The sequence below is a fragment of the Streptomyces sp. NPDC005181 genome, assembly GCF_040608395.1.
GTDB lineage: Bacteria > Actinomycetota > Actinomycetes > Streptomycetales > Streptomycetaceae > Streptomyces.
The window spans coordinates 1-42,982 of sequence record NZ_JBEXID010000060.1 but is presented as its reverse complement, the minus strand read 5'-3'; the positions used below and the strand labels follow the sequence as shown (position 1 = coordinate 42,982).

The window sequence follows — 42,982 nt, the reverse complement described above, 5'->3', positions numbered from 1 at the left end:
GTACCGCTTCGAGTAGTTGCTTCCCACCTGGCTCTACTTCCTCTGGAACCTCAGGTCCCAGTCTCCAGGTGTCCGTGATCAAGGGGAAGCTTCAGTGTGACGGCGGTGGCGTGGTGCTCGCCTTTGCCGACGTCCAGGCCGAGGAAGACGTCGATGTCGCTGGTGTGGATCACGTGCAGGCCCCTCCATCACGCTTTCGTCCTTCCGGCCTGGGTGAAGCCGGTGCTCAAGCCCCTCATCAGCGGTCCGTCGATGCCTCCGGGCCCGGTGACACCACCCCCCGGATCATCAACAACAAGGGGGGAAGTCATGCCGGACACGAAGGCCGGAGGCCCCATTGCGGAGCCACGAAAACGGTAACGAGGGGCGCCGGACGGCTGTCCTCACTCGCGGTCGGGGGCGCCGTGCCGCACAGTGGAGGCCTGCCGAATTGAGCCGCGCACGCCTGTCAGGACCGTGCCTTCATCAGCCCGGCAGGCGTGCGTGCTCGTGTCGAAGAGTGGTGTCAGTGGTGGGGGGCAGAATGTGGTGCAGGGGAAGGAGTGGCGATGTCCACTAACAGTTCTGACCTGCGGATACCTGCGCCCAGTGGCTGCCGGTGGTGTGGGGTCGATGAGCGTGAGCACATGCAGCGGTGGAAGCCGCCAGTGGGGTGGCATGAGTGGGTTGCACCCACGTCGGAGCAACGCAAGGAGCGCATGCTGGCGCGCCGCCGGCAAGGCCGCCCTGCATCCGGTGGTGGTCAGGCACTGCGGGGAAGCTTCATGCTGCTAGCGTCCTGAGCTGCGCGAAAACGGTGCGCAGCTGCTCGGGTACATCGCTGGGATTGTCCAGGGCCATGGCAAGTTCGTACATCATTTCGGGCTTGCCTCCGGGACCGTCCGGGCTGTGGGTCTGCAGCGTCTCCTTGACTGCTTCGCTGAACTTACGCTGGCCGCGCAGGGCGGCGAAGTCGGCGGCGCTCCAGGTGCCTTCGTTCTTGGCCCAGATCTTGTTGGCGACACGTGCCCACACGTCGTCTTTGAAGATCTCCTCCAGTTCATTGAACTGGTCTTCCCCCGGCGCGTCCGGGTCGGGTTCACCGAGGAACTTCACGTAGCGGGAGGCGTGGGGGCCAAAGAACTGGGTGAGCTTGGCGGTTTTGAAGATGCCCTTGCTCACGCTGCGGCTGTCGGCGTCGACCACCAGCATGATCGTGCGGCCTTTTTTCGCGAGGTAGCGGGCCAGGTGCAGGGCGCCCTCGTTGTTGAAGCAGGCCCACAGCGCGATCCCGGCGGCCTGCAGCGACAGTCCTTCGCATAGCCGGAACAGCAGCGGGAAGGCGCGCTGCTCGGTTTCGCCTTCGACGGCCAGGAAGCAGCGTTCGTGCAGGAGCACGGAGTTCCGCAGCCCGACCGCTGCCGCGATCTTTCCCAGGTGCTCGTCGATGTCGTCGCCGAGCAGTCCGGCGCCGAGCCGTTCCACTACGGTGCGGTGGTTGTCCAGCTTCAGGTGCACGACGTCGGAGAGGTCGACGCCATCGATGAGATTCATGGAGTGCGTGGCCACCAGCACGCTGACGTTCGGGATGGCGCTCTGCTCCCGGATCAGCTGCATGATCTTGCGCTGGTGGGTGTAGTCCAGGTGCGTGTCCGGCTCGTCGTAGACCACGATCGTCTGCACGGGCGGCGGCTCGGGGGCCTCGCCGTCGTCCGGGCTCGTCATGGGGGCGGTGCTTTCCTCCTCGGCCAGCAGCTCGCTGGTCCACTCCCAGATGGCCAGCGACACGCGCCGGTTGCTGCCCAGCCCGGAGCGGTCCAGGCCCACCGCCTCACCGGCAATACGGGCGATGCGCAGCGGCGCGCCGCCGAAGCCCTTCTGGAAGGAGACGTCGGGCTCGACGAAGACCTCCGCCAGATCAGGGCAGCGGGTCTGAATGTGGTCGCACAGGGACTTGGCGTCGATGCGCAGCCGCTCCTTGACGTCGTCCTCGAGGGCAGTGAGCTTGCCCTTGAGCTCGGGGTCGGCCATGTGGCTTTGGAACCGGCCGACCAGGGCAGTCTTGACCGCCTCGTCGGGCCTGGCCGCTTTGCCATCGAACGACAAAAACCACGGCATGCGCCGGTCCAAACCGACCGGGGCAGGCAACCAGTCGCTGCCGCTGGCGTGCTGGCGTCCGTACTCACGCAGCGCCTGCACCAGGTCCGCCTTCAGCGTGGAGGCGGGGGACAGGCTGAACTCGGCCACCAGGCCCTTCAAAGCCGGCACCAGGTGCTGGGACAGGTCGCGCAGACGATCGTCGTCCGGCAGCGGACCCCAGATCTCCAGCCGCGGGGCGAGATCCTCCCCGGCCCGGCGCTGCAGCTGCACCTCCTCAGGCAGATCGAAGTGTTCCTGCTCGAAGGCGTCGAGAGTGAACGTGCCCCACACGCTGGTGTTCTCGCAGCGGACGGGCGACGCGTGCTCGCCGACGGCATCGGTAGCCAGGTAGCTGCGGTCGTCCTCGGACAAAGTACGCACGCCCAGCAGGAAGGCCAAAGCGTCCAGCAGGGCGCTCTTCCCGCCGTCGTTATGCCCGGCCAGGATGGTCGGCTTGCTCACCGGGATATCCGCTACCTCGGTCAACGAGCGGAAGCCACTCACGCTGAAGCTGTTCAACTGCACTGCGCTCGACCGCTCCCAGTTCCCGCACCGCCGACCACCGCGAGCGCCCAGCTGACACCCGCTCAGATGGTTCTGACGCCTCATCCCAACCCGAACGGCCCATCCTAGAGCGTCAGTCGCATCGCCACCGTCAGTCCCACTGATACAACCCGCCTCGACACACGCCGACTTGCCCGAAATCCCCTCTACCACCATGTAGACCCCGCACAGTGCTGATTGATATGTCCTCTGATTTGCAGAAAAGCTCCCGTGATGCCGGTGGCTGTCGGTACCGTCACCAGCCATGCGGATCTTGCACACCTCGGACTGGCATCTCGGCCGGCAACTGCATCGCGTGCCCCTCCTCGCGGAGCAGCGCACGTTCCTCGAGCACCTGCTGGACACGGTGCGTCGGGAGCACGTCGAGGCGGTGGCTGTTGCGGGCGACGTGTTCGACCGCGCTATCCCGCCGCTGGACGCGATTGACTTGTTCAACTGGGTACTTGGGGAGCTTGCCGATCTTCAGGTGCCGCTCGTCATGATCAGCGGGAACCATGACTCGCCGCGTCGGCTGGGCGTCAATGCCCGGTTGATCGAGCGCGCGGGGATCCACCTGCGGACCAGCGTGGAGGACTGCGCTCGCCCCGCCGTCCTGCACGACGAGCACGGACCGGTCGCCTTCTACGGCCTGCCCTACCTCGAACCTGGCCTGGTCCATGCGCACCTCGGAGCGGAGAAGCCAAGCCACCATGCTGTGCTGAGCGCGGCCATGGACAAGGTCCGCGCCGACCTTGCGGCCCGCCCGGACAACACCCGGTCCGTCGTCCTGGCCCACGCCTTCGTCACCGGAGCCGACACCAGCGACAGCGAGCGTGACATCACCGCCGGCGGCGTCCCTTCGGTCAGCGCCTCCGTCTTCACCGGGGTCGACTATGTAGCACTGGGCCACCTGCACCGCTGCCAGCAAATCAGCGAACGCATCCGCTACAGCGGATCTCCGCTGGCCTACTCCTTCTCTGAAGCCGACCATCCCAAGGCCACGTGGCTGATCGACCTGGATGCAGGCTCCACCCTGACCGCCCGCAAGATCCTCTGCCCTCTGCCTCGCCGCCTGCGTCAGCTGACCGGCACTCTGAACGACCTGCTCACCCAACCCGAGCACACCGAGTACGAAGACTGCTGGCTGCACATCACGCTTACTGACACCGACCGGCCCCATATGGCCATGGAACGCCTGCAGCAGCGCTTCCCCCACGCCTTGAAGCTGAGTTTCTCCCAGCATCAGGCCACCACACAGGAGTCCTACCGGTCCCGCGTCAACGGCCGCAGCGACCACGAGATCACGCTCGGCTTCCTCGACCACGTCACCGGCGTTCCCGCCACCGCCCCGGAGCAGAACCTGCTGCAAGAAGGACTCGAAAGCGTCCGCACCGCAGCCGCCGCACGAGAGGCCAGCTGATGTATCTCCACCACCTGACCGTCCAGGCATTCGGACCCTTCGCTCGCACAGAAACCGTCGACTTCGACGCCCTGACCAGTAACGGCCTGTTCCTCCTGCGCGGCGACACCGGGGCCGGGAAGACCAGCATCCTGGACGCCGTCTGCTTCGCCCTCTACGGCACCGTGCCCGGCATCCGCCCCACCCACCGCCTGCGCAGCGACCACGCCCCCACAGACACACGCACCCACGTCATCCTGGAATTCAGCGCAGCCGGCCGCCGCCTCAAGATCACTCGACAGCCAAAGCAGTCCTACCCCAGCAAACGTGCGAAGACCGGCACCGCCACCGCCGAAGCCACCGTCGAGCTCCATCAGCGGACCGACACCGACGGCAGTGCGGGATGGGATCCTGTCAGCGCAAACCACCAGGACACCGCCAGGGAGATCGAAGCGGCTCTGGGGCTGTCCAAGGAACAGTTCTGCCAGGTCGTCCTCCTGCCGCAAGGAGACTTCGCCACCTTCCTGCGGGCCGACGCCAAAGACCGCGCCGTGCTGCTGCGCCGGCTCTTCGATACCGGACGCTTCCAGGAACTGCAGGCATGGCTCACCAACCGAAGCAAAGCCACAAGGAAGGACCTCGACGAGGTCACCACAGTCCTCCAGCAGCTCAGCGAACGCATCCACCAGGAAGCAGGCCCCCTCCTTCACCAAGAGGACACCGGCGCCGACCAGCCCACCCGACCCGACGCCCAGCACCCCGCCGACATCCTGCCCTGGGCCCAACACCTACGCACCCTCGCCCACAACGCCCACACCACGGCACTGGCCGACGAGCAACACAGCGACGCAGCACACCAGCACGCCAAGATCGAACACCAGCGCACCAACGAACTCGCCAACCACCAAACCCAACACGCTCAGGCCCAAGCGCGACGCGCAGCCCTCGACGACAAAGCCGCCAACCACCCGCGGCTCCGCGAGCAACTGGACAACGGCCGGCGCGCCGAACTACTGCGCCCCCTCCTCGACGGCGTGAGGCACACCTCACTGGCCCTTCGCACGGCCAAGACCGCCGAAGACGACGCCCGCAACATGCTGCCCGACGACCACCGCCATGTCGGCATTCCCCAGCTACGGATCGTCCTCGAACAGCACCACGCCGAGCGAGGCCGCGTCGAAGGACTGCTTCCCGACGAACAGCACCACACGCAGCTCGGCACCCAGATCACCGAACTCAACACCAAGGAGCAGCAGGCACGAGCCGACCTCGACGAGGCCGGACAATGGCTCACCGCATGGCCTGCCCTGGAGGCCGAACACACCGGCCGCCTCGACGACATGACCAAGACCGCAGACCAGGTACCTCAACGCGAGCAGGACATCCAGGCACTCAACGCCCACCTCGAGGCCGCGCGCCGCCGCGATACCCTCACCACACAGCTCGCATCTGCCGCAGAAACCGAAACCCACCGTGCGGCCGAAGCCCTCCAGGCCAAAAAACAGTGGCTGGACCTGCGCGAACGCCGCCTGGACGGCATGGCCGGAGAGCTAGCCGCCGAACTCACCGACGGGGCCCCGTGCTCGGTCTGCGGCTCACCCACCCACCCGCAACCAGCACAACGCCAGCCCGACCAGCCCACCCGCGAGGACGAGGACAAGTCCCGCACCCTCCACGAACAGGCCGACACTCTGCACGCCCAGGCCAGCCGCAACCGCAACGACCTCGCCACCCAGCATGCCGAAGCGGTCGGAGCAGCAGGTCCCACCCCTTGCGACGAACTCAAGACACAGCTCAAAGAGGCCCAGGAAGCCCACCGGGCCGCATGCGATGCAGCCACCGCGCTGCCCTCCGCCAAGGAAGCACTGGCCCGACTCCGCACAGAGCACGACACCCGGACCCAGCAATGCCAGGAAGCCCAAGACCGTGTCACCGAGTGCCAGACACGCATCAAGGCCCTGGCCCAGCAGCAGAGCACCCTCGCCGAAACCCTGGCCGCCGCACGCGGCACAGCCACCACGCTCGGCAACCGCATCACTGAACTCAGCCGCGCCGCTAAGGGCCTGTCCAACGCCATCGACGCCGCCCAGACGGCAACCGACGTAGCCGACCGCCACCGTGACGCGACGACCACCGTCACCGACACCGCCCACGACGCCGGCTTCCCGACCCTCGACGAAGCCACCGCCGCACTGCAAGCCCCAGCCCTCCTGCAGCAGTGGAACCAGGAACTCGACCAGTGGGACAAGGACGACGCCGTCGTCACCGACCTCCTCAAAACCCCCAATCTGCTCGAGGCCGGCCTCCAACCCCCCGCCGACCCGCAAGCCGCAGCCGACGCCCTGCTCCAGGCCGAAGACCGCATGAAGAAGACCGCCGCGGCCCGCCAGCAGGCCACCGACCGTGTCACCGCCCTGACCGCCCTGATCTCCACCCTCGAAGCCCGCCTCAGCGACCTGGAACCCCTGCAGGCCCGCCACGCCCTGGCCGACCGCCTAGCTGGCATCGCATCCGCCACCACCACCGCCAACACCCTCAGCATGGAACTTGAGGCCTACGTCCTGGCCGCCCGCCTCGAAGAGATCGCCGACGCAGCCAACATCCGACTGCGGGCCATGACCTCGGAGCGCTACCTCCTTCTACACAGCGCGGACAAGGACGCAGGCCGACGCGGACGCCTCAAGTCCGGCCTGGGACTGAGAATCCTCGACACCTGGACCGGCACCGAACGCGAAACCTCCACACTGTCCGGCGGCGAAACCTTCACCGCCTCCCTCGCCCTCGCCCTCGGCCTGGCCGACGTCGTCACCCAGGAAGCCAACGGCCGCCCGCTGGGAACCCTGTTCATCGACGAAGGCTTCGGCACCCTCGACGAACAGAACCTCCAGGACGTCATGGACGTCCTGGACCAACTACGCGCCGGGAACCGGGCCGTGGGCATCGTCAGCCACGTCGCCGAACTCAGCCGCCGAATCCCCAGCCAGCTAAACGTGATGAAACACCGCAACGGCTCCACACTGCGCCCGTTGATCAGCACCGATCTGTAACGTCAGAGCCACCGGGCAGGGGAGCACCAACCAGCACGCCCTCCCCCCGCCGGCCGCCGCATCCGCGGCGCGCAAAACAACACCGACCCGACCAAGAACCGGCCAGGAGAGCATGCCGACCGCCGACATCGAGCTCCGCCCCCATCAGAAGGAAGCCGTCACCGCCGCGGTTAAAACGCTGCGCACCCACCCCCGGGCGAGTGTCATCGCGGCGTGCGGCACCGGGAAAACACTGATCGCCGCCCGCACCACGGCCCGCGTCGCACCCCACGGCCGGGTCCTGGTGCTGGTACCAACCCTGGACCTGCTGTCCCAGACAGTGCGGTCCTGGCACGCCGCCGGCCGCAAAGGACCGACGGTAGCCGCCTGTTCGGCACGCCAGGCCCTGGACCACCCCTCGGCCGGCGACATCCCGATGACGACGAAACCAGCTGAGCTGGCCGAACTCACCACCCACACAGGGCCCATGACCGTGTACGCAACCTACGCCTCCCTGCCCACCCTCATCACCGCCCACCGCGACCACCACCTGCCCCCCTGGGACCTCGTCGTCATCGACGAAGCCCACCGCACCGCCGGCCGCCTCGGCAAAGCCTGGGCAGGCATCCACCACGACGACCAGATCCCGGCCAACCGTCGCCTCTACCTCACCGCGACCCCCCGCATCTGGGACCCCGACACCGACCACAGCGACACCCCCGTCGCCTCCATGGACGACGAAACCCTCTTCGGCCCCGTCGCCTGGCGCCTGACCCTCTCCGACGCCATCGACCTCGGCCTCCTCGCCGACTACCAGATCCTCGTCCCCGTCATCCAAGACACCGACCTGCGCGACTGGCTCGCCACCGCCCCCCGCTCCGGCGCCGACGGACTACGCCTGGCCGGCCACCAAGTCGCCGTCCTCAGAGCCATCCACGACCACCAACTACGCCGCGTCCTGACCTTCCACCACCGCGTCGCCGACGCCCGCGCCTTCGCCACCACCCTCCCCGACACCGCCGCCACCCTCCCAGTTGACCTCCAGCCACCAGGCCTGTGGTCACAATGGATCAGCGGCACCCACCCGCCCCGAACCCGCCGCCGCATCCTCCTCGAATTCGCCACCCACACCCACCCCAAACAGCCCGCAGTCCTCGCCAACGCCCGCGTCCTGGGCGAAGGCATCGACGTCCCCACCATCGACGCCGTCGTCTTCGCCGACCCCAAAAACAGCCCCGTCGACACCGTCCAAGCAGTCGGCCGCGCCCTACGACAAACCCCCGGCGCCGGCAAAAAAGCCACCCTGATCGTCCCCGTCTACCTCACCCCCGACGAAGACCCCGACGACCTCCTCGGCGCCGACGCCTACACCCCCCTGTGGCGCACCGTCCAGGCCCTACGCGCCCACGACGAACGCCTCACCGCACGCCTCGCCGACCCCCGCACCCACCGCCCCACCCTCGGCACCGACGACCCCGGCGCCTGGCTCCACTTCGAGCGCCCCACCCAGGCCGAAGAAGTCGCCCTCGCCCTCACCCTGCGCGTCCTCAACCCCAAAAGCGCCGAATGGCGCCGCGGCCTCACCGCAGCCCGCCGCTACCACCACACCCACCACCACCTCGACGTCCCTCAAACCTACGAGGACCCGACCGCCTACCCACTGGGCCGCTGGCTCACCTGGCAACGCCACCTCCACACCACCGGCGCCCTTGACCCCGCCCGCACCCAAGCCCTCGAGCGCCTCGACATCATTTGGAACCCCCAGCAGCACGCCTTTGACCGCGGCCTCACTCACGCCACCGCCTACGCCCACCACCACGGCCACCTCGCTGTCCCCGTCGACCACCACCAGGACGGCTTCGCCCTCGGCCGCTGGCTCGCCACCCAACGCAAACGAGCCGACGACCTCGCCCCGGCCCGCGCCCAGGCCCTCCAAGACCTCGACCGGCATTGGAACCCGCCCTGGCCCCTGACATGGCACCGCGCCTATCACGCTGCCCGTAGACATCTCAGCGCCGACCACCGCCTGACCGACGTGCCCCGGGACTACATCACGGACGACGGGTGGCGCCTGGGGGAGTGGCTGCACAACCAGCGCCTCCACCCCGAACGCCTGCACCCCACCCAGCAGACCCTCCTGGCAGGCCTCGGCGTGATCCAGAGCACCAAGCCGCCCTCGGGCACACGGAAGCCAGCCGCTCGCAGCCGGGAGCAGCACCTGGCCGCCGCCCGAGCCTTTCACCACCGGGAAGGACACCTCGACGTTCCCCAGCGCCACGTCGAGCACCTCGACGGCGAATCCGTACGCCTCGGACAGTGGATCAGCAACACCCGCCGCCGCAAGGACAGCCTGCCCGCCGACCAGATCCGCGCGCTCGACGCTCTCGACATGCGCTGGTAGGGGCGGCGGATAGGGGGCTTGGACCCTGTTTCGGGTCTGCCGACCGATCCTCGCAGCAGCATTAAGGCGTCTCGACGCCTCGCCACCGGGGTGACGGATCTGCTGCGCTACCTGTGAGCGCTGGCCTAGTGGCGGGGAACACGGCGACCGGGCCGGAGCGCTCCGCAGGGGCGCTCCGGCCCTCTCCTGCCGACAGCGCGGCGAGAACGAGTAAGAGGATCAGCAGGCTGCCGAGCCCGGTGCCGGGGGCCACCGCACGATTGCGGCGAGCGAGCGGGCACCGCACATGACCGCCACAGCCGGTGAACGAGTAACGGCAGCCCTGCTTGCGGCGCGGATCGGGTACGAGCATCAACGCGTCCAGCAGTGTCGTCACCTCCGCAGATCCGGCCAAAGCGTCTTAGTCAGCGGGAGCTTCGAGCTATGGAGGGTGCGGGTGAGATCCTCGGTCAGTCCGGATGGCATCCGGACACGGTTCCTTCGACTCACGCGGTGCCGTGAACGGCGGCCTCGTCCCATGGCCCGAGAACGCATGCACCCTGGCCCCCACCTGGATACTCTGTATCCGACTGCATGATCACGACTGTGTGCGACTGCGCGCGCCGGAAGGAGCACGGCATGCTGCTGAGATTCCGTGCGTCGAATGTTCGGTCGCTGCGTGACGAACAGGAACTATCCTTCATCGTGCCATCGGACGAGGAGTCCGATGCTGCTCGCACGCTTGGGCTCTCGGACGGGAAGACCCTCCAGGTCTATCCGTTGGTGGGTATCTTCGGCGCGAATGCCTCGGGCAAGTCGAATGTGATCGCGGCGCTCAAGAAGATGCGGGAAGCGGTCCTCGGTTCGTACGCACAGTGGACGTCTCGCCAGGGCATTGTTCGGGACGAGTTTTTTCTCGACCCGAAGGCTGCCGTCGAGACCACCTTCTACGAGGCCGATTTCGTTCTGGCGGACCGGGTCCGCTGGACCTACGGCTTCGAACTGAGCGACGAGCGCGTCGAATCGGAATGGTTGCACGCCTACCCCAAGGGTCAACGGCAGGTCTGGCTCGACCGGGACACCGCCCGCAAGGACATCTTCAAGTTCCCGGGTGAGCGCATCCAGGACCGCGCGCTACTGGCGCGTGCGACCCGCCCCGACGCGCTCCTGCTCTCCCGCGCTGCGAACGATAATCATCCGCAACTCACGCAGATCTACGACTGGTTCAAGCAGAATCTCTGGGACATCAACCCGGAGCTGGAGCGCCTGGAACGCGAGGGCTACACGGCCGAGCATCTGCTCGACGAGCGGTTCAAGGACCGAATCGTTGGGTTGCTGCGTGTCGCGGATCTAGGGATCAGCGGTGCCGAGGTCGAGCAGCGGCTCGGGGAACAGCCGCGGGTCCGCCTCCTGCACGAGGGCGGCGGCGACACACCGGTGGCGCTCGACTGGCAGCGGGAGTCCTTCGGTACGCGTTCGTGGTTCGCGCTCATCGGACCGCTCTTGCGAGCTCTGGACGACGGCGCGGTCCTGTTGATCGACGAGCTGGACGCCAGCCTGCATCCACGCTTCGCCGCCGAGGTCGTACGCCTCTTCCAGGCACCCTGGTCGAACCACGAGGGCGCACAGCTCGTCTTCACCTCGCACGACCCGTCCCTGCTCAGCACCCCCCGGGGTGGCCGACTCCTGGAGCCGGGGCAGATCTGGCTCACGGAAAAGGACGAGCGGGGCGCCACCGAGCTCTATCCGCTGAGCGATGCGGAGCCCGGTGCACAGGAGGACCTCACGGACTCCTATCTAGCGGGTGCATTCGGAGCCGTGCCGAGGATGACAGAGGGGCAGATCGGTCGGCAGTTGCTGACCGAACCGGTAAGGGAGGCGGAGCGGTCCTAATGGCGAGGGGAAAGGGGCGGGACAGGGGGAGGGACAACCTGGGCCGCGCGCGGAAGCCGTCGACCCGTGTGCGCCCCCGAGAGGTGTACATCTTCACGGAGGGCGAAGTCACCGAGCCGGAATACATCGATTTCGTACACGACCACGGGGAGCTCGCGGTCTCCGGTCAGCCCTTCCAGATCCACTATGAGAACATCCGCGCACCGTCCAAGCGGCGCAAGCCGCTCCCGCTGGTGGAGGACGCCGTCGACTGTCTCGTCCGGGTGGAGAACGCCGCGCGGCAGGCCGGACTGAAAAAGGAACCGGAGAGGGACTGGAACTGGCCCCAGGTGTGGTGCTTCTTCGACCGTGACGAGCACAAGGACATCGGCCCCGCCTTCGCGCAGGCGCGGAACGCGGGCGTCAACATCGCCTACTCCCACCCCTGTTTCGAGCTGTGGCGGCTGCTCCACTACCAGAACTACACGGGCGGGTTCGGTGGTGTCTGCGGGGACGCGGCGGCGCTGCTGAAGAAGCAGCCCGGGTTCGCGGCAACGTATGGCGGGCGCGGCGGTTCCGTCTCCGCCCAGGAGGCGAAGCGTGTAAAGCCCGACCAGTTCGCGGCAGCTGTCCCTGAACAGAACCGGTTCGAGCAGGCCAAGCGGTACGCGACCAGGCTCGGTGGGAAGCAGCCCGGCCTCGATCCGGAACGCTGGGATCCGCACACCGACGTGCACCGCTTCGTCGAAGACGGGCTCGGAGTCTGCAAGTACTAGATCACTGACCGCACCAGAGCTTGATCGGAAGGGCAGTACGTGGCCAGGTTGACGCTCGCACAGTTGGAACGCCATCTCTGGGCGGCGGCCGACATCCTTCGGGGCAGGATGGATGCGGCGGAGTACAAGGACATTCTCGCCGCTTTGCTGTATCTGAAGCGGGCCAACGACGAGCCTGGGGGCCCGCTCCCGGAGAGAGCCCGCTGGGAGCGGCTTAGCGATTCTGAGTTTGGTAGTCCGGGCGAACAACTCCCCAAGGCACTAGACGCGTTGGGGAACCGCCCAGGTCATGAACAGCTGCGCTACCTGTATGCCCACGTCCACTTCTCCGCCGCGGACGACCGCAGGCTCATCGGCCTCATCGACCACTTCGGCCGGGTCCGGCTGCGCGACGAGGACCTCGCCTACCCCGGCATGCTGGGCGATGCGTACGAGTACCTGCTCCAGCAGTTCGCCGACGCGGCGGGTCGCAAGAGCGGCGAGTTCTTCACCCCGCGTGCCGTCGTCAGGCTGATGGCGGAACTGGCCCAGCCGCAGCCCGGTATGCGGGTCTACGACCCGTGTGTTGGTACGGGCGGCATGCTCGTCGCTGCCGCGAAGTACGTCGAGGATCACGGCGGCGCCCCCCATGATCTGACACTCGCCGGGCAGGACGTGAACGGCAGCGCGTGGTCGAGCGCCGCCGCGAACATGCTGGCGCACGGGGTGGAACATTTCAGGCTGGAGCCGACAGATTGCCTCACCCGGCCCATGGACGCCGACGGCGGCTTCGACCTGGTGCTGAGCAATCCGCCTTTCGCCATGGACTACCGGCTCGACGAGGTACCACGCATCGAGCAGCGGATGCCGTACGGGCGGACGTCCGAGCGGGGCAAGGCCGACCTGATGTTCCTCCAGCACATGCTGGACATGGCACGCGGGCGCAACGGCTCTGTCATTTCCGTCTTGCCGATGGGAGCGCTGTTCCGGGGCGGACAGGAACAGCTGATCCGCAGCCGGCTGCTGGATGCCGACCTGATCGAGGCCGTGATCGGCCTCGCACCAAATCTGTTCCATGGGACCGGCATCCCCACGAGCCTGATCGTGCTCCGAGCGGCCGGACAGCGAGACCCCGAGCGCCGGGGCACCGTCCAGTTCATCAACGCCGACCGTGAATACCAACGGGGCCGAGCACAGAACGTTCTGCTGCCTGAGCACGTGCAGAAGATCGCCGCCACCTTCCACAGCCGCCAGGAGATCCCCGGCTTCTCCCGGATCGTTCCGCGCGAGATCTTGGCCGAGAGCGCTGACAATCTCACCGTCCACCGGTACGTGATGGGTGCGCCTCAGGCCGAACGACAGGACCTTCAGGCCCACCTCAAAGGCGGCATGCCTGTCGACGAGATCACCCCAAAGCTGCCACTGCTAGCCGCATACGGCCTGGAGCCGGGCAATCTCTTTCTGACTCGGGCGGGCAGCCCCGGCTATATGGACTTCCTTCCCCGGGGTGAGCGCCCGGACGCGGCTTCGCTGACGGCGGTGGCCCGCGCGCGAGAGCAGGAGCTTTGGACGGCGTACGAGGAGGGCTGGCAGGCAGCAACTGAACGCATCACGGCCCACCTCTCCCACGACAACGAACCGCGCGATTCCCGCCCCCTCGCATCGCTCCGGGACGAGCTGACGCAGGCCCTACAACAGCCGATGCTCGCCGTCGACCTGCTGGATGCGCACGGGCTTGGCGGTGCGGTCGCCGGATGGTGGCAGGACAGTGAGAGCACGCTCCAGTCCCTCGCAGCGAACGGCTTTGCAGCGGTCGTCGACGGCTGGTGCGACGATGTCGAGGCGTTGCTGAGCCGGACCGATCACCCGCATCGCGGCAGCCGGCCGAATGCCGCCGAGCGTGAGGCCGCCTACCGGCACCCGGTGATTGCGGCACTACGGCCGGACTTTCTCGCAGAGTTGGCCGAGGAGCGGGCTACGCAGGCCGATCTGGACGAACAATACAAGGAGTTGGGGCCAGAGGATCCGGATTCCGACTCGGATGCCACGGCCGAGGAGGAGGCCGTGCGAGAAGAGTTCAAGATGGCACGCCGAATGGTCCGGGCGAGAATCCGGAACCTGGAAGCGGGGTTCTCGGTCGCAGCGGCACGGAGCGAACTGGACGCCGACGGGCTGCGTGCCGTGGTACTGGCCGTTCTCCACAGCGACCTAGCCGGGCGCTTGGAGAAGCAAATAGCCAGAAGTCGGGCCGAGTTGGTGCGCACGTACGAGGACTGGGAGGTGAAGTACGGCCTCTCCTTCCGAGAGGTCGAGGACCGGCTCCCCGGGGCCGCCGAAACCTCACGCGCCCTGCGCCAGACCCCATGGTCGGCGCGCGGCAGCCGCGGGGAGCGGGATGAGCAGGCGGCACTGCTGTTCAACGTCATCGACGCTGAGAAACTCATCGAGGCGGTAGACGCGAAGCTCGAAATCAAGCAGCACTTCGTGCTTCTGTCCGCCCTGGACTCCACGGCTAACCACGATCTGGGCTCGGACCGGCTCTCCCTGGGGGAAGTCCTGCGAAACTCCGCGTACGGCGTGACAGGGCCGCTCAGTACGGACGAGCGCGGGATCCCCGTGGTGGCCCCGCGCAACCTGACCGACGGCGGCCTCGATCTGGCTGACCTCCGGTACGCCACGGAGCGAGGCCACACAACACCTCGGTTGCGCACTGGAGATGTGCTCGTGAGCCGGATTCGCCCCCGCGAAGACCCGTCGCCTCTCAGAGTGGCCGTATGGAGGGGTGAGCTCGCCGAAGCAACCTTCTCGGACACCGTCACACGCCTTGTCCCCGATACGGAACGAATCGTGCCCGACTACCTGGAGGCATGGCTCCAGCACCCCCAGGTGCGCCGATCGCTCCAATCGCTGTCCTGGTCGGCCCATCCCCATCGGGATCTCCTCAACGTGGACATCGACCTGCCAAGCCCGAAGGATCAACTCCGCATGGTCAGCGAGATCGGCAAGCTCGCCGAGGAACGGGCCGACCGTATGATCCAGCTGGCCAAGGTGAGCCTGATCCGGGCGGCGCTCACGGCGGCCCTTTTCGGCAGCGGGGGCTGAGGGCGCGGGCGAGATCTTCGATCAGGCAGGATGGCATCCGGGTCGGCGGGAAGCTGATCAAAGGGGATGCGGGACATGGACATGCTGCCGACCGATGGGCCAACTACGCGCCACCGGGCACACTGCACCACTTCGCGGGCGACCCGCTGCTGCACACCGACTTCGCCCCGGACAACGTCCTGATCACGCGGGGACGGGCTCGACTCGTCGACTGGGCGTGGCCAACGCGGGGAGCGGCGTGGATCGACCCCGATGCCCTGGTCCTGCGCCTAGTGGATGCAGGCCACCCGGTCGAGCAGCTGTAGGCCTACGTCCTGAGCAGCGCAATCAGCGGCTGCGGGTGTACCGGTTGCGTTCCTCGAGCTGGCGGTGCCCAGATCCAGGCCGTGCAGCGGGCAGAAAGCCACCGGTCTGCGAGCTGTCGAGGGTTGCTGTAACAAGATCGGATTGGTGAGTGTAGGTGGGGGTGGGCTGGGGGAGGACGGGAGTGGGCGCCCGAGGAAGGGCGCTGCAGCGGTCCGACCCAGGGCCGCTGCAGAATTTGACCAGGGGGACGAGCATGGCCAGCGGCACCGTGAAGTGGTTCAACTCTGAGAAGGGCTTTGGTTTCATCGCCCAGGACGGAGGCGGACCGGATGTCTTCGCGCACTACTCCAACATCTCGGGCAACGGATACCGCGAGCTGACCGAGGGCGAAGCCGTGACATTCGACATCACGCAGGGCCAGAAGGGGCCGCAGGCGGAGAACATCGTCCGCGGCTGAGTCTCCGGCCCCGCTCATTTTCCTTCCCTCGGCGCCCGCACCGTGCACGGGCGCCGTCGGCATGTCGTGACCACTCGTGCTACGCCAGCGACCTCGAACAGCGAAGGTCGATTCACGCACCAGCGGGCGCAGCCTCGTTGTCAGTGCGCGGTGAACCCTGTACAGGCGATGAAGCTGTTCGAGCCGTCGCCGACCGACCAGACAACGGTGTACGTACCTGCCGGATAGAGAGCAGCAGCGCCGGAAAAGTCTCCCGGCCACGTCACGTCGGCGGAAGTGTCGGAGCGCACGTCTGATCGCGCCAGCCGTGAGGTGCCGTCGGGCATGTACACCCTGGCCAGCACCGGCATTTCGGCTTGCACGGGATCGAAGTTGCCGTACTTGTTGCGCAGAGAGAGTTCCACAGCGTCTCCGGCCCGGACCTCACCCGGGGCAACGTACTGCCATGCCCCGTCGATCTCGGCCTGCTTCTGTGGCCTGCAGTCCATCTGGTCCGGGAGATAGGCGAACGAGGGAGGCTGCGGGGGCGAGGACGGCGTCCGTGCCTCGGCGGAAACCGCTGAGGTTGCGTCGGGGGAGGGGCGAAGCGAGGAGCCGACCGGTTCCCCGCTATGGCTCGGCACCGTCGCGGTCCCGGCGCTGGAGGCCGCAGCCGTCGGCTCACTGCTTGGCGCGCCTTCCGGTCTCTGTTCAGGATGGGAGGCGGATGAGGCAGCGACTGCTCCGCCGATGCCGCCCACGACAAGCGCGGCTGCAACAACAGAGACATACAGCCTCACACGCCGCCGCCCCCGCGGGGCGACAGCCCACCCAGGGTCCTCGTGCGGCAGCTCCCAGTGGAGGCTCACCAGGTCGGCCACAAGAGTCGGCTGCTCCTCAGAACGAGGCACGGCGGCCGTGGCCTGGGCAGTGAGCAGCCTTGCGCAGCCGCGGCTGAGTTCGGCCGCGGTCGGCCGGTCGCCGGGATCCTTGGACAGCGCCTGCTCAACCAGAGGCAGCAGATCGCCGGGCACGCCGAGCAGGTCCGGTTCGGCGGACATGATGCGGAAGGCCACCGCATCGGAGGCGCCCGCGCCGAACGGCAGGCGGCCGGTCGCGGCATTGGCTATCAGGGCGCCCCAGGCGAAGACGTCTCCTTCCGGCCCGACCGCACCGGTGCGGTAGTGCTCGGGGCTGATCCAGCCGGGCGTGCCGGTCAGCACCCCTGTGCGCGTCACGGAGGTGCCGTCCAGGGCGTGAGCGATCCCGAAGTCCAGTACCCGCGGGCCGCGAGACGCGAGGATGACGTTCTGCGGTTTGACATCCCGGTGGACGATGCCTGCGTCATGCACCGCGGCGAGCGCGGCTGCGGTCCCCGCAGCGAGCGCGCACAGCCGCGCCCCGGACAGCGCGCCGCTCGCAGCCAAGAACCGGTCGAGGGTAGGACCAGGAACGAACGCCGTAGCGAGCCACGGAACAGGACTGTCGGTATCGGCATCGAGCACCGGCACCAGGCAGGGGCCCGTCACCTGTCTGGAAAGCCGCACCTCCCGGCGGAACCGGGCCCGGAACTCGTCGTCCGCAGCATGCGCTGGATGCACGACCTTCACAGCGATCCGCACCCCAGAGGTATCGAGCGCGGCATATACCGTCCCCATACCGCCTGCCCCGAGCCGGCCGACGACACGGTAGGGGCCTATACGGCGGGGGTCGCCAGGCTGAGCCGGCTGAAGGCGGCTGGACACAAAAGCTCCTCTAACGTGATCAGCGGCACGAAGCGACCGGGCCGGCGACGCATGCTATCGGGCCCTGGTCTCGCTGCCGTAAGGCTGCCCCTGCTGCCGACGAGGTCGATCCGCCCAGCTCCCGCATCACATCGCCCCGTGCAGCCTGTTGCGCACCATCGGATTGCCCTCTTCTACCAGCTCACCCGTGGGTTTTCTCCTCTTCTATCCTGGTTGTCAGTGCCTGCCCTAGGGGTATGAAGTTCCCCTCCAGGGCCGACCGTTGCGGAAGGAACCCAAGGCGCGAACGAAACCCTCCTCAGCTCATGGCGGGTACGTCTCGCTGCGCTGGCCCCGACGCCATGGACCGTCGATCGCCTACGTTCCCTCCACCTGCGTGATTTGCGCGGCCTTTCGTCCTCGCTCGCCGCCCGGTTCGTCTGCGGGCACTTCGCACACTGCCGCTCCCACCGAGCCGCATCACCGCTCGAACGCGCACCGTAGGTGAACGTGCTGCCAGGACCTGATCAGGAGGAGCCAGCGCCTCATGGCAGCTGCAGTTGGTTGAGCATGCCGCGCGCGAGGACGAGATGGCGGTGCTCGGGCTCGAGGACACGCTGCGCGTCGTCGACGATCTGCGCCAGCTCTTCCCGTGCCTGCTCACTGCGACCCGCGGTCACCAGCCCCTGAGCTCGTTGCAGGCGGGTGTGAATGGCATGAGGGTGGTCGTGCCCGAGGACGCGGCTGCGTTCGGCCACCAGCTGCGTGAATACCGTGGTCGCTTCGCGGGTCCGGCCCGCCCGGGCGGCGAAGTCCGCCTGGGTACTGCGGATGGCGAGCACGTGAGGATCATCCGGCCCCAAAGTTCGCTGGGCGTCCGCCAGAAGCTGCCGCAACTGCCGTTCGGTATCCGCGAGATCGCCGCGCAGGCCGGAGAACCAGATAAGGCTCCGCCGGACAGCGAGCACTTGCGGGTGATCGGGCCCTTCCAGCCGTATTCGGTCATCCAGGAGGACACTCAGCTGCTGGACGGCCGAATGAGTATCCCCTGCTTCCCCGGTGAAATAGGCCTGCTGGTGCCGAGCGGCGAACGTGTCGGTGTGCTCGGGACCCAGAGCCGCGGTGGCCTCGACAACCAGCTCACCAAATGCGGTCGAAGCTGCCTGCGCATCGCCGGCTTCTCCCGTGAAGAACGCCCATTGATGGAAGGAAGCCAGCGTATCGGGGTGACGCGGGCCGAGCTCGGCCCGTCTGCACCGTACGATGCTTTGGAGATCCCTGACCGCCTGCCGCGGCCGACCACAGTCGCCGACCGCTATCGCCAGCAGAAAATCTGCTCCCGCAACACCCCCCGCGCGGGCCCGCTCGAGAGCCGCGGTCGCCCGCGACAGCTGACTTGCCTGCTGGGCGAGAAGCCCCATGTCGTAAGCATCAGCGGGCTCGACACGGGACAGAAGCGCCTCCCACAGATGGTCCGGCACCGCAGGCAGCCTTGGTGCGTTCAGCAGGTAGTCGAAGGCGACATACCCCTGACTGTAGTTCCCGATCAGGAGTCCGCTCGTGGCGTAGGCGGCCTTGCATGCCCACTGCATCGCCTCGGCAAAAGGCTCGGGCTGCAAGTCCGGCCCTCCACGCTCAGCGAGATAGGGCAGATGGAAATCTTGGAGCCACTGCCTGCTCGCCGACCGCCGTAGTCCCGACCGGCGGCAGTCGACGGCTGCCGCGACTATGGCCGCGCCCCGCGGATTGGCTCCCGGTGCCCAGGCGTTCTCCCACGCCGCCAACAACTCCGGCCCTGCTGCGACCACTTCCGCGAGTCCAAACCGGTCGCAGCTGTCCAAAGCCAGCCGGATCCGCGGATCCCCCCGGTGCGCGGCAGCACGCTGCTGTTCGGCCCTGGACCAGTGGCGTTCCAGACGAATCTTCACGGCCATATGCAGCACTTCCCGCTGAACCCGCCAGGCGTCCCGGTCCGACCCTGTCAGCCTGCTCTCCTCCCGGGCGTCGTAGCGGCGGAATTCCTCCGACCGCATCGTCGCCAGTACTACGACACGGCCGGGCCGGCCCTGAAGCAGCTCCGTCAGCGCGGACGCGGTCACCCCGTCGGCACCCAGATAGTTCTCGAGATCGTCCAGCCACAGGAGAGCGCGGCGTCGCCGCCGGGCAATCCCAATGGCATGGGCGAGTGCTGTCCCATCCATGGGACGCACGAACGCATGGCGAGGGAAACGGGACCGCGCAACCTCATACGCCAGACGGGTCTTGCCGGCAGTCGACTCACCGACTATGAGTACGAAACCGCTCTCTTCCACTGCCTGCCGCAGCAAGGGCTCGGCATCGCGTTCCACATAGGGCGGCGCCAACCGGTGATTACGGTGTCCGTCCGCGGGGTGGACACCAGCCAGTTCAGGACGGTCCAACTGGTCAACCCTGGGAACGCTGCCCGACGCATTCCGTAAGAGTGCCGCATCATTCGGGTTGGTGTGCTGCGGCCGCACGCGGTCGGTAACAAGCGTGTAGACGGTCGTGACGGCCGCACCGATGCCGGTGGCCAGCGGACCGGACGTCCACGTGGCTGCGAGAGCCAGGGCGGAGCCGCCGACCCCCACAGCTGTCAGGTACGTCAGCCAGCCCCGAGACCGACCGCCGACGTGCCGAAGATACGCTGACACGCTGCCCCCATTGCGTGACGTGGTCTTCCATTCTCACCACCGCGTCGGCTCTGTCGAGGGGACTGCCGATACACGACCAAAATCGAATCCAACCCAGGGCAGCGGGCCCGGTGGGGCCTACCAGTATGCGACCAAGGCGACCGAAATTCGGAGCGCGGTCAGTGCTTGCCGAGCTGCTCATCCTACCACCGACTGGCCCTTCGTGCACAAGCTCGGCAGGCCGGGACCCGGCGTGTGAGGGGTGCCGCACCCCGCCTTTGGCCTTGCTCCGTCGGCCCGAAGATCACGGCTGGAGCGCCGCCCTGTGCGCACGGCGAAGCGCCCGTCTGTCTGGGCACGGGCGCAACTGCCCTTGGCCCTCGGCGTTTTCTCCCTTTACCGGCTGCAGCAGACGGTGAACTCTCCGGCGGTAACCTGCCGGACGTACTTCTCCGCGCCGGCCAGGAGATAGAGCTGTTCGTCGGTGACCTCACCGGCGGACAAGCCGGGCTGGGCGATGATCGTGTGGAAACGCAGCCGGAGCATACGAGCCTGATCACGGATGGCGAACAGATCCTTGGAAGCGCCGACTTCATAAGGAGAAGCACCGTTGCGCTCGGTGTATCTCTTCGCACGGGAGTGCAGATGCTCTAGCAGCGGCAGGACGTCACCTCGTCTCCATTTGGCGCCGCGCACAGCCTGACCGCACACCTCGTAGAGGTCCTCGACCCGCTTCCCTGCCGTGGCTTTGGAGTACTTGCAGTGCACGAGCGTCACCACGAGATGCCCACCGTCGATCTTGAGTCCGACAAGGTCCGCTGCCTCGCCGCTGCCGTCGTCGTCAATGAGGACATCGAAGGATCCGGTGGCCCGCAGGTGGGCTGACATGTAGAACTGGATGGAGTCGGTGCGACGCTCAGCCCTCTGTGACTCCTTGCGGAAGTCCACCCCCTGCCAGTCCAGTGGTTGGAGCAGGGCCGCATCGAAGGGCCGCCGCTCGTAGCCAGGGTTGATCAACCGACCTGCGGAGTCGATTTGACGGTCGCCTTCCAGGAACAGATCGGGCTTGTGAGTGTTCAGCCACTCCTCGAGCGGTCTCGGCTCGGCCCTCGGTCCACTGCTCATGACGACGACGTCCTCGGCCAGAGGACGGTACACGAGGCCCTTGTCACCGTAGTCCGCCTCATAAGGCACACGCCACGCACTGGTGACCAGCGAGAAGCGGAAAGGCCCGGCGGGCGAGTAGTCGTCGACTTCGAAGTCGACATCGGTCAGGGGGTAGCGCCGGCCGCCGAAATTGACGATGAGGCGGCTCCGTGAGCCGAGGTAGACCTCCCAGGGCCACCCCACTCCGAGCAGCACATAGTCCGGACGCTTCGCCACGTCCTGCGGGATGATGAACCCGTCGAAGACCCTTTCCAGATCGATACCAGCGTCCAGGAGCTTGGTCCCCTGCCTGTCGCACCAGTCCGTCCATGCCTTCAGGCTCGGAGCCGTGGTGGGCGACCAGAACCGCCCAGAGGACGCAGCGCTGATGGTCACACTCTCACCGTCGTCGAAGCCGGATGCGGCGATGTGGGTCTGGCTCTTGTGTTCCTGAGCGCTATCGAACCCCTGGGAAACGTCGCTGCCGACGTGCAAGGAGAACCTGGTGAAGTGATCACGGGCATCCTTCAGCCCCACGTTGGTGGGAGTCAGCCGATCCACCTTGGCCAGCACCCGGTAGGTGCACGCCCCGTCCACCAGCTCGCCGCCCTCGCCCAGCACCGCCTCGGCCAGGTCCTTGTAATTGCCGGACTTCTCCGAACCGTGGATGTACAACAGTCGCCGGTCCTTGTCGAAGTACAGGAGGATCAGCTCGTACACGACCTGTTCCAACGCCTGGGGCGCACCCCAGCGGACCGGGGTGCGGCGCTCTACGACGCACCAGGCGACAGACGTGTCACCGCCGCCCAGGGCGACGGTGTCGTCGAGAACGGTCTCGTTACGGCGGGAGAGGGCCAGTGCATTTTCCGGCGTCCAGTCACCTGAAGGCGCACGGTAGGCGACGGCACTCATCTTCGGCTCCAGGACACTCGCCGCGACTTCCGCGGGCGCGCCCGAGAACGTTGCGTCGAACGCGCTGGTCTCTTCGGCGTCAGACGTGGCTTTATCGGTGATGTCGCGCAGCAGCAGGTTCCAGTCCGCGTCCTCCCGCAGAAGCTGGCGCAGGGGCGAGGCGCTGCTGGGGGACTCCTGGGAGACGAACACAGTGGCATGGCCCAGGCCCGCCGCAGAGCGTGTGAATCGGCCGATGAACTGGATCATCGGGCTCAAGCTCTTCTTCGCCGCATGCAGGGCGGCGATCTTCAGCGCGGGTTCGTCGAACCCCTCGCCGAGCATGTCGACGCAGACGATAATGCGACAGCCGCGGTCCTTGAGTGCTGCCACCGCGGCCTTGCGGCGTGTGACGCCGAGGTTCTGGTGCACAGCCAAGGGAGCGAACTCCGGGGCGAGACGCTGGTAGATCTCTGCGATCTCCTCGGCTTTAGGGATGGTGTCGGCGCGAGCCATCACCAGGTGGTCGTGCCCGGCCGCGAGGTCCTTCCGCAGCTGTTCCACGGCGAGCCGGGCCAGTTCTTCGTCGGTGTCCTGTGATCCGAACACGGCGCGATAGGTGATAGGCGTGTAGTAGCTGTCCCGCTGGGCTTCGCGCAGGGGGAACCGGAAGACGATGCGGCCCGGCAGGCTGCGGCCATCCTCGCGGAACGGTGTGGCGGTGAACAGCAGGACCGGCCGGTCCGAGAACCCCTCGATGACACTGGCCCACGTGACTGCGGGAGCATGGTGAGCCTCGTCGACGATCAGGTGGGAGAACGACGACAACAGCGCCGCCCGCACCGGAGGCATGCAGGCGTTGAGGACGTTCGGGGTCGCCACGATGACGTTGCACGCCTGCGCGAAACGGACGGCCTCTGCTACGTCCTTGAAACTCTGCTCCAGGCGGCCGACGCAAGGACGCAGCGCTGTCGGAGCGACGATCTGTTCCTGCTGCAGGATTCCCAGGGTCTCGAATTTCCTAGCGATCTGATCCCGCAGCGCGGCGCTGGGAACCAGTACCAGGAGGCGTTCGGGCCTGCTGGCCACGAGGAGCGCCAGCATGGTCTCAGTCTTGCCGGTGCCAGTCGGCATGACGACAATGCCCGGCTCGGGCAGACCTGAGGCCCAATGCCCCATGACAGCGTGCAGGGCTCCGATCTGCGGGCGGCGCAGGCTGTGCGGTTCCGTGTGCGGGCGGAAGCCGATGGCGCCCTGATAGGACTCCAGGACTGCGGCCGGCTCCGAGGGTATCCGGCTTCCCTGCCAAGTGACTTCGCTGCTTGTAGCCCCTTCGGGAAGTAGCGCTGTGAGCGGCTCGCCCGTACCAGAGATGCGGGTGGCCGGCCAGGTGCCGAATGCGTTGCTCACCAGCACCGTGCCGTCCGCTTCCGTGACCTGCAGTTGCCCGCCTGGAACCAGCAGCTGCCCCACCTTGTTCTTCCCGATCCTGGATCCTTCGGCCCACACGGGCGGGGTACTCAGTGGCATGGACATTGCTTTCTGTGCGGGTGCCGTCGTCGACGGAAGAAGAAGGGGAAAACACGCCCTGTGGCGGCGATCAGCGTGCTTATCCGGCCGCGCTGTGGCCGTCAACAGCGGTAACCACGCCGCAAAGACCGTGAGGGGACGTTGCCGAAGTCCCAGTACCAGCGCTCCAGCTGCAGGCTGCCGGGAACGGGACCGTCCACACCGGCCACATCGTCGCCGCTGTACTTGTCTCGCAGAGCCACAGCACGTTGTGTCCTGGAAGAGGCAGTCCAAGCAGGTGCTCCAGACGCAGTCGTCACGGCGCTCCGGCAGCGCTTCGTGCAAAGGATCCGCGCGGCTGGTGTCGAGGCGGCCAGGCCCGTCAAGGCCGACAACATCGCCTCGACCCACACTGCCTGACAGCACCCGCAGCCAGCTCGACGCGGACAGCCTGCGATCAGCCGACGGGGATCCCTGCGGGATGGCACCGGCGCGCTTTGCGACCCGACCCACAAGGGCACGCCGCATTCTTGGAGACACTGCGCCCCGGGCCTGCCGGCCGACGTGGCTCGCTACGACCCACCACACTCCCGCCGCGGGCCCGCCACCGCTGAAGAGGCAGCGGAAAATCACCAGCACGCTCAAGAACCCAGGGGCCCACTGCGCCGAACGCTTCGTCTCGCGACCCACGCGAGAACTCGAGGATCTCCTCCTCACTGCCCTTCAGCATCAGCCCAGCCACAGCCGGGTAGTGCTTGCCGACGAAGGTCTTCATCCCCTGCACCTTGAAGACATCCTTGGCGAAGGCGGCACCCGCGACCAGTGCCGCGCCGGTGACCACGTCTCCCTCACCTCCGTCGTCGAGCCGATTGAACAGACGGATCAACACGCTCTCCGCATCAGTGACCGGCAGATCCTGCTCACGCGCCAGTGCATCGGAGAACCTCTCCTGGATCTCGTCGGGAGAGTGATAGGAGAATTCATCCGCATGCCCGTGATGCTCGAAATGCAGAGTGTGGATGCCGCGCTGCAGCTCTGATTCGTGGGCGATCACTGCCTTAGTGGACTCAAAACCCACGAACCGCACCACTACGTCCCGCACCGCCCCTTTGCGGAACTCATCCCCCATCCGGGAGTGGGGAGAGAACAGGTACGGGCATACCTGCGCCGCATACAGGGCGCACACCTCATGCACCGGCGCCTCACCCGAGACAGCCTTAGCCAACGGGCTTTCCTCCTGGAACACCATCTGCCAGCGCAGCTCGTCACCAAACGGCAGACCGCACACAGCGCACCAGTCGAACGTAGCCAGGGCCAGCTTCCGCCGCTCGTTGATCGAACCGAAGTCCACGCCCCGAGCACTCCGCTCCACCGTCGCAATCACCGGATAGCCGCGGCTCTCCACTGCCAGATGTTTCATACGGCGCGGCAGCGCCACCGTGTTCTGCGGTGTATGCCTCATCCCAACCCCCCACTGCATCCGGCATGCTCACACCCCGGACATCAGCCCTCTACAACCGGAAAATCACCATAATGCTCCGTCACCCTCTCAGACAGAGCATTGACCAAGAACCCCGGCCAACTACCCCTGGGACAACAGACCAAGAGATTGCCACTTGGCGGTCAGTGGGGGCTTCAGGTTGCCGACTCATCCGAAGCCGCGGGTCCATACCCTCTGGCTCTTGCTCGCCAGGGCAGTGCCTGGGCACGGATTTGACTGCTCCACGCTCCGAGCACCTCGGTCAGGTCCGCCAGATCGGGTGGGGTGAGGACGATGAGCTTGATGCCGGTGTGCTGGGCGAGTTGTTGCTTGGCCTGGATCTTCGCGAGGTAGTCGTCGCTGGTCAGGCCCGCGTATTCGACGTAGGTGCCGTCGGGCAGTCGCCAGTCGGCGCTGCGGCGGCCGTGCACGTTGAGCTCTGGGTGAGGCGGCCAGACCGGTTCGATCTGGTGCTCGACGCCGTGACGGCTGAGCCAGTCGTCGATGGTGCGCTCGGCTAGGGACCGGCATGGATGGCCGTCCGCGGCGATGCAGTAGGTTCCGCGGGCCGGGCGCCAGGCATCGGAGACGATGCCCGTCGTGCGCAGGACCTCGATCCAGCTGCCGGCACCCAGCAGGCCGCGGAGGGTCGCGGCCGGCGGACACGCGGCCATGGCCCCAACGATGGCGTCTCGCTGTTCGGCCGGAAGGTCGAGAGGAACGGGACACTGGCAGAAATCCTGTGGGGGCGCGGCGCCCATGCTCGTCGAGAGAGCGGTCAGCGCCTGGCGGCCCGCGCGCGGCGTCACAGCACGCCCGTGGCCATTGCGGGCTTAGATGCAGCACTGCTTGCACCAGCGTGCAGGCCCGAACTGGCGGACGATCCACGGATTGAGCTGTCCGGCAGTGAAGACGGCTGTGCACAGGGGACAGGTCTGCGGCGGCGCATCCGGCCAGGACCGCCGGGCACGCGCGGCGTGGAAGGGACCGTACATGGCGGCGTGGTCGTACACGGCGTCCGACCGGTCCCGGTAGGTGTGCCCCTGCCCGATCAGCTTCCGGCGAGCAAGATCATGCAGGCTCTCCGCGAGCGCCGGCAGGCGCGTGAGAAGACGCCGCGGACATACCCAGGGCCACATTGCCCCGTACGTCTCGATCAGGGCATCGACCAGATCATCACCATCCCTGGTCCACACGGCGGCGAACCGTGCCTGATCGGCATCGCTCCATCCGTACGGGTTGAACCCCCCGTACGGATCCGCGTATCTGAACGACCAGTCCCGGTCGCTGCCCCTGTTACCAGATCCGGCATGCATCGAAGATTCCCCTCAGGCGGACCCTGCCGTCGACCCACAGCTCGTCGCAGAGCACGGAGGGACAGCCACGGCAGGGACAGTATCGAAAGGTACCGACACGGCCGGCAATGCGTCTGCCTGGTAAGCAACGACCGCACAGGATGACGCGCAGCGGCGTCAGGGCGGGCTGCGCGATGATGGCAGAGCCTGGTTTGCTGCTGGAGCGGCCGCGCGCCTGGAAACCGAGGCCGCCAACGGCTCTCCCGCCCCGGAAGGCTCCAGCGCTGGGGCGGCTCCATCATCGGCATCCTCAACTCCCCTGTCGTCAGCGGCGCGCTGGGAAGCGTGCTCGCTGCATACACAGGGATGGTGCTTCCAGGCCTGCCTCCTGCCTGATACGCGTCTGGTACCGGAGGTAAGCCGTTGCGGTGGTGGCCACGACGATCCGGGACCAGGGGCCCGTTCAGACTGGACGCAGCACGGCCCGGGCCGCTCACTGTCTTCCAGCCGGGCAACGGGGAAGGGAGAAAATGCCAGGATGTTCCGCATGCCAGCCCCGTAATCTGCCTATATGGCCACCCCTGATCGTGAACTGCTTTCCCGGACCGCCCGGAACGCCGTCCGGGCACTGATGAGCGATCTCGTGGCAGGGGCGATCGGCGAGTACTGGGAGAACGAACACTTCGCAAGGAACCCTGACGCCACTCCCGGCGAGGGCGGCGTCCGCAAACAGCTCTTCGACTCCTATGCCGCCTCTGTGGACTGGACCGACGAAGACCACGTGACCCGGGCCCTGCGGGTGTTCGAGAGCATGCTGCGCCGCCTCGACCGTGACAACCGAAAGTTCAACGGAAACGGACTGCCTGTCGAAACGGTGGCGGACCTGCGAGAGGCGTTCGCACGGGACGGCTGTCGCCTGGGCGACGAACTGCGCCTGCACACGGCACGCGTCGCCCGCCTGACCGTCCACGTCGAAGGCCTGACCGAGGCATCGGGCATCCACGCCGAACTGGAGCGGGTCCGCAGGTTTGGGGCCGACTACCCCGACGACGCCATCGGCGCGGCCAAGCAGCTGATCGAAGCTACCGCCAAACTCGTACTACTCAAGCGGAATCTTCCGGTCGACGAACGCCAGGATCTGCCCGCCCTGATCAAGCAGGCGCAACAGGCACTCCACCTCCACCCCGCGGGGGTTCCGCCGGCACGCAACGCCGGCAGCCCGGACAACGCCGACAGCATCAAGCGGATCCTGGGTGCCCTGACCTCGGCTGCCATCGGCGTTGCGGAACTGCGCAACCGGTACGGAACCGGCCACGGGCGGCTGGCTGCACCCACCGGACTCGGCCCCCGGCATGCCCGTTTCGCTGTCGGCACGGCCGCCACCTGGTGCGAGTTGATGCTCGACACCCTCGCCGACCCCGACGCCCCCTGGCGTAAAGCCTCCGCGACGGCCCCACTCGTGGGCGGCACACTCACGACCTCGACATGAGCTCGCGCGAGCTAGCGCCCCAGACAGGAAGGAGCAGCCCCGTGACACCGAAGGAGCTCACCGTCGTCACCCGCCAGCGCCTTCTCGACCTTCTGGTTGTCGAGAAGGTCTGGTGGTGGGGCGCTCTGGACGAGGTGAGGTTCCTGGAGCGCCTGTACGACCTGGATGCCCTCGAAGGGGATGGCTTCCGGCGCCTGACGGCCCGGGAGGACATCACCCAGCACTGCCTGAACAATGACGACTGGCCACCAGAGTGGGTATTCACCGACGACCGCTTCGGCCTCAACGGCGACTCCCCGCAACCGCTGCTCAGATTCCTTGCCGAGATGCTTCACCCCGTGGTGCGGCGCGACCCGGCTGAGGTCCAGCGTTTGGCCGGGAAGCTCAACGACCTCCTCGCGGCCGACGGCTTCGAGCTCTACCCGGCCGAGTACATCAGCGGGCTGCCGGTCTACGCAGGCGGATCCCGCGCGACTTTCCATGGCGCCCGGCCGGACTGGAAGTTCGAATCACGACCGCTCCTGACCGACCCCCGCGTACTCCACGAACATCAGGAGCGCATCAGGGCTGGCCTGGAACGCGACCCAGCCGCGGCGATCGCCTCGTGCAAAGAGCTCGTCGAAAGCCTGTGCAAAATCATCTTGGAACAGCAAGGCATCGAGTTCCCGCCCGGAGAAGACCTGCCACCCCTGTTCAAGCGCGTCACGACACTGCTGGGCCTGAACGCCGATGCCGTGGCCGACCACGTCAAGGCCAGCGCCACGGTGGTCAAGATCCTGCGCACACTCACCACGACGGTGCAGGGCCTGGCCGAGCTGCGCAACCAGCTCGGACTCGGCCACGGGCGAACCGCCCCCAGTCCAGCACTGACTCGCCATGCTCGGCTGGCGCTGAACAGCACTGTGACCGTGACGGAGTTCGTGCTCGACACCTGGCAAGACCGCATCGATCGAGGGAAACTCCCACCTCGTCAATAGCCCCGCGCCCAGTGACGTCCGAGGGCGGTGAGCTTGGCTCGCCTGCTCATGCTGTTCGACGGGGATCGTCGCCACTCCCGGTACCGTGAGGCGGGGATGCGCGCGGGGCAGCAGGTCCGGCCCGGCTCCGCCCCACTACTTGAGTCCGTGGGCGGCGGCGATGTGGGGCCGTTGGGCGAGTAGGGTTTCGAGGCGGCTTTCGGGCCACAGGTCGATGTAGGGCGCTGTGCCCTCGGCGTTGTGGCGCTCTACCCAGCTCACGGCGTCGGCGGTGAACCGGCCGCTGGTGGCGATCACGATTCCGCGTACGAGAGGCGGACTCCACAGCTTTCCCGCCGTGGCCGTCTCGACCACCGCGGCAGCGTTCACCGACCGGCTGCGCCAGTGCTTCGCCTGGACGATGACCCGCTCGGTGCGCACACCGCCGGACCCGTCCCGAAGGACTCGGTCCAAGGAGAGATCGCGGCCGCGGTCGGGGGCGCGGGTCTGCATGAGCCATTGGACGTTCTCGTGCTCGGGGATGCTGCGCAGGAGGTCGTAAAGGAGTCGCTCGAACCCGTCGTCGTCCAGCCGCTCCCAGGGCAGTGCGAGGGTGGCGGAGCCGGTGAGGTGGCCGGAAGCGGCTTGCCCGAGGTCGATGTCCGGGACGGGCAGGGGGTCACTGTCGCCCAGAAAGTTGGCTGTGAAGTCGGCGCGCACGTCGGGCCAGTCGAATTCGACGATGTCATGCCAGTCGTGTCCCTGGCCGAACCGCATGTGCCGGTGCAGGTCCCACCAGCGGCTGGTGTCGTTGGCGGCATCGCCCAGGGCATCGCCCAGGAGCCTTGCCATCTCCCCGATGGCCGCCTCTATCTGCTCGGTCTGGTCGTTCTGCAGTTTCTCAAGGGAGTCCCGCGCCACGCCTTTCAGGGCGACAGGGAGCGAGGTGTCGACGGTCGAGATGAGTTGCTCCAGCCGGCCTCGGGCGGCGCGTCGGCGGGCACGGTCGAGGCGGTATCGGTACGCGGCGATGTCCGCACCCGGCTTCTCGCCAGCGGCATGTACGGCGTTGGGCAGCTCGTCAATTTCTAGGTAGTCGATGAAGGACTGTCCCATTGCGGCGATGTCTGGAAGAGGGTCGGTGATGGTCCAGCCGTCGATTGGCGGAAGGCCCGGAAGGAGGTCCGCCCAGGCCATTGCGAGTTTGTCGTAGGCAGGATGTGAACCGCGTTGTGGGCCGTCTGGGATGAACGGCCTTGCGCGCTCCCATACGCTCTCCATTTTGCTCAGGTTTGCCGCCGTTCGGTCCATGGTGCGTAGGAGTTCTTCCAGGTCCATGTGTACAGACTCGCACTCCGCGATAGGGCTTGTGGGGGTTTGCGCTATCAGAGACACGTGCAGGTCGGCTGAGGCCTCGCGGGGCAGTCGTCGCCTTGTGGCGGAGGTGATCAGGCGGGGGAGGCGACTTCGCACGGCAGCCGTGTGGCGGCTTCACGTACTCGAGGGTCGGGCTATGACCCGGCCGCATCCGGGGGCGGATGCGGCATCGCGGGCCCCCGGGGGCCACTCTCGTCTCCCGATCTGTCAACTCGGCTGCGCGCAGGCGGCCCGGGTGTTAGTCGTTGCTGGACACATCGCGAGAGCTAGGGAGTGTCTTCAAAGGGTGCTGATGAGGGATCATGTCGGGCATGGTGCGTCGACATGAGCTCTCGGATGCCGAGTGGGAGGTGCTGTCCGGTCTCCTGCCGAAAGCGGTGACGGGACGGCCGCGGCAGGATGACCGGTTGGTACTGAACGGGATCGTCTGGAAGCTCCGGACCGGTTCGGCCTGGCGGGACGTGCCTGAGCGGTATGGGTCCTGGCAGACGCTGTACACACGTTTTCGCAGGTGGGCCCTGGATGGCACCTTCACGCGGATGCTCCGGGCAGTGCAGACACAGAAGGACGCGAGCGGGGACATCGACTGGCTGGTGTCGGTCGACTCCACGATTACGCGAGCTCACCAGCACGCCGCCGGCGCCCGCAAAGGGGGGCGGACGGAGAGGACGAATTACATGATCACGCCCTCGGACGATCCCGTGGCGGACTGACCACGAAGGTCCATCTCGCCTGCGACGGCAAAGGCCGGCCCCTCGGATTCGTCGTCACCGGCGGCAATGTCAACGACTGCACCCGCTTCGAGCAGGTCATGGACGCCATCCGCATCCCGCACGCCGGTCCCGGCCGCCCACGCACCCGGCCCGACCACGTGCTCGGCGACAAGGGCTACAGCTCCCGCAAGTTCCGCGCCTACCTGCGCAGACGCGGCATACCCCACACCATCCCGGAGCGCTCGGACCAGAAGGCCAACCGCCGCAACCGAGGCCGTCACGGCGGCAGACCACCAGCGTTCAACAAGCAGCTCTACAGACACCGCAACGTCGTCGAGCGATGCTTCAACCGGCTGAAGCAATACCGCGCGATCGCCACCCGCTACGACAAAACCCGTGAATCCTACGAGGCGGCGGTCACCATCGCCTCACTTCTTCTCTGGATCCGACCCCTTTGAAGACACTCCCTAGGGCAACAGCATGATCATTTTGGACACATGCGTCATACGGGGCATGCGCCTCGACGGCAGCGACGTGGAGGTCCTCCGCGCCATCGTGGCGACGGGGACGGAGCGTGTCAGTGCCCCCTCCATGGCCGTGGAGGAGCTCGCGGCGCAGAAGGCCCTTGACTACATCGAGGCGTACCGCGTCGCGGCCCGCGCGCTGCGGCAGCTCGGGCACAGGAGCCACCGGACAGAGCCGAAGCTCGAGGAGCCGGACGAGGAGGGCGTGCGGCAGATGTGGCGGAAGAAGTACGACTTCTTGCAGGTGCTCCCGACGAGCGGCGACGCGGCCCTCCAAGGCCTCTACCGGGAGGCCAACGTCCTTCCGCCTGCCGGCACGAAGGGTGACGGCGACAAGAAGGTGAAGGTTGGCGCACGGGACGTCGCGATCTGGCTCACGGCCGTGGAGTACGCCCAAAATCACCCCGACGAGACGGTCTACTTCGTCAGCGAGAACCACAAGGACTTCACGAAGGGCGGTACCAGTTATCCGGCACCGATGGACAGCGACGTCGAGGGACTTGGCGACCGCTTCGTTCACCTGACGAACCTTGGCGAGCTACTGGAGACCGTCGCCCCGAAGCAGCACGTCGATACGGAGTACGCGTACGCTCTGCTCAGGTTTCACACGGACTACGTCGCCCGTCGAGCCCGTAAGACCTGGCGGAACAAGATCACCCCCTTCGAGGTCCGCACCCGCGACGGCGAAGCGATGGCGGCCCGTTAGTGGGCGTTCCCCGACGACGTCCGCGTGCAGCTCCTCGACGTACGGGACAGCGAGGCCTACAAGCTCGGCACCCATAGCTGGATCGTGACGACCGCCCGCTGGGAGTTCGTCGGCCTGGTCATGACCACGTCGTCGCTACAGCACGGCGCATGCGTGTGGGAGACGCGCATTCTGTTCCCGGTAGTGGAAGGGGATGAGCCCACGCCGAGGATTATGACGGCCACGCCGGCAGCGCCCGTCGAGGATGCTTCGGCCGTCGACTGGCCTCCGCTCCTGAATACCTGGGAGTACATCCGGCGCGTCCAGGAGGTCGCCGAAGCGGAGGGCCGCAAGCCGACATGGGTCGAGCTGCTGACGTCGATGCTGCTCACATTCCCGCGACTGCAGCAGGGCACCGAAGTGGACATGTTGCAGTACCCGTTGCAGTCCAAACAGTTCCAGCAGCTGGCTCCTGGCGCGACCGAGGATGAGCCGCTCGACGACGAGTGAGACGACGCCCGGACGCGCCGGGGGCAAAAGGTGACCTCGATTGGCAAATTAGCCTCGCCGTTTCGCTTGGGTACGGCGGCTGTTGGGGCGGAAACGCGAAAGTGCCTTCCTGACCTGGGACGATGAACCTTGCTGAGGGGTTCTGTCGGTCCAGGCGGAGGGCACTTTCTACGTGCAGGCTATCGGGTTGCGTCCCAAGATCCAGGTCAGTGCAGATGGTTCGGGGGTGGTCGGTCATGCCGGGGCACGGTTACCGGCTGATCTCGCTGATGCCACCGGGCTGACCGCCGCATATTCCACAGAGGATCAGGAGTAACTGATCGTTTCAGAATGAGGTTCGGAGTCGTCTCAAGCAGATGATGCTGCAGGCGAGTTGGAGCAGTCCGAGGTGGAGGTCGGCGCGTATCTCGTAGCGGGTGCGGAGGCGTTTGAACTGGTGGAGCCAGGCGAAGGTGCGCTCGACGACCCATCGGGTCTTGCCCAGGCCGGAGCCGTGCGGGACACCGCGGCGGGCGATCTTGGGTGTGATCCCCCGAGCGCGGACGAGGCGCCGGTACTTGTCGTAGTCGTAGCCGCGGTCGGCGAAGAGCCGCCGAGGCCGGTGGCGGGGCCGGCCGCGCAGGCCACGGATGCGGGGTATGGCGTCCAGCAGTGGCATGAGCTGGGTGACGTCGTGGCGGTTTCCACTGGTCAAAGAGACGGCGAGCGGGGTGCCGTGTCGGTCGACGATCAGGTGGTGTTTGCTTCCGGGCCGGGCCCGGTCGACCGGCGAAGGTCCGGTGTGAGCCCCCCTTTGAGGGCTCTGACGTGCGAGCCGTCGATTGCGGCGTCGTCCATGTCCAGCAAGCCGGTAGCCCGCAGTTCGGCCAGCAGCACCTCGTGCAGCCGGGGCCAGACACCGGCCTCGGTCCAGTCCCGCAGACGCCGCCAGGCCGTCACCCCGCTGCAGCCGACCTGTTCCGCAGGGACATCCCGCCAGCTCACGCTCTTGCACAGCACATAGACGATGCCCCGCAGAGCAGCACGGTCATCCGCCGGCAACCGCCCGGGATACCGATACCGCCGAGGCGCACGGGCCGGCAACAGCGGCGCCACACGTTCCCACAAGTCATCAGGCACAAGATCAACAGGCACTCACCAGATCCTGCCGAAACAACACCCAACTGCCAAGCCCCACACCAAACTTCATTCTGAAACGATCAGTAAGGAACTGACAAGACCGGGGTGCCCGCGATTTTGACGGGCACCCCGGTGTCTCTTCTCCCCGCTCTCCTCTATAGCAACAGTCACCGAGTCCGTCCACGACCAGACCACCCGCGACTCAGGCCGGTCCGACCAGGGCTACGAGTGTGACGCGGTAGGCCGCCTGACTATGGTCATGGACACCGCGGACACCATCTGCACCCGTCACGCGTACAGCTTCGACGCTCGTACCATCCGGAAATCCTTGAGCACTGCGACGGGCGGACCGGATGAGGACTGCCCGTCCTCGGACGGGATAGCGGTCACCACCTCCTACGACCCGGCCGCTCGCTGATGGTCTGCGGAGGAGTGTCAGTTGAACGTCGTCGTCTGAGCGTCAGTGGCGCAGGCGCAGCGATCTGGTCGTTGACACAGACGGGCGGTGCTCACTCGTTGCTGGCATGAGTGACGAAGGGCCATGTCATTCTCACGCCGACAACCACCTTGCCGCGCGGGAATCGCCGGCCCTCATCGAGACACTTCCGCGAGAGAACTGGACGCCGAAGCGCTTGTGGGGACCTTGCCTGAGTCCGCGTGGTCCAAGAGCAGCTACGGCAGCGGAGCCCGGCGGCGAATGCGTCGAGATCGCAGCTGGCCCCGGTACCGTCCACGTTCGCGACTCGAAGGACACGGCAGGGCCGGTCCTGTCCATCGCCTCCGGCGGCTGGGTCCTTCATGGGCTTTGCCGCGCAGGGCTGACCGCGTACCGACCACTCGCCCCGCCACCGAGACATTCCAGCGGCGCGTTTCCGAAACGATCACGGAGTGCCGCGATCCGTCACCGGGGACGTGTCGCTGCGCCGTCCGCCCGCCGGCGGATCGACCAGCGCATACCTCAGGTACTGCTGAGCGGCCACCTCGACCACCTGGGGAAGGATCTGGCCGAACGCCTCCATGCTAGGCACTCCCCTGGCCGCAGCGCGGGCGAAGGCCCGTCCCTGCCGCATCTTGGTCGGCATCGTCTGTTCGAGCGTCTCGGTCAGTTCGGCCTCGGCTGCTCTGCTCTGGCCATCGTCCCGGTTCCAGGGCACGACCACCGTCGCCCAGGGCTGGTTCTCCGCGTCGAAGGCTGCGAGCCTGCGCCTGCGGTCCTCGTCCTGAAGGGCCCAGCGGTCAATGAGCAGGATCTCCGGGGTGTCGGGCAGCCGCCTTCCTCCCGGACGTCCGGACTCCACGTCGAACGAGGTGATGACAGCCTGGTAGTTGAGGGAACGCACCAGATCTTCGGTGACATGGGCCAGAGGTCGGGCAGAGGCCGGGTAGTAGGGATTCCAGTCCTGCGCACTGTCGCCGTAGCACTCCGGGTTGCGTCCCTCGGGCAGGTTGCGGCGAGTGGGGGCGACCACGGTGATCTGGATGGGCCGGCGGTCGCCCGCCCCACGGCTCGGTGCCCCGAAGGCACTGGGGACGAGGCGGTAGTCGAGTGGTCTGCCGGGGTCCAGCCGCACGGTGTCGGCGACGCTGACAATGCGTTTCGCCAGTTCGTACACCGCTCGTTCGTACTCCTCGGCGAAGACCCTGAGCTTGATCAGCCCGTAGAGCCCGTCGCTGACGTAGCGTTCCCCGAAGTAGCGGTGATTGAACTGCAACCGCTCGGCCGGGTCCGGAAGTTGGCTGGGAGGCACCGGCACCCAGAGCGCGGGGACGATCGCCTCCGCAGGCTGATTCGAACGAGCGCGGTGATGGATGGCCCGCTGTTCGAAGGCGTACCACTCCTTGCCGCACAACTCGCTGGCGAAGTAGCGCGGCGAGAACAGAGGCACGAAGACCCGGCAGCTGGCCAGCACGTCGGCCAGCCCTTCCGACCATCCCTCGCCGGAGCGTACCTCTCGGTCCATGAAGCCGGCCGGTACGCCTGCGGGCAGGTCGACCATGGCCGTCACATGACCGCACAGATCCTGGAATAACCGCTCGACCCACATGTCCGAGTCCGTTTCACCGCCGTACCCCGGGGTGTGTGCGTAGCTCAGGAAGAAGTATGGGGACGCCGTGTGGTCGGTCCTCCGTCCGCGCGGGGGCGGCGCGGAGGGGGCGAAGCCCCCCGGCTCCTCGGCCGCCGCAGCGCCGGGATCGGGTTCCGGTTTCACCGGGGACTCGGCAGTGACCGTGTGGTCGGCCGGCACGGGCGTCTCGACGGGGACGCCCAATGCCGGCAGGACAGCGGCCGACACCTCACCGAAGGGTTCGGGGTCCACCGGAACGCCGGCTGCTCCGGATCGGGACACGGCGGCCGGGAATCGCGTGAGCGAGGCTGAGTTGTTCTCGATGAACCGGTCCACGGCGCTGCGCAGAAGCCGGGCGTCCCGGGCGCCGAGCCTGGGAATGAGCTGCTCGCGCGTACCATCCCGGAACCGCAGTACGGGATGGCCGCCCGCCTGGGCGGCCTCGGTGACGGTGACGAGGCCGCCGACGACGAACTCGGCCAGGTCGGGGGGCGTTGCCTCCGGGACCAGGCCCTGCTGAACGACCCGGAGCATGTCGACGCTCACCTGCGGGTACAGCGAGCACAGCACGGCCAAGCGGACCGCGGCCGGAGATGCGCGGTACAGATAGGCATCCGTCAGGGACCGGCCGCTGCGCGGGCCGTCCTCGTCCTGTTCCACCAACTGGTCGACGAGACCCGGCGCGGGCAGGAGTAGGGCTTCGCAGCCCACGGGATCCGAGAGCATGAGGGTGCGAGCCCATCTGCCGACCGCGTGGGGTGACAGGGAGTTCACGGGGACCGGCAGCCAGTCGCGGTCGGTGGTCCCGGGAAACGCCTGGTTCATCAGGAGTGTGGTGACGAACCGCAGCTGAGCGTTGTTCACGCCGGGCGTCCCGGGCGAGAGCACGCGGACGGCCGGCAGGCTCATGCCCGCCTGCCGCCAGATCTTCGACGGCAACGGGTTGAGAAGGACGGTGGGCATGGCGGCAGCCCACGTACGGAGCTGGTTCCACTGCGAGCCGTCGCGCCACGCGGCCGACGCCCAGTCGGAGAGGACGAGCATGAGCCGTCGCGGCTGGGCGGATCCCCCGCCGCCCTCCACGACGCGCTGTCCCAGGGGGCCGTGCAGGGTCGGTGTGTTCTCCAGGAACCCGTCCGCGTAGAGCTCGCGGACCCGCAGGGTGCGGAACACACCGGTGCGGGCCAGGAGGCGCACCAGTTCGGCAGCCGTGCCGGCCCACACCGCCATGGTGGGTGACCGGTCGATGACCACGGTCGCGTCGAACCAACGCTCCGGTTCGTCGGAGAACACCGGGGTGAGTTCGCCGACGCGCACATAGGCGGCCACCGTCGCCGGGATGTCCAGTCGCTGCCTGCGGCCTCGCGGCCATGGTCGCTTCAGCGGTTTCAGTGCCCGCGCCAGCTCCCGTCCGCGCGGCAGTGTGCTGTTCCGGGGCAGCGACACCTCGACCGTTCCTGGGCCGGGCGTACCGTCCTCCCAGGGTGTGTGCAGCGGGCTCCGCCGTGCGGCCTCGTCCGTCTCCGCCGGCTGCCCGGCGGTCGACGCCCGGACGTCCGGGGCCTCCTGGCTCCTGGCGTCGTAGGTCTTCGTACCGTCGCCCAGTGAAGGGCTGTCGTCCTGAGCAGCGAGCCAGAGGACCTCGGCGATCGACACCGCGTCGAGATCTCTGTCCAGACCGAGCAGTGAGTCGACGACCGCACCCAGCCCGTCGGCCCGGTCAGGCACCGGACAGGTTCTTCATCAGCATTCCGATGAGTCCGCTGCGCTCCGATGCCTCCATCTTCGCCGGTCCGTCCAGCAGATGGAGGGTGCTGAGCAGTTGATCGATCGCGACTCGTTCGCCGTCGCCCACCCGGCGTACGAAGTCGTCGACGAGATCGGCGAGCGGACCCGATTCGGGCACGTCGAGCTGCAGGTGCCTGCGCACGACTTCCCGGACGAGCTCCGGTGTGGGGCGAGGCATCGTGTAGCGCAAGCACCGCCGCAGGAACGGTGCGGGCAGCTCCTGCTCCCCGTTGCTCGTCATCACGATGAAGGGGAATTCGGTGCACTGCACATGGCCGCCGTGTACGGGGTGCTTGGCATCCTCACCGGACATGCGCAGGTAGGCGAGCTCCTGCCCTTCACGGCGCAGTTCCTCGATGCGGAACTCGCCGCGTTCCAGTACGTCGAGCAGGTCCCCTGGAAGATCCAGATCGGCTTTGTCGATCTCGTCGATGAGGAGCGCACGCGGCCGGTCCGACGGCAGCAGCGCCGTTCCCAGTGGTCCCAGGGTCATGAACGCCGCGATGTCATCGGTGCCGGCGTCCCGCTCACCGGCGCGCGTCCTCTCCTGCTGCAGCCGGTGGGCGTGGATGCGCCCGAGAGCGTCGTAGTGGTACAGCGCGTCCCCGAGCGTGCTGCGCGAGGTCACATGCCAGCGCAGTACGGGCCCCAGCGCGAGCTCCGCCGCGACCTGTTCGATCACGGTGGACTTGCCCGTGCCCGGACTGCCCGTGATCAGCAGGGGCCGGCGCAGGGCGAGGGCGGCGTTGACCGCGGCGACGAGTCCTTCCGGCGGTTCGAACAGTCCGGCGGACGACACACGCGGGAAGGTCCTCCACGGCGGCGGATCGGGCAGACGAGTGTCCTGCCTCACCTCTCCGTCGCCTCGGTAGTACGGATTCCACGTCATGAGGCTTCCTTGATCGTGTTCTGGACAGGGGGAACGGTGGTCCTCACGAGCCGGCAGAACCTCAGCCACTCGCGGTCGTCCCAGACCGCGCGGAGATCTGCGAAGTGACCGGCGTACTCGCCGCGCCATCGCCGCTGGTAGGCGTGGCCGAGCCCTTCCGGCATGGTCAGCCACTGCGGTTCCAGACAGCTGTGCCGGTCGGTGGGGAATCCCTCCGACCCCTGGGGCCACAGCAGCACCGGGGTGTAGGAGAGGAGGATCTCCATCAGCTGGTCGTCGAGTCCGGTGTGATGCATCAGGCCGATGCCCCGTCGGTAGAGGCCGTCCCGCAACCTGCCCTGCAACGGCGGCCGGTCGGCCGTGTCGGAGACGTCCAGCCAGTCGACAGGCACTCCGGTGCAGACGGCGATCTCCTCCCACCGGTCGTTCACCGCGCCCTGGATCCGTCTCAGAAGGGGATCGGGGGCGAGCCGACGGCTCCAGTGCAACACGACGTCGTACTGCACCCCGAAGCGCAGGCCCTCGCCGGCCTCCTCCGGACGCCACTCCAGCAGTACACCGCTCGGCACGGCGACATCGAGCCATCTCAGACGCCGCCCGAGCGCCTCCGCATGGTCCTCCGCCCAGACGGCGGCTGCCTCGATCGCGGCCTCCGCACCTGCTTGGTCCACCGTGGGGCAGCTGAAGTCGTGCCGTTCGAGCAGTTCCCCGTCCTGGAGTAGCCACGCGCTCACGGCTTCCGGCCAGCTGCCGGTCAGCGAGGAGTCGAGGCTGACGGCAAGCCTCAGCTGCTGGTCCTCCCGGTCGGCGAGGACCTTGGTCACGGCGTCATTGAGTTCCTGCTGGGCGTCCACCGACCGCGCCCATGCGTGCAGTTCCGGGGAGGCCAGGTCCTTGCCCGAGGCGAGGGCGAGGCGCACCACGAACTCGGCGACCGACGGTTTGCCGTTGCTCCGGGTCACCGCGTGGTCGAAGGCCAGCTGGTCCAAGATCGCAATGTCGGTGAACTCGGGTACCGGAGAGGCCAGGGAGCGGTGTTCCGACGCCAGCAGGGCGCGCAGGGCCTGGCGCAGACGGGCCGTCGTCAGATCGCTGCCGAGCCAGTCGCGGAGGAACCCGACGGTCCGTAGCGCGGTGAGCATGAAGTGCACGACCTCCTTGGCCCGGTCACGGGCCGGGGACGGGAGGAGACCTTTGAGTACCTCCAGGCTGTCAAGCGCGGACTTCACGTCGTACGGCACGCGCAGGGAGGGTACGTCGGCGGCGAGTGCGCCGAACGCCTCGGTGAGGTCTTCGCGCGCCAGCCGTCCGAGAAGCCCGCCGGGGTCGGTACCGTGGCCCCGCATGTTGCGGGTGACCCAGATGGGCTCCGTCGCGAAGGGGTCGCCGTCGTGCTGGGAGACCGTCACGTCCTGTCCGACGACGGAGCCGCGCAGCGCCCGCTGCACGTCGTCCACCCCCAGCAGGGGGCCCGCTCCGGGCACGCCCTCCCTGATCAGGCTGGCGAGCGCCCTGGAGAACGAGAGGTCGACCGCCGGCTGGGTGAGCGACGCGGACATGAGTACGGCGAGTCGGCTGCGCCCGTTGCCGACGCCGCCCGTGAGGTCCTGACCCGGGGGTATCGCACCGGCCGCGTGGCAGGTGTCGATGATGCCGAGCACGCTGGGGATGTCGGGCTTATTCGCGGCGGCTGCGAGGAGTTCGCCCACGTTGACCGCCCGTTCGGTCGCGTCCTCGGTGGAGTCGGCGCCCATCAGGTACAGGGTGTGCGTGCTTCCGGGCACGAATCCGTGCCCCAGCAGGGCGAGGACGAGTGACGCCCGCCGGTCCTCGGCATAGTGGATCGCCTCGCCGATCAGCGTCCGGATCCAGTTGCTCGTCAGCCGCTCGTCGACGATCAGGGAGCGTCCGCCGGGGAGACCCGGAGCGCAGTCGCCCATGTCCGGGTGGGCCAGCGCGGCATGCAGCGCGGAGGCCGCCTCCCTGAGGCGGGTGAGGTGCTGCATCGATGCGCACTGAGGTGCCACGACGAGAAGGTGGCGTCGGGGCCCCTCACTCATGAGGCGGACCTGGCCTCTGCGGACATGAGGGCTTCCGCGACGGGACCTGCGACGGCAGCCTGGGCCAGGTACTTCCCGGCGGAGTGGACCCAGATTCCGTCTGAGTCGATCCGACTGCTGCGGGGAAGCACCCCGGCCGTGTTGGCCAGCACATCGCGTTCGAGTAGGGGGCGGACGGCGATGATGTCGTCCTTGTCCCAGAAGTTCAGCCATCGTTCGACGCGCTCGGGTGTGCGCGGCGGCTGCGGCAGGAGCCTGGGCCGGACGACCGTGCGCATCGAGAGCGGTGATCCGAGGGTGACGAGGAGGGGGGTGACCGCCCGATGCTCGTGCAGTGCCTCCAGTGCGACGACGGTCCCCAGTGAGTGCGCGACCACGACCGCGGGGGCGTCCCCGAGCGCCTCGTGCAGACGGTTCCGTACGCGGCTGTCGAGGGTCAGCCCCGACGCGTCCTTCTCCCCGCGCGCCAGGTAGCGGGCCACCTGGGCGAGGTCCCTGACCATCAGCTTGGGTGTCGCCCAGCGCGCGACACCGCTCCACGGCTTGAGCGCCATCAGGGTGGTCGCCACGTTCAGCGCCCTGCGCAGTACCGACAGGCTTCCCTGGGCCTGGCCGGACGTGTCGGCTTCGGCGCGCGCGTGGGCCAGGATTCGCTCCCGGTCCTGCCAGGCGCCGTCGTGGGGCGCCTCGGTGGCGGAGTGCTCGGACGTGAGAGCGGCCACCAGCTCGACGAGGAGATCTTCGAGGATCTCGCTCGCCTCGCCCTCGGCCGTCGTCCCGCCGCCGCCCTGGGCCTCGGGGAGCGAGAAGAGGTCGGCGTAAGAGGCGAAGGCGCAACGGCTCGCATCTGCAGTGGTCAGCCGCTCGGCGAGTGTCGTGTGGCCGGCCGCTCGCATCCCGTCTGCCAAGGCACCCGTCCACGTGGCCAGTTCACGTCCGGTATCCCGAAGTCCGCCTATCCCGTGTACGAACACCAACCGCAGCACCATGCAGACCTCCCCCGTGCGTCGTTCGCCCTGAGGCTACCAACCGGCAGGCCGGCAGGTCAGCGGAAGCGAAGGTCCGGGCCCGGTAGGGGAAGTTGCCGCCTCGACGGGCCGGGCGACCGGCCGCCAGCCAGTGAGGACCACCGTGCGCTGGGCCGAGAAGTCTCCCCACTTCCCGTCGGGGAGGCCTGGAACGCAGGACTCCCGCGAGCTCCCTGTGGCCTCGTTATGGGGCGGAGCGGCAGCAATGTGATGCCACCTGGGGCGGAATCTGACCTGACTGGAAAAAGCGGGAAGGACCGCCCAATCTGGTCTCGTGCCAGGGCGGCGTCTCTCGATGGTCCAGCTGTGTTCACCGACGGCCGGAAGGACGACCAGGCCCCAGACCGGGCCGTTGTCGATGTGTAGCACTGCCCCCCATAGCGTTCCCCAGGCAGCAGCCCGTGTGCCATACGTACGTGCAGTTCGGCGGGGCGGGAGAGAAGCGGACGGTCCCGCGTACCGGCACGCCGCGTAGCGGCGAGCGCGAGGGGCCACGGGCGGTCGATTCAGGTAGGACAAGAGACATAGGGTGCTCTCCCGCTCCAGGCGAAAGAGCGCACTCGGCTAACACGCCGCTGGGCATCTCGATCGAGAAACGAGGCAGGGGACCGTCATTTTCCACAACCGTGCGGGGCGTAGCCCCGCACTTCCAGGCTCGGCCCATCACAACCCTGACCGATCAGCCTTTCAAGCCGTCAGGCCAGCGCAAGCACTGATTCCCACACCTGCTGTGGCAAAGAGGCCCACCCGATTCCCCGATAGGGGAGGACACCAAATCAAATCTCTGCCTAACGAATCCGTATGACATCAGCGGCGCCGACAGGCGCCGACACACCCCCCACCTCCCCTGGCGGGGAGGGGAGCAAACTCAACTCACAGTCATGCCGCCAGGCATGACGCCTTACCACCTTTCGGCCGTCAGGCCAGAGTTGGGCCGTCAGGCCCAAACGCAACACATCGTTTGCCCCGTCAGGGGCAAACCTGACACTCACCCAACCCTCAGTCATGCCGCCAGGCATGACGTCCCGTCACCTTCCCGCCGTCAGGCGGGAGTTGGGCCCTGGCCCGCGCCGGCCAGGACGACGGGCTGGCCGCGCATGTCGTGCACTACCGCTGCCGCGGCTGGAACGCCACGGACGCGCAGC

At 67.4% G+C, this 42,982-nt stretch carries 27 protein-coding genes and 2 pseudogenes; 14 read left to right on the top strand and 15 right to left on the bottom strand.

Features of this window, described 5'->3' with window-relative positions; all coding sequences use genetic code 11:
* Positions 1–50: 50 nt before the first annotated feature.
* Together ABZV38_RS28890 and ABZV38_RS28885 are read right to left on the bottom strand one after the other, a co-directional pair.
* Positions 51–173, bottom strand: a complete 123-nt coding sequence (locus ABZV38_RS28890; RefSeq protein ID WP_356331376.1) for a hypothetical protein — start codon at positions 171–173, stop codon at positions 51–53.
* A 589-nt stretch (positions 174–762) separates the two neighbouring features.
* Positions 763–2,643 (bottom strand): AAA family ATPase, encoded by a 1,881-nt coding sequence (locus ABZV38_RS28885; protein ID WP_356331375.1) that lies wholly within the window; start codon positions 2,641–2,643, stop codon positions 763–765.
* A 283-nt stretch (positions 2,644–2,926) separates the two neighbouring features.
* On the opposite strand from ABZV38_RS28885, the gene ABZV38_RS28880 reads away from it, so the two are divergent.
* The 7 genes from ABZV38_RS28880 to ABZV38_RS28850 all read left to right on the top strand — a co-directional run bounded on the left by ABZV38_RS28880 (position 2,927) and on the right by ABZV38_RS28850 (position 15,958).
* Positions 2,927–4,081 carry an exonuclease SbcCD subunit D gene (locus ABZV38_RS28880; protein WP_356331374.1) on the top strand — a complete coding sequence of 385 codons (1,155 nt, stop codon included), beginning with the start codon at positions 2,927–2,929 and terminating at the stop codon, positions 4,079–4,081.
* The gene (locus ABZV38_RS28875) at positions 4,081–7,107 is read left to right on the top strand and encodes an SMC family ATPase (protein WP_356331373.1); all 3,027 of its coding nucleotides are present in this window, start codon (positions 4,081–4,083) and stop codon (positions 7,105–7,107) included. Before ABZV38_RS28880 ends, ABZV38_RS28875 begins: the two co-directional genes overlap by 1 nt.
* A gap of 112 nt (positions 7,108–7,219) precedes the next feature.
* Complete coding sequence (locus tag ABZV38_RS28870; RefSeq protein WP_356331372.1) at positions 7,220–9,487, top strand: Helicase associated domain protein; 2,268 nt, start codon at positions 7,220–7,222, stop codon at positions 9,485–9,487.
* 618 nt (positions 9,488–10,105) lie between these two features.
* The gene (locus ABZV38_RS28865) at positions 10,106–11,359 is read left to right on the top strand and encodes an ATP-binding protein (protein WP_356331371.1); all 1,254 of its coding nucleotides are present in this window, start codon (positions 10,106–10,108) and stop codon (positions 11,357–11,359) included.
* 68 nt (positions 11,360–11,427) lie between these two features.
* Entirely contained in the window at positions 11,428–12,114 is a 687-nt protein-coding gene (locus tag ABZV38_RS28860; protein WP_356331370.1) for an RloB family protein, read from the top strand.
* Positions 12,115–12,153: 39 nt separating this feature from the next.
* A complete protein-coding gene (locus ABZV38_RS28855) occupies positions 12,154–15,195 on the top strand; it encodes an N-6 DNA methylase (protein ID WP_356331369.1) in 3,042 nt (1,013 codons plus the stop codon).
* A gap of 559 nt (positions 15,196–15,754) precedes the next feature.
* Positions 15,755–15,958 (top strand): cold shock domain-containing protein, encoded by a 204-nt coding sequence (locus ABZV38_RS28850; RefSeq protein WP_030213732.1) that lies wholly within the window; start codon positions 15,755–15,757, stop codon positions 15,956–15,958.
* Positions 15,959–16,098: 140 nt separating this feature from the next.
* Here the strand turns inward: ABZV38_RS28850 and ABZV38_RS28845 are convergent, their stop codons facing one another.
* The 7 genes from ABZV38_RS28845 to ABZV38_RS28815 all read right to left on the bottom strand — a co-directional run bounded on the left by ABZV38_RS28845 (position 16,099) and on the right by ABZV38_RS28815 (position 26,654).
* Positions 16,099–17,682 (bottom strand): serine/threonine-protein kinase, encoded by a 1,584-nt coding sequence (locus tag ABZV38_RS28845; protein WP_356331368.1) that lies wholly within the window; start codon positions 17,680–17,682, stop codon positions 16,099–16,101.
* Positions 17,683–18,206: 524 nt separating this feature from the next.
* Positions 18,207–20,270, bottom strand: coding sequence for a tetratricopeptide repeat protein (locus tag ABZV38_RS28840; RefSeq protein WP_356331367.1), 2,064 nt, complete (start codon positions 20,268–20,270; stop codon positions 18,207–18,209).
* A gap of 438 nt (positions 20,271–20,708) precedes the next feature.
* On the bottom strand, positions 20,709–23,822 hold the full coding sequence (locus ABZV38_RS28835; RefSeq protein WP_356331366.1) for a DEAD/DEAH box helicase family protein: 3,114 nt from the start codon (positions 23,820–23,822) through the stop codon (positions 20,709–20,711).
* Between the two features lie 158 nt (positions 23,823–23,980).
* Complete coding sequence (locus ABZV38_RS28830) at positions 23,981–24,121, bottom strand: hypothetical protein (protein WP_356331364.1); 141 nt, start codon at positions 24,119–24,121, stop codon at positions 23,981–23,983.
* Positions 24,122–24,315: 194 nt separating this feature from the next.
* Positions 24,316–25,296, bottom strand: a complete 981-nt coding sequence (locus tag ABZV38_RS28825) for an SEC-C metal-binding domain-containing protein (protein WP_356331363.1) — start codon at positions 25,294–25,296, stop codon at positions 24,316–24,318.
* Between the two features lie 197 nt (positions 25,297–25,493).
* Entirely contained in the window at positions 25,494–26,012 is a 519-nt protein-coding gene (locus ABZV38_RS28820; protein WP_356331362.1) for a hypothetical protein, read from the bottom strand.
* Between the two features lie 159 nt (positions 26,013–26,171).
* Complete coding sequence (locus tag ABZV38_RS28815; RefSeq protein ID WP_356331361.1) at positions 26,172–26,654, bottom strand: hypothetical protein; 483 nt, start codon at positions 26,652–26,654, stop codon at positions 26,172–26,174.
* Between the two features lie 550 nt (positions 26,655–27,204).
* On the opposite strand from ABZV38_RS28815, the gene ABZV38_RS28810 reads away from it, so the two are divergent.
* Both ABZV38_RS28810 and ABZV38_RS28805 read left to right on the top strand, forming a co-directional pair.
* Positions 27,205–28,122, top strand: coding sequence for an abortive infection family protein (locus ABZV38_RS28810; RefSeq protein WP_356331360.1), 918 nt, complete (start codon positions 27,205–27,207; stop codon positions 28,120–28,122).
* A 41-nt stretch (positions 28,123–28,163) separates the two neighbouring features.
* Positions 28,164–29,099 (top strand): abortive infection family protein, encoded by a 936-nt coding sequence (locus tag ABZV38_RS28805; protein WP_356331359.1) that lies wholly within the window; start codon positions 28,164–28,166, stop codon positions 29,097–29,099.
* A gap of 135 nt (positions 29,100–29,234) precedes the next feature.
* On the opposite strand, the gene ABZV38_RS28800 is transcribed toward ABZV38_RS28805, so the two are convergent.
* Positions 29,235–30,194: a restriction endonuclease gene (locus ABZV38_RS28800; protein ID WP_356331358.1), complete on the bottom strand. Its 960-nt coding sequence runs from the start codon at positions 30,192–30,194 to the stop codon at positions 29,235–29,237.
* 572 nt (positions 30,195–30,766) lie between these two features.
* Between ABZV38_RS28800 and ABZV38_RS28795 the strand changes: the two genes are divergently transcribed.
* The 3 genes from ABZV38_RS28795 to ABZV38_RS28785 all read left to right on the top strand — a co-directional run bounded on the left by ABZV38_RS28795 (position 30,767) and on the right by ABZV38_RS28785 (position 32,887).
* Positions 30,767–31,626, top strand: a protein-coding gene (locus ABZV38_RS28795; RefSeq protein ID WP_356331357.1) for an IS5 family transposase whose coding sequence is annotated in 2 segments (ribosomal slippage) — positions 30,767–31,103 and positions 31,103–31,626 — 861 coding nt in all. Because the reading frame shifts where the segments join, the coding sequence is not laid out codon by codon here.
* A gap of 22 nt (positions 31,627–31,648) precedes the next feature.
* A complete protein-coding gene (locus ABZV38_RS28790; RefSeq protein ID WP_356331356.1) occupies positions 31,649–32,398 on the top strand; it encodes a PIN domain-containing protein in 750 nt (249 codons plus the stop codon).
* Between the two features lie 24 nt (positions 32,399–32,422).
* A complete protein-coding gene (locus ABZV38_RS28785) occupies positions 32,423–32,887 on the top strand; it encodes a hypothetical protein (protein WP_356331355.1) in 465 nt (154 codons plus the stop codon).
* 325 nt (positions 32,888–33,212) lie between these two features.
* Here ABZV38_RS28785 and ABZV38_RS28780 read toward each other — a convergent pair.
* Positions 33,213–34,021 (bottom strand): IS5 family transposase gene (locus tag ABZV38_RS28780; RefSeq protein WP_356331354.1). Its coding sequence is split into 2 segments (ribosomal slippage): positions 33,213–33,682 and positions 33,682–34,021, totalling 810 coding nucleotides; the frame shifts between segments, so codons are not numbered across the junction.
* A 509-nt stretch (positions 34,022–34,530) separates the two neighbouring features.
* Here ABZV38_RS28780 and ABZV38_RS28775 point away from each other — a divergent pair.
* Positions 34,531–34,749, top strand: a pseudogene (locus ABZV38_RS28775) (hypothetical protein); the annotation flags it as partial.
* 138 nt (positions 34,750–34,887) lie between these two features.
* Here the strand turns inward: ABZV38_RS28775 and ABZV38_RS28770 are convergent.
* The 4 genes from ABZV38_RS28770 to ABZV38_RS28755 are packed head-to-tail and all read right to left on the bottom strand — an operon-like array spanning position 34,888 to position 41,717.
* Positions 34,888–37,800 (bottom strand): TIR-like protein FxsC, encoded by a 2,913-nt coding sequence (locus ABZV38_RS28770; protein WP_356331352.1) that lies wholly within the window; start codon positions 37,798–37,800, stop codon positions 34,888–34,890.
* A complete protein-coding gene (locus tag ABZV38_RS28765) occupies positions 37,793–38,749 on the bottom strand; it encodes an AAA family ATPase (RefSeq protein WP_356331351.1) in 957 nt (318 codons plus the stop codon). Before ABZV38_RS28765 ends, ABZV38_RS28770 begins: the two co-directional genes overlap by 8 nt.
* The gene (locus tag ABZV38_RS28760) at positions 38,746–40,809 is read right to left on the bottom strand and encodes a hypothetical protein (RefSeq protein ID WP_356331350.1); all 2,064 of its coding nucleotides are present in this window, start codon (positions 40,807–40,809) and stop codon (positions 38,746–38,748) included. The genes ABZV38_RS28765 and ABZV38_RS28760 overlap by 4 nt, the downstream gene beginning before the upstream one ends.
* Complete coding sequence (locus ABZV38_RS28755; RefSeq protein WP_356331349.1) at positions 40,806–41,717, bottom strand: hypothetical protein; 912 nt, start codon at positions 41,715–41,717, stop codon at positions 40,806–40,808. The genes ABZV38_RS28760 and ABZV38_RS28755 overlap by 4 nt, the downstream gene beginning before the upstream one ends.
* 1,171 nt (positions 41,718–42,888) lie before the next feature.
* Between ABZV38_RS28755 and ABZV38_RS28750 the strand changes: the two are divergent.
* A pseudogene (locus tag ABZV38_RS28750) lies at positions 42,889–42,982 on the top strand (alpha/beta hydrolase); the annotation flags it as partial.

Coding starts and splice junctions, on each gene's coding strand:
- ABZV38_RS28765 (WP_356331351.1), bottom strand. CDS start 38,749: ATGACGTGGAATCCGTACTACCGAGGCGACGGAGAGGTGAGGCAGGAC.
- ABZV38_RS28875 (WP_356331373.1), top strand. CDS start 4,081: ATGTATCTCCACCACCTGACCGTCCAGGCATTCGGACCCTTCGCTCGC.
- ABZV38_RS28790 (WP_356331356.1), top strand. CDS start 31,649: ATGATCATTTTGGACACATGCGTCATACGGGGCATGCGCCTCGACGGC.
- ABZV38_RS28865 (WP_356331371.1), top strand. CDS start 10,106: ATGCTGCTGAGATTCCGTGCGTCGAATGTTCGGTCGCTGCGTGACGAA.
- ABZV38_RS28850 (WP_030213732.1), top strand. CDS start 15,755: ATGGCCAGCGGCACCGTGAAGTGGTTCAACTCTGAGAAGGGCTTTGGT.
- ABZV38_RS28870 (WP_356331372.1), top strand. CDS start 7,220: ATGCCGACCGCCGACATCGAGCTCCGCCCCCATCAGAAGGAAGCCGTC.
- ABZV38_RS28760 (WP_356331350.1), bottom strand. CDS start 40,809: ATGAGTGAGGGGCCCCGACGCCACCTTCTCGTCGTGGCACCTCAGTGC.
- ABZV38_RS28815 (WP_356331361.1), bottom strand. CDS start 26,654: ATGCATGCCGGATCTGGTAACAGGGGCAGCGACCGGGACTGGTCGTTC.
- ABZV38_RS28880 (WP_356331374.1), top strand. CDS start 2,927: ATGCGGATCTTGCACACCTCGGACTGGCATCTCGGCCGGCAACTGCAT.
- ABZV38_RS28810 (WP_356331360.1), top strand. CDS start 27,205: ATGGCCACCCCTGATCGTGAACTGCTTTCCCGGACCGCCCGGAACGCC.
- ABZV38_RS28820 (WP_356331362.1), bottom strand. CDS start 26,012: ATGGCCGCGTGTCCGCCGGCCGCGACCCTCCGCGGCCTGCTGGGTGCC.
- ABZV38_RS28800 (WP_356331358.1), bottom strand. CDS start 30,194: ATGGGACAGTCCTTCATCGACTACCTAGAAATTGACGAGCTGCCCAAC.